This window comes from Streptomyces sp. CBMA29 (genome assembly GCF_014596445.1).
Taxonomy (GTDB): domain Bacteria; phylum Actinomycetota; class Actinomycetes; order Streptomycetales; family Streptomycetaceae; genus Actinacidiphila.
Window position 1 is genome coordinate 56,351 of the sequence record NZ_MECL01000009.1, and the last position, 40,723, is coordinate 97,073.

Genomic DNA, 40,723 nt, shown 5'->3' on the forward strand with positions numbered 1-40,723 from the left:
TAGGGCCGCGGGACCGGGGCGGTCGTCTGCGGTCGGGCAGGGGTCGGTCAGAGGTCAGCCAGGGCTCAGAAGTTGCCGAGGCCGCCGCATACGTTGATGGCCTGCGCGGTGATGGAGGCGGCGGTGTCGGAGGCGAGGTAGCCGACCAGGCCCGCGACCTCCTCGGGCGTGGAGTAGCGGCCGAGCGGGATCTTGGACTGGAACTTCTGGAGGATCTCGCCCTCGGTGGTCGAGTAGGCCGCCGCGTAGCCCTGCCGGACCCGCGCGGCCATCGGCGTCTCGACGTAGCCGGGGCAGACCGCGTTGACCGTGATGCCGGTCGGCGCCAACTCGTTGCCCAGGGCCTTGGTGAAGCCGACGACGCCGTGCTTGGAGGCGGAGTACGGGGCGCCGAGCACCACGCCCTGCTTGCCCGCGGTGGAGGCGATGTTGATGATCCGGCCGCGGCTCTTGTCGCGCAGACCGCCGGTGTTCAGCACCTCACGGGTGACCCGGAAGACGCTGTTCAGGTTGGTCTCGATCACGTCATACCACAGCTCGTCGGTGATGTCGGCGGTCACTCCGCCGCCGCTGCGGCCCGCGTTGTTGACGAGCACGTCGATGGTGCCGAAGCGGTCGACGGCCGCCTGGACGAACGACCTGACCGCCTCGTCGCCGCGGATGTCGACGACCGCGCCGTCGACCTCCAGCCCCTCGGCGCGCAGTTCCTTGACGGTGGCCGCGACGTTGTCGGCGTTGCGGGCGCCGATGAACACCCGGTGTCGCTGGCCGGCCAGCAGGCGGGCGACCGCCAGGCCGATACCGCTGGTCGCGCCCGTCACCAGGGCGACCCTCTCCGTGTTCTGCGACATCGCCGTCTCCTCAGACGCTCGGGGCAGCGGTGAGCCGCGAGTTGACGGCGTCGATGAGGCCGCGCGGTGTGACCGCGTCGGTCAGGGCGGAGTCGTCGAGCGAGATGTCGTACTCGCGCTCGATCCGGCTGCCGGTCTCCAGCAGGGCGAGGGACTCGTAGCCGAGTGCCTGGAAATCGGTGTCGATGATGTCGCCGCTCAGGTCGACGCCCTCCTCTTCGCCCGCGGCCTCCAACAGGATGCGGCGGAGGTCGTCGAGGGTGAACGGGCTGGTGGTGGACATGTCCGGTGCCTTTCGTGGTGGGGATGGTGGCCGGTGGTCCCGGCGGCGGGCGGCCTCATTGATCGGCGCCGGGTGACGTCAGCGATCGGCGGCGCGTACGACGAGGGCCGAGTTGAATCCGCCCTGGCCTCGGGCGAGCACCAGCGCGGTGCGTACGGACGCGGGGCGCGGGGCGCCGGCCACCAGGTCGATGTCGTACCGGTCGGCCAGGGCCGTGCCGATGGTCGGCGGGATCACGCCGTCGCGGATGCTCAGCAGTGCGGCGGCGACGTCCAGCGGCGCGGCGCCGGAGTAGAGGCGGCCGGTCATGGTCTTGGGCGCGGTCACCGGGACCCCGTGCGGACCGAAGGTCTTGGCGATGGCCTCGGCCTCGATACGGTCGAGTTCGGGGATCGCGGCGGCGTCCGCGAAGACCACGTCCACCTCGTCGGGGCCGGCGCCCGCGTCCGACAGCGCTTCCTCGATGGCCCGTTCGATGCCCGGCGCTCGTCCGCTGCCCGGCCGGGGATCCATGGTGGCGGCGTGGCCGACGAGTTCGCCGTAGATGTTCCCCGCGCCGCGGGCCCGTGCGTGCTCGGCGTCCTCGACGACCAGCAACGCACCGCCCTCGCCCGGCACATGGCCGCGGGCGGACGCGTCGAAGGGCAGGTAGGCGCGCTCGGCGTCGTCCCCGGCGGCCAGCCGTCCGCCGGCCAGTTGGGCCACCCACCCCCAGGAGCAGATCGACGCGTCGACGGCGCCGGCCACGACGACCGAAGTCCCCTTGCGGATCTGGCGCCTTGCCTGGGCGAGCGCGTCGAGGCCGCCCGCCTGGTCGCTGACGACCACGCTGCTGGGGCCGCGCAATCCGTGGCGGATGGAGATCTGCCCGCTGTTGACGGCGTAGAACCAGGCGAAGGACTGGTAGGCGGAGACGTACCGGCCGCCCTTGCTCCACAGGGCCTTGAGTTCGTTCTGGCCGAACTCGAAGCCGCCGGAGTGGCTGGCGGTGATCACCCCGGCCGCATAGGCGGGCAGTTCGGCGGCGTCGATCCCGGCGTCCTTCAGCGACCAGTCCGCGCCCACCAGGGCCAGTTGGGTCATCCGGTCGGTCTGCGGCAGCAGCCTGCTGGGCAGGTGCTCGCGGGCGTCGAAGCCGCCGATCTCACCGGCGAGGCGCGACGGGTAGTCCGAGGGGTCGAAGCGGGTGATCCGTCCGATGCCGCTGCGTCCTTCGAGGGTGGCGGCCCAGTACTCCTCCACGCCGAGGCCGTTGGGCGCGACGACACCGAGTCCGGTCACCACGGCGTGGGCGTTCATCGAGCGCTCCGATCCGGTCGGGCGAGCACCACCGCGCTCTGGAAGCCGCCGAAGCCGCTGCCGACCGACAGCACCGTGTCCGTACGCCAGTCGCGCGCGGTCAGCGGCACGTAGTCGAGGTCGCACTCCGGGTCCGGGTGGTGCAGATTGGCGGTGGGCGGTACGACGCTGTGCTCCATCGCCAGCACGGAGGCCGCGATCTCGATCGAGCCGATGGCGCCGAGCGAGTGGCCCACCATCGACTTGATGGAGCTGACCGGCGTCCGGTAGGCGTGGTCCCCGAGACTGCGCTTGAAGGCGGCGGTCTCGTGGCGGTCGTTCTGCTTGGTGCCGGAGCCGTGCGCGTTGATGTAGTCGATGTCCTCCGGACCGATCCTGGCCTCGTCGAGCGCCACCCGGATCGCCTCGGCCATCTCCGCGCCGTCCGGGCGCAGCCCGGTCATGTGGAAGGCGTTGGACCGGGTCGCGTAACCGGCGACCTCGGCGTAGACGTGGGCGCCCCTGCGGCGCGCGCTCTCCAGTTCCTCCAGGACGAACACGGCCGCCCCTTCGCCGAGTACGAAGCCGGTGCGGCTGGCGTCGAACGGCCGGGAGGCGTGCTCCGGGTCGTCGTTACGTGCCGTGGTGGCCTTGATCGCGTCGAAGCAGGCGACGGTGATGGGCGAGATCGGGGCGTCACTCGCCCCGGCGACGACCACGTCGGCCGCGCCGTCCCGGATCAGGTCGGTCGCGTAGCCGACGGCGTCGAGGCCGGAGGTGCAGCCGGTGGAGACCACCGTGCCGGGTCCCTGCGCGCCCACGGCCCAGGCGACCTCGGTCGCGAAGGAACTGGGCACCAGGAAGTTGTAGAGGTGCGGGACCGCGTACTCGTGGTCGACGAGGTCCAGCCGTCCCCCGTCGCTGACCGCGCGGTACTCCTGGTCGAGGCCGGTGGTGGCGCCGACGGCGCTGCCGATGGTCACCCCGACCCGGTGCGGGTCGACCGAGTCGAAGTCCAGTCCGCTGTCCGCGACCGCCTCTCGGGCGGTGACCACCGCGAACTGCGCTGCGCGGTCCATCCGGCGGATCTCCTGCGGGGTGAGCCCGGACAGTTCGGCGTCGAAGTCCGCCTCGGCGGCGATCTGGGAGCGGAACGGCGCCGGGTCGAAGAACGAGATCCTGCGGGTCGCGGTGCGTCCGTCGGCCAGCAGTTGCCAGAAGTCCTTGACCCCGATGCCGCCGGGGGCCGTGACACCGACTCCGGTGATCACGACGCGGCGGCCGGCCGGCCGGCTCACGAAGCGCTCCAGCGGTAGAAGCGCTGGGCCATCGCGTCGGCCGGCGAGCGCCAGGTGGCGGGGTCGTACGCCTCAATGTGCGGTTTGAGGTCGTCGCTGATCCGGATGAACCGCGGGTCGTCCTTGGCGGTCTCGATGCGCTCGCCGCCGTTCTCGGCGTCGAAATCCTGGAGGTGGAAGTACAGACCGCGGTACGAGAACAGCTCACGGCGGCGCGTGCCCATCAGATGCGGCATGTCGGTCCCGTCGAAGGCGCCGAATATGTGGGCGACCTCCTCGGCCGAGCCCAGGTTCATTCGGGCGACGATCAGTGTGCTGTGCATCTCTACCTCTCTCGCGAATCGAGTCGGGCGGGACCGAACCAGCGGTCCAGTGCCGCCGGAAGGTCGTCGTGGCTGCCGGGTCCGGCCCACGCCACATAGCCGTCGGGGCGGATCAGCACCGCGGTGGTGCCGTCGAGCGGGTCGGGCCCGTCGCCGCGCGGGGCGGCGGTGACGATGTCGATCCGCTCGCGCCAGTCGGCCGCGCGGCGGCGCACGTGCGGGTTGTCGGCCAGGTCGAGCAGGACGCCGCGGCCGGAGTGCAGCAGCGCGGTGCTGCTGGTCGGTCGGCCCCGCACGCTGAGTCGCACATGCGGCATCCGCGCCCCGAGGAGCGGATTGGGGCCGGGTCCTACGTCGTACCGGATCGCCAACCCGCTGACCTGCGCCGCGAGATGGCGGGTCACGTCGCTGTACGCGGTCAGCTCGGCGAGCACGTCACGCAGCGGCTGCGCCTCCTTGCCGCCGAGGATCAACTGGCTCTGCGCGCCGGTGTTGGCGAGCAACTGCCTGCCGACCTCGTGCCGTTCGGTGTGGTAGGTGTCGAGCAGGGACTGCGGCGCGGTGCCGCGCAGGACCGCCGCGAGCTTCCAGCCGAGGTTCACCGAGTCCTGGATGCTGGTGTTCATGCCCTGGCCGCCCGCGGGGAAGTGGATGTGGGCGGCGTCGCCGGTCAGCAGGACCCGGCCCCGGCGGTAGTCGGCGACCTGGCGTGCGGCGTCGGTGAAGGCGCTGATCCACACCGGCTCCGCGCCGGAGATGTCGTCCCCGGTGAGCCGCTTCCAGGTGTCGGCGACCTCGTGGAAGAGCGGCGGGCCGCTCCGCCTGCGCGGCGGTGTGCCGCGCTCGCCGACGATGACACGGTGCACGCCGCCCGCCAGCGGCGCGGACATCACCATGCCGCCGGCCGACAGTTCACCGGTCATGCGGGGCGCCACCTCGATGCCGCGGATGTCCGCGAGCAGCAGTTCGGTGGCGCCCGCGGTGCCGGGGAAGTCGAAGCCGCCGGCCTTGCGGACGGTGCTGCGCCCGCCGTCGGCCCCGATCAGGTAGTCCGCACGCAGCGTCCGCTCCCCGTCCGGGGTGCCGACGCGTACGGCGACGCACGCGTCCTCCTCCTGGTAGGAGCGGACCTCGTGACCGCGGCGGATCTCGGCGCCGAGTTCGAGCGCCCAGTTCTGCAGAACGGTCTCGGTGACGGACTGGGGCACGGTCTTGGCGCTGCGGTACGGGCCGTCGAGCACGCCGAGGTCCAGCGGGACCCCGCCGAAGTGGCCCTGCTCACTGGTCGTGAGATCACCGAAGCGGCGGAGCAGTCCGCGCTGGGCGAACGTCTCGACTGTTCGAATGGCCAACCCGATTCCGCGTGATTCCGCGGTGGGTCCGGAAAGGCGCTCCAAAACAATGACGTCAATACCGGCCAGCCGCAGTTCCCCGGCGAGTACGAGCCCGGCCGGTCCGGCACCCGCAATGATGACCGAAGCGCTCATACACCTCTCCCATCTGAAAGGGCAATCGCGTCCGCCGGGTTTCCGTTGGACGCAAATATCGTCGGTCACGCCCCGCCCAGAATTCAAGCAAAAATCTCAAGGGTATCTGAAAATGACCGTCAGAGGAACGTCAAACCGTGTCTTCAGATTCCTCACACTCCGACCATGAAGCCGACGTCAGGCGCCACACCGCTCGACGGCGATTCATAAGTAACCGTCAAGGGACGTACAGGTTTCTTGACCGAACACGACCGGCCACTCCGCCCCAACTGCACCTATGCGCCGGATAGTTGCGGGAACCTTGCAGGAGTATGAAATGTCCCGCCGGATCTTCAAAGCGGGCCCGGCGGCCGCTAATCTGCCAAAGAAATTTGAGCGATCCCCATCGAGGTTGGAAAGTCATGCGGGTACTGGTAGCGGATTCCGACGCGATTGGGGTCGGCAGCCTGAGTACCGAGTTGCAGCGGCACGGATTCGACATCGAGCAGTGCGGCACCGGTGCGGAGGCGCTGGAGAAGTACTCCACGTTCGATTTCTTCCTCATCGACCTGGCGCTGCCCGACATGGACGGTCTCGAAGTGTGCCGATTGCTCCGGTCAGCGAGCGACATACCGATCATCGCCTTCACCGACCCCGACACCGAACTCGACCGGATCCTGTGCTTACAGGCCGGTTGCGACGACTGCATGGCCAAGCCTTTCGGATACCGCGAACTCCACGCGCGTATCGAGGCCGTCCTGCGGCGTTCAGGACCGCAGCTCTCGGCCGCCGTCCGGTCGCAGCCGATCGTGATCGGCTCGCTGTGCGTCGACCCGGACACCCGGGAGGTCCGGGTGAACGGCCGGCTGATCAGGCTCACCCGGATCGAGTTCTGCCTGCTGCTCCAACTGGCGTCACAGCCGCAGACGGTCTTCACCCGTACGCAGTTGATGGCCGATGTGTGGGGCTACCAGCACGACGGCCGCCCGCTGAGCGCGCGGGCGAGCCGCACCATCGACACCCATGTCAGCGCGCTGCGGAAGAAGTTGGGCGACCCAAGCTGGGTCGTCACGCTCCGCGGGATCGGGTTCCGGATGGGACACGGCTGAACGACTCCCGCCGCCCCCGTCACCCCACCACACCTCACCGCCGGAACACCCGTTCCGGTATCTCGCACCCCGGAACTCGCGTCCGGTACCTCTCGCCCGGAAGGCCCTGCCTCATGCCCGGCTCACGCCACCAAGCCCACCTGCTCGCCACGGCCGTCGTCCTGTCGCTGACGCTGGCGGCCTGCTCGTCGTCGGACTCCACGTCCCCGTCGACCGACGGGAAGACGGCCAAGCCCCACGCGGGCGGTCATCTGACCTTCGCTCTGGGCTCGGACCCGATCTGCGTCGACCCGCACCAGGCGGCCACCAACGACGCGGTCTACGCCGCGCGCGGGCTGGTGGACTCGCTCACCGACCAGGACGCGGCGACCGGAAAGATCGCCCCCTGGCTCGCCGCCTCCTGGGACGTGAGCCCGGACGCCTCGGCGTTCACCTTCCACCTGCGCGACGGCGCGACCTTCAGCGACGGCAGCGCGGTGGACGCGAACGCCGTGAAGGCCAACTTCGACGCCGTGGTGAAGCTCGGGGCGAAGTCGATCTTCGGATCCGGCTATCTCAGCGGCTACCGGAGCACCGAGGTGATCGACGCGCACACCGCCAAGGTCACCTTCGACCACCCCAACGCCCAGTTCCTCCAGGCCACTTCCACCACCACGCTCGGTCTGCTGGCCCCCGCGAGCCTGAAGGGCGGCGCCGAGAAGCTGTGCGCGGGGCCGCTGATCGGCTCGGGCCCCTTCACCCTGGCGAGCTACACCCCGGGGCGCTCGGTGGAACTCAACCGGCGCGCCGACTACACCGGGGGTTCGGCCCTGTGGAAGCACAGCGGCCCCGCCTACCTGGACAAGATCACCTTCAAGGTCGTACCGGAGTCGGGGGTGCGCACCGGCAGCCTGGAATCCGGGCAGGTCGACGCCATCGCCGGGGTCGCGCCGCAGGACGAAGCGGGCCTCACCGGCCAGGGCGCGAAGCTGCTGTCCCGTTCCAACCCCGGCGTCCCGGTCGCGCTGAGCGTCAACACCTCGCGGCCCCAGGCGGGCGACATCGCGGTACGCCGGGCGCTGGAGGTCGCCATCGACCGCAAGGAGGTCGTCGACACCGTCCTCAGCGGCAGTTACCACCCGGCCACCAGCTCGCTGTCCAGCACCACCGACGGCTACCAGGACAACTCCGAGCTCCTCGCCCACGACCCGGCCGCCGCGGGGCGGATCCTGGACGCGGCGGGCTGGCAGCCGGGACCCGACGGCATCCGCGTGAAGAACGGCGCGAAGCTCGACCTCAAGGTCATCCTCGCGCCCAACTTCGGCCCCAACCAGTCCGTCCTGGAACTCGTGCAGCAACAGGTGAAGAAGGCCGGCATCGGTCTCACCCTCAAGGTGCTGAGCATCGCCGACTACCAGGTCGCCCAGAAGAGCGGCGACTACGACCTGTCCTGGGGCAACGGCACCAGGGCCGACCCGGACATCCTGCGCACCGCCTTCTCCAGCAAGCTGCTCAACCTCTCGCACATCGACGACCCCGAGTTGCAGACCCTGCTCGACACCCAGGCCGCCGCGGCCGACCCCGCCAAGCGCGCCGACATCGTCGCCTCGGCGCAGCGCCGCGTGCTCCAACAGGCTTACCAGATACCGGTGTTCGAGATGACCAGCGTGTACGCGCTGAGCGGCAAGGTGCACGACATCACCCTCGGCTCGTCGTCCCAGGCGCAGTTCCACGACGCCTGGCTCTCCTGAACGAGGGCGACGATGAGGACCTATCTCCTGCGGCGGCTGCTCCAGGCCGTGTTCGTGCTGTGGGCCGCCTACACGGTGTCCTTCGGCGTGCTGTTCCTGCTGCCCGGCGACCCGGCGACGATCATGGCGGCGGGCGGCGGTGACGCCAGTACGGTCACCCCGGCGCAGACCCGGGCACTGCGCCATCAGTACGGCCTGGACCAGCCGTTGGCCGAGCAGTACGGCACCAGGCTGCTCCATGCCCTGCACGGCGACCTGGGGCGGTCGGTGCGGAACGGCGTCCCGGTGACCCGGCTGCTCTCCCACGACCTCCCGACCACCGTCCAACTGGCCGTCTGCGCGCTGCTGCTGGCGCTGGTGCTGGGCAGCGCCGTGGCACTGCTGGCCAGTTGGACGCGGAGCGGGCCGCTGCGTCAGTTCCTGCTGTCCTTACCGGCGTTGGGGGTGTCCGCGCCGACCTTCTGGGTGGGGCTGGTGCTGGTCCAGTTGTTCTCGTTCCGCTGGCATGTCTTCCCGGCCTTCGGCGACGAGGGCTTGGACTCCCTGGTCCTGCCGTCCGTCACGCTCGCGCTGCCCGGTGCCGCGCTCATCGCGCAGGTTCTCGCCAAGAGTCTGCGTACGGCGCTGGCGGAGCCGTACGTCCAGACGGCCCTGGCCAAGGGGGCGAACCGGCGGCGGGTGCTGTTCGGCCACGCCCTGCGCAACGCGTCGATCGCCCCGCTGACCCTGGTCGGCATCATGATCGGCAATCTCCTGGCCGGGGCGGTGGTCGTGGAGAGCGTCTTCGCCCGTGCCGGGATAGGACGTGAGACGGCCGCGGCGGTGACGGCCCAGGACATCCCGGTCGTCCAGGGTGTCGTCGTCCTCGGCGCCGTCACCTTCGTCCTGACGACTCTCGCCGTCGACCTGCTCCTGCCCCTGCTGGACCCGCGGATCACCGCGACGAGGAAGCCGACGGTGCGGACATGACGGAATTGCGCCTCCCGGACGCGGACACCGCGGGGCCCGGCGCGGACCTGACCCGCGCCGAGCCCGCGCAACCGCCGCACCCGCGGTCCCGGCTCCGCCGGTACGCGCGGTTCTGGCTGACACGGCCGGGGCTGCTGCTGTCGGTGCTGCTGATCCCGGTGCTGCTGCCGACCGCGTTCTTCCCCAGGCTGCTCACCTCCCGCGATCCGCTGGCCGCCGCGCCGCGGGACAAGCTCGCGGCGCCGAGCGGAGAGCACCTCTTCGGCACCGACCAGTTGGGCCGCGACGTCTTCGCCCGTGTCGTGCACGGCTCCCTGCTCACCCTCCAGGCGAGCGGGCTTGCCGTGCTGGTCGGACTCGTCGTCGGGTCGCTGGCGGGGCTGCTCGCCGGCTACCTCGGCGGGGTCGTGGACGACACGCTGACCCGGCTCACCGACGTCCTGCTGTCCATCCCCGGCCTGCTGCTCTCGCTCGCCCTGGTGACGGCGCTGGGATTCGGCACCGTCGAGGTGGCCCTCGCCGTGGGGGTGACCAGCGTGTCGACCTTCACCAGGATCATGCGCGCCGAGGTGCTCAAGGTCGCGGGGTCCGGCTACGTGGAGGCGGCGCGGGCCTCGGGCACCCGATGGCCCGCGGTGCTGTGGCGGCACGTGCTGCCGAACGCGGCCGGTCCCGTACTGGTCTACGCGGCCGTCGACTTCGGCGCGGTCATCCTCCAGGTGTCCTCGCTGTCGTTTCTCGGCTACGGCGCGCAGCCCCCGGCGCCGGAGTGGGGCTCGCTGGTCTCGGACGGCCGCAATTACCTCGCCACGGCCTGGTGGCTCACCACCCTGCCGGGGCTCGTGATCGCCGCCACCGTGCTCGCCGCCAATCGCATCGCCCGCTCCCTCGACGGCGAAGACACGGAGGACCGATGACACACCCGACACCGGCGGACGGCGGATCCACGCCGTCCGCGGGGCCGTTGCTCGACATCAGGGGTCTGCGGATCTCCTACCGCACCCGCACCGCAACCGTGCCCGCCGTCCGCGGCATCGACCTGACCGTACAGCCGGGCGAAGTGGTCGCCCTGGTCGGCGAGTCGGGCTCGGGCAAGAGCACGGCGGCGCTCGCGGTGACGGGGCTGCTGCCGCGCGGCGGCTCGCTCGACGCGGGGGCCGTCCTCTTCGACGGCGCCGACGTGGCGCGCGCCGGGGAGACGGGGCTGCGCGGGCTCAGGGGCCGGGAGATCGGCCTGATCCCGCAGGACCCGACGCTGTCGCTCAATCCCGTGCGGCGGGTCGGATCCCAGGTGGCCGAGGCGCTGCTCATCCACCGGCTCGCCGACCGGGCGGGGGCGGCCCGGCAGGCGCTCGACCTGCTCGGCGAGGCGGGGCTGCCCGACCCGGTCCGGGTCGCGCGCCAGTACCCGCACGAACTGTCCGGCGGCATGCGCCAGCGGGTGCTGATCGCCATCGCACTGGCCGCGCGGCCCCGGCTGGTCATCGCGGACGAGCCCACGAGCGCGCTGGACGTCACCGTCCAGCGGACGATCCTCGACCACATCGACACGCTGACCCGGGACCGGGGCATCGCGGTGCTGCTGATCACCCACGACCTCGGGGTCGCGGCGGACCGGGCGCACCGGGTGAGTGTCATGTCGCGCGGCGAGGTCGTCGAGACCGGACCCGTACGGCAGGTGCTCGAACAACCGGAGCACCCCTACACCCGCGGTCTGCTCGCAGCGGCCCCGAGTCCGGCCCGGTCGCGCGTACCGGCTCTGGCCCGGTCACGGGCCGCGTTCCCGGCCGTTCGGGAGCGGGCGTACGGGTCTGACCCGATCGCGGGGAAAGCGCCGCTCGTGGCCGAGGAATCGGTCCCGGCGGACGACCTGGTGGTGGCCGAGGACCTGGTCAAGGAGTACCCCGGCCGTCGAGGGGACCTGAGCCTCGGCGTACGGGCGGTCGACGGCGTCAGCCTGCGGATCGGCCGGGGCGAGACCGTCGCCCTCGTCGGCGAATCGGGCTCGGGCAAGTCGACGACGGCGCGGATGCTCGTACGGCTCACCGAGCCGACCTCCGGGCGGATCACCTTCGACGGGCGGGACATCACCGGCCTCGACGGCGGTGAGCTGCGCCGGCTGCGCCGCCGTATGCAGATCGTCCAGCAGAGTCCGTACGCCTCGCTGTCCCCCCGGATGTCCATCGCGGAGATCGTCTGCGAGCCGCTGCGGGCCTTCCGGATCGGCGGTCGCGCCGAACGCGCCCGGCGGGCGGCGGCTCTGCTGGACCTGGTCCGGCTGCCCGCCGCGTTCCTGGGCCGACGCGCCCGCGAGCTGTCCGGCGGCCAGCGTCAGCGGGTCGCGATCGCCCGCGCCCTGGCACTGGACCCGGACCTGGTGGTCTGCGACGAGCCCGTCTCCGCGCTCGACGTGTCGTCACAGGCGCAGATCCTGGACCTGCTCGCCGGTCTCCAGGACCAGCTCGGTCTCAGCTATCTCTTCATCTCGCACGACCTGGCCGTCGTCCGCCAGATCGCCTCCCGCGTCGGCGTCATGCGGGCGGGAAGGCTCGTCGAGAGCGGCACGACGCAGGAGCTCTTCGCCGCGCCCTCCCACCCGTACACACGGGAACTGCTGGCCTCCGTCCCGGGCAGCCTCGTCCGGTGACCGATCGCCCGTGCCCGGTCCGCAGCACATCGCGGACCGGGCACGGACGACAACAACGCCGCGGGTCGATACGCCTAGCCCGCGCTGAAGGAGATCACCGGCGTGTAGGCGGAGCCGGCGTTGAACTCCACCTGCTGGGTGCCCCTCGGTGAGCCGAGGGCGCTCAGCGGCAGCGTCCAGGTGTACGTCGAGCCGCTGACCGTGGTGGTCGGGGCCGGTGTGGCGGCGGCCCACGCCCAGCCGGTCGAGGTGCTGCGGTAGAGCGAGCCGTTCTCGATCATGTAGTCCGCGCCGAGCGGCGAGGACGACGGCGCGGGCGCCTGGTAGCCGGTCGCGGTGTTGCCGTCGGTGTTGATGAAGACGTGGTGGAAGCTCTCGGAGCTGTTGAAGGTGGCCTTGAAGACGGCCGTGCCCGCCGAGGCGCACGCCGAGTACGAGGTGATGGCGCCGGAGCCCGCGGTGGTGGTGCACCCGGTGCCCCCGCCGGTGCCGCCGGTGCCCCCGGACCCGCCCGATCCGGCGGCACCGGCCTTCGCCAGTTCGTCGGACCAGTACGCGCCGGTGGGCAGGGTGTCCCACGGATTCGGCAGGTTGTCCGGGGTGACGTACAGATAACCGGCGTTGCGCTGCTTGCTCAGCGCGACCGCGTTGTCCATGTCGGCCTGCGCCGGGGTGTCGTAGACCAGGTGCCAGAACTTGTCGGGGTTGGCGTAGTTCAGCTCCCAGTCGGGCGCGGTCCAGGAGGCGTAGACGCTGTAGGTGTTCTCGAACATCACCAGCACGTCGGCCGCCGACGCGTAGCAGGACTCGGCGGGCGAACCGGGGTTGTCCACGGTGAGGGCGCCCGGGTGGGCCTGTTTGGTGGTGGAGTTGATGCCGCTGTAGAGGTTCACGTGGGCGTTGCCCGAGCCGCAGTCACCCAGGGCGTCGTCGAAGAAGATGCCCGCGAGGCCCGAAGAGCCGTACCAGGAGTACCAGTTGGCCACGTCGGCGTTGATCTGCGCGGTCCACGCGGCGACGCTGGTCTGTCCGCCGCGGGTGGTACGCCCTGTGGTGCCGAAGTAGCCGGTGTCGACGTAGCCGAGCACCTTCGCCCCGGCCCCGGCCGCCGCGTTCACGGCCGAGGCGTAGCCGCTGTCGACCGCGGTGCCGGGCCCGTTGGAGGGGTTCGCGACGGCGATGCCGACCCGGGACCCCGCCTGGTCGATCTGGGTCCAGAAGGCGCGGCCGGCGGCGTCCGAGGGGTTGAAGTACGCGGGTACGGCCAGATGCTGCGCCCCGGCTGCCGCGCTCGCCTGGCCCGACAGCGTGCCGAACACGGTCAGCGCGAGCGCGGCGGCGGCCGCCGCGCCCACGGCGGCCCTGGTCCGGCGCGCGGCGGTGAGGCGATGCCGCGACCGGGTGCGTGCGAGTGATCGGATGAGGGACATGTGATCCCCTTTCGACGGTGGGGGGGTTGCACGAACAGGGGGTGGGACAAGGGGGGGACAGGAAGCGTCAGCCCTTGACCCCGGTGTGCGCGATTCCCTGCACGAACTGCCGTTGCAGGAGAACGAAGACGGCGATGACCGGGAGGGAGGCGAGCAGCGATCCGGCCATCAGCACGGGGTAATCGGTCTGGAACTGCCCCTGGAGCGAGGCCAGTCCGGCGGACAGGGTCATCTTGTCCGGGTCGGTGTTGACCACCAGCGGCCAGAACAGGTCGTTCCAGGACCACAGCAGCCCGAGCACCGCCAGCGCGACGAGTCCGGGGCGGACCAGCGGCAGCATCACCGACCAGTAGATCCGCCACGGCCCCGCGCCGTCGATGCGCGCCGCCTCCTCCAGCTCCTTGGGCAGGGCCAGGAACGACTGCCGGAGCAGGAAGACGCCGAACGCGCTGAACATGCCGGGCAGGATCAGCGCCTGAAGGCTGTTGAGCCAGCCGAGGTCGGACATGATCTGGTACTGCGGGATGATGAACAGTTGCGGCGGCACCATCAGCACCGACAGGAACAGCCCGAAGAGCATCCCGCGGCCGGGGAAGCGCAGCCGCGCGAAGGCGTAGGCGGCCATCGGGCACAGCACCACCTGGCCGAGCGTGCGCCCGAGCGACATCAGCAGCGTGTTGAGGAACTGCCGGCCGAACGGCAGCAGGTCGAAGACCTTGCCGTAGTTGTCCCAGTGCCCGCCGGGCAGCGGCGAGGGCGGAACATGGGTGGCGTCGCTCAGCGACTTGAGGGAGGTGACGATCTGCCAGAGGAACGGGGCGACCATCGCCAGCGACGCCGCGATCAGCACGGTGTGCACGAGCCGATGGCGTCCGTGCCGGGAGCGGCGTCCGTGCCGGGAGCGGCGTGCGGGCCGGTCCGCGGCCCGGTCGGCCGTGTGGACCTCAGCCATACTGCACCCACCTCTTCTGCAAGCGGAACTGAAGGGCCGTCAGCGCGACGATGATCAGCAGCAGGACCATCACGATCGCCGCCGCGTAGCCGCGGTCGTTGGTGACGAACGCGCGGTCGTAGAAGAGCTGCACGACCGTCTCCAGGCGCGGGAACGCCGGGTTGGAGCGGGCCGCGGCGCCCGATCCGGCCATCACGTAGACCAGGTCGAACAGTTGGAGCGAGCCGATGACCGAGATCACCGAGACGAAGAACGCGGTCGGCGAGAGCAGCGGCAGGGTGACCGAGCGGAACTGCCGCAGCGGGCCCGCGCCGTCGATCTCGGCGGCCTCGTAGTACTCGCGCGGGATCGCCTGCATCCCGGCCAGGAAGATCACCAGGTTGTAGCCGATGCTGCTCCACACGCCCACCACGACCAGGGCGTACAGCGCCACCCGAGGGTCGGCCACCCAGTTCGGGCCGTCGATGCCGACCAGCGACAGCAGGTAGTTGATCAGCCCGTAGTCGCCGTTGTAGAGCCAGCGCCACACCATGCCGACCGCCACCGGCATGGTGACCACCGGCAGGAAGAACAAGGTGCGGTAGACGCCGATGCCGCGCAGGCCGCGGCGGTTGAGCAGCGCCGCGAAGACGATCGCCAGCGGGATCGACAGCAGTCCGAGCCCGGTGTAGGCGAGGGTGTTGACCAGTGCCCGGCCGAACTCGCCGTCGTGCAGCATCCGGTGGTAGTTGTCCAGCCCGCTCCACGTGTGCCCGCCGAAGGCGCCCCAGCGGGTGAACGAGAAATACGCGGTCTGCACGACCGGCCACAGGTAGAAGACCGCGAGGCCGAGGCCCGTCGGCGCGATGAAAGCGTAGCCCCACAGCGCCTCGGTGACGCGGTCGCGGCGCGGTCGCCGGAACCGGCCGGGCAGCCGCGACAGCCGCCCGGTCCGCGGCCGGGCGCCGGTGGCCGCCTGCACGTCCCCGGCGGTGGCGCCGGGGGTGGACGTGAGGGTCATGTCACTCCTTGGCGAGCAGGTCGTCCATCGCCGCGGCCAGCCCGCGCGCCGCCTTGTCCACCGACTCCTGGCCGTTCCACGCCTTGGTGAGGTACGTCAGCTCGGCCTCGTTCCAGGCGGCGGTGTTCTTCGAGACCGGGTAGGGGACGCCGTACGGCACCTCGTCGAGGAAGGTCTGGAGGTGGAACTGCGGGTAGGCGGCGATCCAGGCGCCCTGCGTGCCGTTGTACGCCGGCATCGCACCGGACTTGGCCAGGATCTCGGCGGCCGTCTTGGAGCCGAGGAAGTTCACGAACTGCCATGCCTGGTCGGCGTGTCCGGTCTTCGCCGAGACCACGTTGGCGAGGCCGTGGATGATCGTCGCCTGCTTCTCGCCCTTGGGCAGCGGGGCGACGTCGACCCGGTTCTTGGTGTAGGCGTTGCTACCGAACTCCAGGGAGTCCCACGACCCGCCCCAGTACATCGCGAGCTTGCCCGCCTCGAAGAGCTGGAGCGGCGCGGTGTCCGTCATGGTCTTCAGGTCGGGCGACTGCTTCTTCTGGATCAGGTCGGTCCAAAAGCGCAGGCCCTCGATCGTCTTCGGATCGGCGTAGCCGGACTTCTTGCCGTCCGGTGAGATCACATAGCCGCCGGCCTGGGCAATGGTGTTGTACTGGTACTCCTGGAAGCTGGTCAGCTCCGCGCCGGTGGCGTACTGGCCCTTGCTCGTGTCTGTCAGCTCCGCCGCCGCTTTCCGGAAGTCGCTCCAGGTCCAACCGGCCTTCGGGTAGGGGACCTTGGCGGCGTCGAAGAGCGCCTTGTTGTACCAGACGCCGACCGTGTCCAGGTCCTTCGGCAGGCCGTAGTGCTTGCCCTGGTACGTGTACAGGTCGACCAACTGCTCGGGGTAGGCGGACAGGTCGGTCTTGTCCTTGGCGATGCCGTCGTCCAGCGGGCGGATCACGCCGTTGGAGGCGTAGAGCTGGAAGTTGGGGCCGTTCATCCAGAAGACGTCAGGGGCGGAGCCGCCGGTGGCGGACGCCTTGAGCTTGGTCCAGTAGTCGGCCCACGGGGTGAGCTGGACCTTCACCGTGATGTCGGGGTGGGTGCGGGTGAATTCGCGGCCGAGCTGCTCCATGGCCGTCTTCTGCGTCGCGTCCCACACCCCGTACGACAAGGTGACCTTGCCGCCCGAACCACTCGCGTCCGAGCCGCTCCCGCCCGACGAACAGGCTGAGGCGGCCAGCACCACCCCGAGCGCCACCGAACTCCATCGCACCGACTTCCGCATACCGGGCCCTCCCAGGATCCACACGCCCCGGCGGTGGACCGTCAGCCGGAGTCGTCAAGTGGCATTAATCATGGAGTCCATGGAAATTAAGTCAAGACCCGTGAGGTGAAGAATTCCTCTCAGCGGCCTTCGCGCCCGGTCAGACGCGGCGGGAGAAGTGCTCCACGCCGCCCAGTTCGTGCCGTTCGCGCAGTTGCCGGTCCACGTGGTCCAGGGCCAGCCGCAGCGCGCCCAGCGCCACCCCCTCGTCGCCGAACTCGGAGATCCGCACCTCGGGCGTGCGGATGCACCAGCGGTCCAGCTCGCGCCGCAGCGGCTCCGCGATGAGGTCGGCCGACCGGGAGAAACCGCCCCCGATCACCACCAGTTCGGGGTCCAGGGTCAGCACCAGCGCCGCCGTCCCGACGGCCACGTCCCGTACGTAGCGCCGTACCACCGCCGCGGCCTTGCGGTCGCCCGCCCGCGCCGCCTCGAACACCGCCTCGGCCGCGGCCTCCTGGTCAGCCGCCTTGTCCGCCCTGTCCGCCGCCTTGTCTGCCTGCGCACCGGTATCCCGGCGCGGCCCCGGCGACCCGGTCCGATCCGGCGCGGGACCGGCCTGCGGCGGCCACGCGCGCAGGTGCTCCTGCGCCCTGATCCAGCCCGAAGCGGGCAGTGCTCCGATCTCTCCGGCCGCGTTGCCGAAGCCGCGGTGCAGCTTGCCGTCGATGATCAGCCCGGCGCCGGTCCGCAGGCCCGCGAGGATCACCACCACGTCCTTGGCGTACCGCGCCGCCCCGCACCACGACTCGGCCAGCGCGGCCAGCTTGCTGTCGTTCTCGACCAGTGCCGGGCCGCCGACCAGGCGGCGCAGATGCGCTCCGACGTCCACACCGGTCCACTCCGGCAGCGCCTCGGAGAGCATCACCCTGCCCGCGCCGTCCACCAGTCCTGTGGTGGCCACGCCCGTCGCCCACAGGTCGTCGGTGGTCAGCCCGCCGCCCGCGAGCGCTCCGGCCACCGCGCCGTCCAGTGCGGCCAGCCGCTCCTTGCGGCCCATGGCCGGCGCCACCGCGACCCGGGCGCTGTGCAGCACCGTTCCGTCCAGGTCCGCCACCAGCGCCAGGATCTTGTGGCCGCCGATGTCCACGCCGAGCACGCGGCCCGCGTCGGCGCGGAACCTGAACCGCCGGGCGGGCCTGCCCACCATCCCGGCCGCGGCGGGCACCTCCGCCAGCCAGCCGTTGTCCAGCAACTCGCGCACCACGTCCTCCGTGGAGGCGCGCGACAGCCCGGTCCGCCGGGACAGCTCGGTCAGGGTCGTCGCCGGAGCGGACCTCAACTCCCCCAGCACGGCGAGGGAGTTGAGCTGCCGGAGCCGGGAGAGGTCGCCGCCGCTCGGAGTCTCGGTCACGACATCCCCTTGAGTTTGGTTGCTGCGCGCTTAATAATGAGAGAGTCCATGATAAATAGGAAAGGATCCTATGTCTCGGGTGACTCTAGCTCTCGTCGGCGCCGGGCTGCGCGGACAGACCTACGCACGCCACGCGCAGGTCACCGGCACAGGGCGGGTGGTGGCACTGGCCGAACCCGATCCGGTGCGGCGCGCCGCCGCGGCCGAGGAATTCGCCGTCCCGCAGGACCGGGTGTACGCCGACTGGTCGGAACTGGCGGCGGCCGGCCGGCTCGCCGACGCCGCGATCGTGGCCACCCAGGACAGACAGCACACCGAACCGGCCGTCGCGCTGGCGGACCTCGGCTATCACGTGCTCCTGGAGAAGCCGATGGCCACCACCGAGGCCGAGTCCGCGGAGATCGCGGAGGCCGCCGAGCGGAACAAGATCATGCTCGCCGTCTGCCATGTGCTGCGGTACACCCCGTACACGCGGACGCTCAAGCGGATGCTGGACGAGGGCGCGATCGGCCGTCTGGTCAGCGTCCAGCACCTGGAGCCGGTCGGCTGGTGGCACCAGGCGCACTCGTTCGTCCGGGGCAACTGGCGCCGCTCGGACACCTCGGCGCCGATGCTGCTGACCAAGTCGTGCCACGACATCGACTGGCTGGTGTATCTCTTCGGCCGCTCGCCGCGCCGGGTCAGCTCCTTCGGCAGTCTCACCCACTTCCGGGCCGAGGCGGCGCCCGCGGGGGCCGCCGCTCGCTGCACGGACTGCCCGATCGAGAGCACCTGCCCGTACTCGGCCAAGCGCCTGTACCTGGACTGTCTTGAGGACCCGGAGCGGCGCTACTGGCCGCTGTCAGCGGTCACCGAGGACCACACCGAGTCCGGCGTCCTGGAGGCGCTGCGCACCGGTCCCTACGGGCGCTGCGTCTACGCGTGCGACAACGACGTCGTCGACCACCAGGTGGTCTCGATGGAGTTCGACGACGGCGCCACCTGCTCGTTCACGATGAGCGCCTTCACCCCGCAGGAGCACCGCAGGACCCGGCTGCTGGGCACCCACGGCTATCTCGACGGCGACGGCGTGACCATCAGGACGGTCGACTTCCGTACCGGTGAGGAGGGCGTCGTGGACACCAGCACCACCGCCGGAGCCTCGGCCGCGGACGGCCACGGCGGGGGCGACGAGGCGCTGATGGACGCCTTCCTGGAGGCGGTCGCCACCGGAGACGGCGGCGTCCTGAAGTCCGACGCGGCGGCGAGTCTGGCCAGCCACCGCGTGGTGTGGGCCGCGGAGGAGGCCAGGACGACCGGCACCGTCGTCGCGCTCGCGTCCGCGGTCTGAGCGACCGCGCACCGGCGCCCCGCAGAAGTCCGACCCGCGCGCCACCGTCGGTCAGTCGGTCAGTCGGCCAGTCGGCCAGTCGGCCACCGGACGCCGCACCCCCGTCGTGGACTCCCCCACCTCCAGCCGGTACGGGGCCACGTGCACCGCGTGCCCCGGCGGGGTCGCCGCGCCGATCCGGCCGGCCAGCGACGTGACGGCCAGCGAGGCGATGGCCGCTTTGTCGGGCACCACCGTCGTCAGCGAGGGAGTGGCGTAGCGGCCCTCCTCGCTGCCGTCGACGCTGGCGACGGCGATGTCCCCCGGCACGGCGAGACCGGCCTCGTGGAAGGCGCGGATCGCGCCGACGGCCAGCATGTCGTTGAAGCAGAACACCGCGTCCGGGCGGCTCCCGGCGGGCAGGGCGGCCAGGGCGCGGCCCGCCCGCAGCCCGCTGCGCCGGTCGAACTCCCCTACCTGCGGCGCGAGTCGGGGATCGAAGGACAGACCCGCCTCGTGCAGGGCCAGTTGGAAGCCCTCCAGGCGCTGCCTGCTGGTCGCCGAGCCCTGCCGGTCCACGCCGACGGCGGCGAGCCGCGTCCGGCCGAGCGAGACCAGGTGGGCGGTGGCCTCGCGGGCGGCGGCCACATTGTCGATCAGGACGTGGTCGGCGCGGAGTTGCTCCCGGCCGTCCTCGCGCTCGCCCAGCAGCACCAGCGGGAAACCGGCCGTGGTGGCGGCGAGTTGGCCGAAGGGCACCCGGAGCGGGGAGAGGATCACTCCGTCGAGCAGGGCCGCGCCGAGGCCGGTGGCCAGCCGCAGCTCTTCGCGGGCGTCGCCCAGCGTCTCCTCGATCAGGACGGTGAGCCCGATCCGGGACGCCTCGGTCCGCACGTGGTGGGCGAGTTCGGCGAAGTAGGGCGTAGCCAGGAACGGCACCGCCAGGGCGATCAGCCCGCTGCGGCCGGTGCGCAGCCGTACCGCCGACGGGTTGGGGCGGTACCCCAGCTCACTCACCGCGACCATGACGCGTTCCCGGGTGGCGGGGGCCACTCGGGACATTCCGCGTACAACGTTGGAAACAGTCTTGACCGATACGCCCGCACGATCGGCGACGTCCTTGAGCCTTACTGCTGTCACATACTCGCCCTTCTCGGAGACGCCTCATTGTAGGGCAGTTCGGCGCAGACCGTCTGGGCAATGAGCGCAGAGGCGGGTCGAGCGGGCTCAAAGGGTTGACCTCCAGTACACACAGTGGTTACAACGTTGGAACAACGAGCTGCGGGACCTGCCGGCCGACCCTGCCGGAGGCTCCTCCAGCCTCACGAGAGGGCCCGCATGTCCGCGCACCGCCCGAACCTCCCGCTGCGCACCGCCGTGGTGGGTACCGGATCCATCGCCCGAGGAAGTCACCTGCCCGCGCTCGCCGCTGTGGCGGCGGAGGGCTCGGTGGAGATCGTCGCCGTGGTCGACGTCGCCGAGGAGGCGGCCCGCGCCGCCGCCGAGGAGTTCTCCGTGCCGGGCGCCTTCACCGACCTCGACACCATGCTCGGCGAGGTACACCCCGACCTGGTCGTACTCTGCACACCGCCATCCCTGCACCGGGAGCAGGCGGTGGCGGCGGTGCGGGCCGGTGCACACGTCTGGTGCGAGAAGCCGCCGTGCCCCTCGCTCGCCGACTACGACGCGGTGACGGCCGCCGCCGAGCGGGCGCCGGGCGCGCCCACCGCTGCGTACGTCTTCCAGCACCGCTTCGGCTCCGGCGCCCGCCACATCCGCGAACTGCTGCGCGCGGGCGCCTTCGGACGGCCGCTGGTCGCGCACTGCCAGACCACCTGGTACCGGGGCGCGGACTACTACGCCGTGCCGTGGCGCGGCCGTTGGGACACCGAGGGCGGCGGACCCGCCATGGGGCACGGCATCCACCAGAACGACCTGCTGCTCGACCTGCTGGGCCCGTGGCGGGAGATCCGCGCGATGGCCGCCCGGCTGGTGCACGACGTGCAGACCGAGGACGTCTCCACCGCCCAGGTCCGGTTCGCTAGCGGCGCGGTCGCCACCGTCGTCAACAGCGTGCTCAGCCCCGACGAGGTCAGCCGTATACGGATCGACTGCGAGCTGGCCACCGTCGAGCTCACCCACCTCTACGGCTACCGCAACGCCGACTGGCGGATCACCCCCGCCCCCGGCGTTCCGGAGGAGACGGCACTGGCCTGGAACGACTTCGGTCCCGACGAACCCAGTTCCCACCTGGCGCAGTTGCGTGCCCTGGTGGCGGACATCCGGGCCGGAACCCCGCACCCGACCGGCGGCGAGGGCGGCCGCAGGGTCGTGGAGTTCACCGCCGCGCTCTACAAGTCCGCCTTCACCGACGCCACCGTCCGGGCGGGCGAGATCGGCCCCGACGACCCGTTCTACGCCGCGATGCACGGCGGTGAACCCGACCGGCTGCCGGTCGACGCCCGCGAGGAGGAGCAGGCCGTATGACGCTGTCGCTGACCCACGTCCACGACGACCGGATCACCGTGACCCACCGGGCCACCGGTACCGAGCTGTTCGCCTACGTGTACCGCCCGGAGGCCGCCTGGGAGGCGCCGAAGCCGTACCTCCACCCGATCCGCACCATCGGCGGTGGCCTGGTCACCGACTACCGCCCGAACGACCACCGTTGGCACAAGGGTCTCCAGCTCACCGCCTCGCACCTGTCGGGTCAGAATCTGTGGGGCGGCAACACGTATGTGCACGGCGAGGGGTACGTGGCGCTGCCCGAGCGGATCGGCTCGATGGCGCACGCCGGCTTCGACGAGGTGTCGGCGGGTCCCGACGGCGTGGTGATCGCCGAGCACCTGACCTGGCACCCGTACGACGGCTCGCTCTGGGCCGAGGAGGACCGCAGGATCGAGGTCCGGGCCGACACCGAGTCCGGCAGCTGGACCCTGACCTGGTCCTCGGCCGTCACCAACCGGCGCTCGGAGCCGTTGCGGTTCGGCAGCCCCACCACCGCCGGGCGGCCCGACGCCGGTTACACCGGGCTGTTCTGGCGCGGGCCGCGCGCCTTCCGCGACGGACACGCCTTCACCGCGGACGGCGACAGCGCCGAGCGCGACCTGATGGGCGAGCGGGCCCCCTGGCTCGCCTACAGCGGTGAGCACGACGGACGCGACGGACACGCCACCGTCGTCTTCGAGCACGCGCCCGGCAACGACCACGCGGGCGAGAAGGGCGCCCACCCCGCGCACTGGTTCGTGCGCACCGACCCGTTCGCCGCGGTCGCCCCGTCCTTCGCCTTCCACGAGGAGCTGGTCCTGGCGCCCGGCGAGGTCCTGGACCGTACGTACCGCGTCCATGTCGCCGACGGCGCCTGGGACCGCGCCGCGGTCACCGCCCATCTGGAGCGGCACCCGTGGTGACCGCGGGCTACGACGGGTTCCCCGGGGCGGTCGCGGTCTCCCGGCTGAGCGTCTACAACTGGCCGACCGTCGACGGCCACCCCGGCGGCGGCACCCCGCACCTCCATCTGGCGTGCAGCGAGGGGTACGTGGTGACGGACGGCGAGGGCGCCGTGCAGACCCTGACCGCCGCCGGTTTCGAGGAGACCCCGCTGCGCGCGGGCACCGTGGCCTGGTTCACCCCCGGCACCATCCACCGGCTGGTCAACGACGGGGATTTGCGGATCACCGTCGTGATGCAGAACGGCGGGCTCCCCGAGGCGGGCGACGCGGTCCTCACCCTGCCGCCCGACCGGCTGACCGACCCCGGGACGTACGCGGCGGCGGTCGGACTGCCCACCAGCGGGAGCGAGCGGGAACTGGTCGGCGCGGCGCGGGCCCGCCGTGACCTCGCCACCCGCCGGTTCTTCGAGCTGCGCGACGCCGTCGCCGCAGGTGATTCGGAGCCGCTGGCCGCCTTCCACCGCGCGGCGGCCGAGCTGGTGCGGCCACGCCTGGCCGCCTGGGAGCGCCGCTGGCGCGAGGGCGCTCAGGCGGCCGTGACCGCCACCCGCGACCAGTTGGCCGCTCTCGGTGACGGCGACGCGCGCCATCTGGCCGACGCCCGTACCCACGCCGGCGGACCCACCGCGACCGGACGGTTCGGAATGTGCGGGCGTCTCGACGTCTACCACGACGGGTGAGCCGTACGGCCCGTCCCCACCTCCAGCCCCGTGCCATCGCTCCACCCACCCACCCCGGAAAGGCCACCATGCCCGAGCCACGAAGCGGCCGGCGTCGGTTCCTCCGCCGCCGAGCGGTCGCCACGGCGGTCGCCGCCGGTTGCAGCACCGTTCTGCTGGCCGCGCTCACCTCCTGCGGCGCCTCCGGCGCCTCGGGCGGTCACATCACCCTCACCTTCTCCTGGTGGGGCAACGACGAACGCCAAGCCCGTACCGAGAAGGCGGTGCACCTGTTCGAGAAGGCGCACCCGGACATCAGCGTCCAGATGTCCAACGCCGACTTCGGCTCCTACAAGCAGCGGCTGTCCACCCAGGCCGCGGGCGGCGGGATACCGGACCTGGCGCAGCTCGACTACCGCCAGATCTCCCAGTTCTCCTCCGGCGGCGCGCTGCTTCCCCTGGACCGGTACGTCGGGGACGGCACCCTCGACACCGCCGGGATGAACACGTCCTTGGTGCGCACCGGCTACCTGGCGGGAAAGCAGTACGCGCTGCCGATGGGCCGCGGGATCACCGGTTACGTCTACGACGCCGACGTCTTCGACAAGGCCGGTATCCCGGCGCCGCAGCCCTCGTGGACCTGGCAGGACTGGGCCGACGCCAGTGCGAAGATCGCCGGGCTGAAGCTGAAGTCCCCCGACGGGCGGACCGTGGCGGGCGGCAACGACGGCGGGAGCAACGAGGACGTCTTCGAGGACTGGTTGCGCAGCCACGGCAAGCAGCTCTACGCGAGCCCCACCAAGCTCGGCTACACCGAGAAGGACCTCGCCGGCTTCTGGACCTTCTTCCACACGCTCCAGAAGGCGGGCGCGGTGGTCTCGGCCAAGGACAGCGCGCAGGCCGACGCGACGGGCATCAGCGCCTTCAGCCGCGGTCTGGACGCCATGGACTACTCCTGGGACGCGACCTTCACCGGCTTCACCAGTCCGACCGGGCACGCGATGCGCTTCGCGCCGGTGCCCACCATCGACGGCAAGGCGGGGTCGTACTTCAAGCCGACGATGCTGATCGGCATCGGCGCCCACTCGAAACACCCGCAGGCCGCGGCCGAGTTGATGAACTTCCTCCTCAACGACCCGCAGGCGGGCGACATTCTGGGCGTCACCCGCTCCCAGCCGCCCAACCCGAAGATCGCCGCCGAGGTGAACAGGAAGCTGACAGGACCGGAGTTGAAGGTCTGGCAGTTCGACGAGGTGATGCAGAAGTACGGCGTGCAGCCGCCGCCGTCCGCGCCTCCCAAAGGTGACGTCGCGATCCAGAGCGCCTTCGTCCGCGAGTACCAGCGGGTGGAGTTCGGCCTGGCGTCGCCCGCGAAGGCGGCCCATGAGCTGGTCGTCCAGGCGAAGCAGGAGTTGGAGTCATGAGCGTCTCGCAGATCGAGGCGGCCGAGGCCGCCGGGCGGGCCGAGGACACACCGGAACCGGACCGGCGCACCCGCCGCGGCCGGGAGGCGCGCTGGCCCGCGTATGTGTTCCTCACCCCGTGGATGATCGGCGCGGTCGCGGTGACGCTGGTGCCGATGGCGGTCTCCCTCTATCTCTCCTTCACCAGTTACGACATGCTCTCCACCCCGCACTGGGTGGGCCTGCGCAACTACTCGGAGATGCTGACCGCCGACCCGCGGTTCTGGCGGTCGGTCCTGACCACCCTGAAGTACGTGGTGATCGCCGTCCCGCTCAAGCTGGCCCTGGCGCTGGGCGCCGCGATGCTGCTCAAGCGGCTCAGCAGCCGGGGCCGGGGTTTCTACCGGTCGGCGTTCTACGCCCCGTCCCTGCTCGGCGCGAGCATGTCGATCGCGCTGGTGTTCCGGGCGCTGTTCAACGACGGCGGCACGATCGACAACGTTCTGGGCACCTTCGGCATCCACATCGGCGGCTGGGTCGGCAATCCGCATCTGGCGACCTATGTCGTGGTGCTGCTGACCGTCTGGCAGTTCGGCGCCCCCATGGTCATCTTCCTGGCCGGTCTCCAGCAGATCTCGCCGGAGCTGTACGAGGCGGCGTCGCTCGACGGGGCGGGCGCCTGGCGGCAGTTCGTCTCCGTCACGGTGCCGATGCTCTCGCCGGTGGTCTTCTTCAACCTGGTGCTCGAGGTGATCCAGTCCTTCCAGGTCTTCACGCCCGCCTTCGTCGTCAGCGGCGGCAACGGCGGACCGGCCGACTCGACGCTCTTCTACACGCTCTACCTGTACGAGCGCGGCTTCACCGCCTCGCACATGGGCTACGCCTCGGCCATGGCCTGGCTGATGCTGCTCGCCATCGCGGCCGTCACCGCGGTGCTGTTCAAGACCTCCCGGTCCTGGGTGTTCTACGCGGACGAGGCGGAACGATGAATCTGACCCTGCGCCGCTGGCTGCCCCACACGGTGGCCCTGATCGCGCTGCTCGCCCTGCTCTACCCGCTGCTCTGGCTGCTGGTGACGTCCGTCAAGCCCGCCGACGAGGTGGTGACCAGCGTCGACCTGTGGCCCCGGCACTTCGAGTGGAGCAACTACACCACCGCGCTCGACGGTGTCTCGGGCGTCTCGGTGACCCGGCTGCTCGGCAACAGCATGCTGATCGGCCTCGGTTCCGTGATCGGCACCGTGACGTCCTGCTCGCTGGCCGCGTACGCCTTCGCGCGGCTGCGGTTCCGGATGCGCGGACCGATGTTCGCCTTCACCGTGGCCACGCTGATGCTGCCGCAGCACGTGGTGCTGATCCCGCAGTACATCATCTTCAACAAGCTCGGCATGATGAACACCTACTGGCCGCTCGTCCTGCCCAAATTCCTCGCGGTGGACGCGTTCTTCGTCTTCCTCATCGTGCAGTTCATGCGCAATCTGCCCAGGGACCTGGAGGAAGCGGCCAGGATCGACGGCTGCGGCCCGTTCCGCTCGTTCTTCCACATCGTCCTGCCGCTGAGCCGGCCCGCGCTGATCACCACCGCGATCTTCTCGTTCATCTGGTCCTGGAACGACTTCTTCGCCCAGATGATCTACCTGCTCTCGCCGGAGAAGGCCACGATCACGCTGGCGCTGCGGAGCTTCATCGACCAGTCGAGCACCTCCGCCTACGGGCCCATGTTCGCCATGTCGGTGATCTCCGTGCTGCCCATCGTGCTGTTCTTCCTCGTGTTCCAGCGCTACCTGGTGCAGGGCATGGCCACCTCCGGACTGAAGAGCTGAGGAGGACCGATGAGTCACCCACCCGTCGTCTCCCGCCGGGCCCACCGCGAGCCGGGCGAGGTGTTCGGCTCCGGCTTCACCCTCTTCGCCGACATGCTGCTGGTGGGCGTGGTCACCGCCGTGGCCTGCCTGCCGGTGGTCACGGCTCCGGCAGCGCTCTCCGCCGCCTGCGCCGTACTGCGCCGGACCGCGGCGAGCGGCGTGCAGGTCCGGCTCGGCGACCTGGTGGCCGAGGTGAGAGCCCGGCTGACCGTGCCCGCGCTGCTCAAGGGCCTGGCGCCGCCCGCGTTCGCCGTGCTGTTCCTGCTCGACGAGGAACTGCTGCGCTCCGGGCTGCCCGGCGCGGCCCTCATGGCGCCGGTCCTGATGCTGCTGGCCCTCGGCGCGGCGGCCGTCGGCCTGCGCGCGGTCGCCCTGGACGGACCGCACCGGCTCTCGGGCCGCGAGGCGCTGGCGCGCTCCCTGACCGACCCGCGCGGCACCGCCCTGCTGGCCGGAGCCGTGGTCCTGGCGGCGCTGCTGCTGTGGGCCATGCCCGTCCTCCTGCCCCTGCTGCCCGGCCCGTTGGCGTTCGCCGCGACCGCCGTGGACCTGCGGCGCCGCGCCGACCCGCACGACCGCTGACCGACCCGTACGACCGCTGACCGGCGCGCCCGCCCGCCGCCCGCGTCCCGACATCCGCCAAGACCCACCTCCGGAGCACTGCCCCATGCCCCACACGCACCTCGACGCGGCCGGTCACCCCCGGCCGCAACTGGTCCGCGATCCCGACTGGCACGACCTCTGCGGCCCCTGGCTCTTCGCCCACGACGACGCCGACACCGGGCACGCCGACCGCTGGATGGACCCGGCGGTCACCGAGCCCTTCACCACGACGATCACCGTCCCGTACCCGCCCGAGTCCAAGGCGTCAGGCGTCCACGACACCGGTCACCACCCGGTGGTCTGGTACCGCCGTTCCCTCGATCTGCGTCGGCCGGCCTCCGGCCGCCTGCTGCTGCACTTCGGCGCGGTGGACTACCGCGCCGAAGTGTGGCTGGACGGGCGGCTGGTCGGGCGGCACGAGGGCGGTCACACCGGGTTCACCTGCGACCTGACGGACGTTCTCGACGGCGACGGCGAGCAGGTGCTCGTGGTCCGCGCGGAGGACCAGCCGATGGACGCGGCGCAGCCCCGGGGCAAGCAGGACTGGCGGCGCGACCCGCACGTCATCTGGTACGAGCGCACCACCGGGATCTGGCAGCCGGTGTGGCTCGAAGAGGTCCCCGAGGAGCACGTCACCGTCCTGCACTGGCTGCCCGACGTCGCCCACGCCCGGGTCGGCTGCCGGGTCCGCCTCAGCCGCTGGCCGCGCGGCCCGCGCGACCTCACGGTCCGCCTCACCACAGGCGAGCGGGTGCTGGCCGAGCAGCGGATCCGTACCGAGGGCCAGGAGACCGCCTTCGACATCTCCGTCCCCGCGCTGCGGCACGGCCAGGACCTCGACGACCTGCTGTGGCGTCCGGAGAAACCGCACCTGGTGGACGCCACCGTGACGGTCACCGACCCCGCCGACGGAGCCCGCCTCGACCAGGTCTCCTCCTACCTGGGCCTGCGCGACCTCGGCTGGGACGACGGCGTCTTCCTGCTCAACCACCGGCCGTACTTCCTGCGCATGGCGCTCCAGCAGGGCTACTGGCCCGAATCCCACCTCGCCGCGCCCGGGGAGGCGCTGCGCCGGGACGTGGAACTCGCCAAGGAGCTGGGGCTCAACGGGCTGCGGATCCACCAGAAGATCGAGGATCCGCGGTTCCTGTACTGGGCCGACCGGCTCGGCCTGCTGATCTGGGAGGAGATGCCCTCGGCCTATGTGTTCGGCGCGCCGACCGTGGAGCGGGTGGCGCACGAGTGGACCGAGGCGATCCGCCGGGACCTCAGCCATCCCGCGATCGTCGCCTGGGTTCCGGTCAACGAGTCCTGGTCCGTGCCGAATCCGGCGCTGGTGCCGGAGCAGCGGCACTTCATGGACGCGCTGTACCACCTGACCAAGGCGCTCGACCCGACCCGGCCCGCGGTCTCCAACGACGGCTGGGAGCTGTCGGCGGCCGACATCTGGGGCGTCCACGACTACACCCAGCACGCCTCGGTCCTGGCCGACCGCTACGGCCACGCGGCCCTGCGCCAGGGCGCGTTCACCGAGCGCTGGCCCGCGGGCAAGCGGCTCACCCTGGAGGGCGTACGCCACCAGGGCCAGCCGGTGGTGCTGAGCGAATTCGGCGGCGCCACCTTCGAACCGGCCGACGGCGAGAACTGGTTCGGGTACGACACGGTGGCCACCGACGAGGACTTCACCGCGCGCCTCGACGCTCTGGTGACCGCCGCCGTCGACTCCGGCCTGGCCGGCTTCTGCTACACCCAGTTGACCGACACCCTCCAGGAGACCAACGGCCTGCTCACGGCGGACCGGGAGCCGAAGGTGCCGACGCAGACCGTGCGCGCGATCGTGGGACGGCCGCGGACGCTCGGATGAGGTCGGGGCGGAGCCGGGCGCGGCGCAGGTCAGCCGCTGGTCGAGAAGACCGGCTCCAGGTCGGTCCACCGGTCGGCGATCGTGTACACGGGGATGGTGTCCACCGGTGCGGCCCGTTCGACGACCCGGCCTCCGGCGTGGGTCCGCCCGGTCCAGACGTCGACCCAGTCGCCGTGCGGCAGATAGACCTCGCGGCTGGTGGCGCCCGGCTCGGTGACCGGGGCGACCAGGAGCGCGGAGCCGAGCCGGAACTGGTCGGGGAAGTCCCAGATCCGCCGGTCCCGGGGATCGTCGAAGAACAGCCCGCGCATCAGCGGCTTTCCCTGTGCCAGGCCGGTGCGGGTCTCCTGCGCCAGATACGGCACCAGCCGCTCGCGCAGGTGCGTGTATCTCCGGGAGATCTCCAGCACGCTCGGGTCTCCGGAGCGGTCCGCGATGTTCCACGGTGTACGGTCGCGCAGCGGCAGCCGGTGGTGGTTGTACTCCGAGTGGTACTGCATGATCGGCATGAAGCAGGACGCCGCGAAGGCCCTGACGTACAGCTCGGCGTCCGGGACGTCCCCGGAGAACCCGGCGATGTCCCAGCCCCAGTAGACGATGCCGCAGGCCGAGGCGGTGACGCCGGCGGTGAGGGAGTGCCGGTAGGCGTCCCAGGTGGAGTCCTCGTCGCCCGCCCAGAAGACGCCCGCGTTCTGCGAGCCGGTGAACCCGGCGCGGCTGAAGGTGACCGGCGCCTTGCCGCACTCACGCAGCAACTCGCCGTACGCGCGCGGGTATTCGACGGTGAACAGATTGTTGGTCAGCGCGCCTGTCGTGCCGTCGTCGTACCGCAGGTCGTCACCCCAGGCGTGTTCGCCGCCGTCCGTCTTGAAGCCGTCGACACCGACCTCGTCCACCAGGTAGCGGCGCTTGGCGAGCCACCACTGGCGTGCCTTGGGATGGGTCAGGTCCGGCATCAGCGCCTGCGGGAACCACCAGCCGCGGTTGCGGTAGGGCCGCGTGCCGCCCTCCTCCATGACGGCGTACCCGTGCTCGATCATCGCGCGGGCGTCGGCGGCGGCCTGGCCGCGCGGCGCCGGACGCGTCTTCATCAGCGGGATCTGCCAGAGCAGCACCTTGATGTCGCGGCTGTGCAACTCGTCGACCATGCCCTTGGGGTCGGGCCAGGCGCCGTCCGGCGGGAAGGTGAAGTCGGCCAGTCGGTGCGGGGCGCCGTCCTGCGTGACCGGGTACTTCGCGTCCCGGAAGGCGGTGAAGGTCGCCTCGTCGCTCCACGCCTCGATGACCAGCGCTCCGACCGGGATGTCCTCGTCGCGATGGCGGTCCATCTCGGCCATCACCCGTCGCTGGGTGTTCCATTCGTTGCCGCTGGCCCACAGGCGGAAGACCCAGTCGGGCAGTTCCTCGGGGCGGCCGGCCTCGTCGAGGAAGGCGGACAGCAACTCGTGGGGCGCGCCGCCGAAGCAGACCGTCTCGACCGCGCCGTCCGGCGGGGTCTGCGCCTCGATCCACAGCAGGCCCGGGTCGCTCGCCGCGATGTCGTACCAGGTACGTCGCGACGTGCGGACGTGGAAGGCCCAGTTGTCGGTGGAGTCGGCGGAGTCGGCGGAGCCCGCGCCGAGCACCATCGCGAACGGCATCGGCAGGTACGTACGGGTGGTGAAGCCCTGTCCCTTGTACTGCTCGAAGACCTGGGCGTCCAGGGTGTGTCCGCGTTGGTCGACGGCGTTGTAGCGCTCGCCGAAGCCGACCACATGCGCGTCGGGCGCCAGCCGCAGCGCGAAGCGGACCCGCAGCACCGCGCCGTCGGCGGCCACCAGGCTGGAGGCGGACCCTTCGACCAGCCGGCCGGTGTCCGCGGTGACCCGCAGCAGCGCGGCCCCTTCGCGCCACACCGCGGGGGCGACGGTGTGCCAGGACGTGGCGCGGCTGCGGCCGTCGCGGTGCCTGGCCACGAAGCGGTAACGGGCGGCCGTGCCCTCGGCGAGCGGAGCGGGCCGGACGACCCAGCGGGTACGGTCGCCACGGCCGCTCGCCGCCGCGGCGAGATGGCTGTCGGAGTCTCCGCCGTTGTCACCGGCCGTGCCGGTCCCGCCTTCGACGGCGGCGGTCAGCGCGGTGACGCCGTCACCGGCGTCCCACTCGCACACCACGGCCTCGACACCGGCTCCGGTGGAGGCGCGTACCTCGAACGGTTCGCCCGCCGAAGGGATCACGGGCACGCGCTGGTCGTCGGTCGGCTCGTAGGGGTGGCCGGAGCCGTGCGGACGGTGGCGGATCATACGGAGACTCCGAGTTCGTGGGCGAGGATGAGGTACATCGCGTGGGACCAGAGCAGCGGGGTGGCGTTCGGCCCCCAGCGCTCCTCCCACCGCGCGAGGTGTTCCGGCGCCAGCAGGCGTACGCCCGGGGCCTGTTCGGGCAGCAGTCCGTCGGCGGTGGACCGCGAGGCGATCCACTCCAGCTCGCGCAGGGCGTCGCCGGTACGGCCGACGCGCGCGTAGTGCCACCCGAGCAGCCCGGCGAGCACGGGCCACTGGCCGCCGCCGTAGAAGACGTCCTCCAGGTAGCGGTGCACGCCGCCTTCCGGCTCCACGAGGTCGCGTTCGACCGCGGCGAGCGTCGCGCGCGCGACCGGTCCTGCCGGGTCCACGGAGCGATAAGGGGTCAGGCAGGCCAGCAGGCTCGCGTCCACCGCCGCACCGCCCAGCCATTTCGCCAGGCCGCCGCCGTACAGGCCCTGTTCGCGGACGAGGGTGTCGATCCGGCTGACCGTGGGTCCGCACCGCCCAGCCGCGTCGAGTCCTGCCGCGCCGACTGCCGCGAGGCCGCCGCGGACGGCGCCGAGCGTGGCCCCGTGCCGGTGCTCCTTGGACTCCTCCCACCAGTCGTAGCAGGGCAGGTCCCAGGTCGCGGCGAGATAGCCGACGGTGAGGCGGACGGCCTCGCGGTAGGGGGCCGGGTCGCCGCCGTGCCGCCGCAGGTGCTCGGTGAGCGCCCACAGCCAGGTGCCGTAGCCGTCGGTCTGGAAGTCCCACCAGCCGACGTCCCCGGTGTCCGCGCCGTCCAGGGTGTACCGGGTGGGCAGCAGATCGGCCTCGGCGGGCTGTCCTCCCGCGTCCCGTGCGGCGATGATCCGCTCGATACGGGAGGCACGGTCCGTGATCACCTCGGCGCACCACCGGTGGAAGGCGTCGGCGGAGCCGGTCGCGCCGTACCGCGAGGCGGCCTCCGCGACGAACGAGCCGTCGCGGAACCAGGAGTAGCGGTAGACCTCGTAGCCGGGGCAGGCCGGGTACGCCCCGGAGGCGGCCTGGTGGGCGGTGATCACCTCCAGGCTGCGGCGGGCGAGGCGCGCGTGGCCGGGTGACTGCGTCGTGGAGGTGGACAAGGCTGGTGTCTCCTAAGCGGGCGATACGGGTGTCGCCGGGTGTGGCGGAGGGCCGCGGGGAGCGGGGGGTTCGGGGAGCGGGGGTTCGGGCGCCCGCGTGAGTGTCAGGTCTCCAGCGGGCGCCCGAAGTCTCACTTCAGCAGGGCGGTGACCTGCGTGGCCGCCTGCGAGAGCGCCTTGGCGACGTCCGTCCGGCCGGCGGCGGCGTTGGTGAGGGCGTTGTTGATGATGTCCTGCATCTGCTGCTGCTTGGCGATGACGGGCGCGGCGGCCTGGTTCTTCAGGGAGTCGAAGACGGCCTGGCGGTTGGCCGGCTTGCCCGCGGTGAGGTATCCGGCGACCTTGTCGGTGTCGGACAGCGGCGGGAGTTCCCAGGAGGAGTCGACGCGCGTCTTCGCGGTGGTGTCGGACGCGGTCAGGTAGTTCAGCCACTTGAAGGCCGCGCCGGAGTGCGCGGTGGCCTTGGAGACGGCGACGGAGTTCTGGAAGACCGCGCTGGCCTTGTGGGTGTCACCGGGTTCGACGGCCACGTCCCAGCCGAAGGGGACGTCCTTGAGGGCGCTGAACTGCCAGTTCCCGTTGTGCCACATGGCGAGCTTGCCGGCCTTGAAGAGGTTGGTGTCGAAGTCGGGGGTGCTCGCGCTCTTCGCTGCGTCGGGCATCGTCTTGTTGTTCTTGTCGATCAGCCATCTCGCGGCGGCGACGCCCTGTGGGCTGTCGAAGGTGGCTCTCGCGCCGTCGGTGGAGAAGAAGGAGCCGCCCGCCTGGTCGAGGGCCTTGGTGAACTCGTTGAAGCTGATGGGCTGGTAGTCGCCCCACACGCCCTTGGCGCGGTCGGTGAGCTTGAGGGCGGCGGCCTGCTCGTCCTTCCAGGTCCAGTCCGCGGTGGGGACGGGGACGCCGGCCCTGGTGAAGAGGTCCTTGTTGTAGATGAGGACCACGGTAGAGAAGGACTCCGGCAGCGCGTACTGCTTGCCCTTGTACTGTGCCGCTTCCAGGTTGGCCGGGGCGTACGCCGAGGCGTTGTAGGCCGGTTCCTTGGCGGCGGGGTCCGTCAGGTCGAGCAGGGCGCCGGAGGAGGCGTAGGTGACCAGGCTCTGCTGGTCGAGTTCGAAGGTGTCGGGCGCGGTACCGCCGGCGATCGAGGTCTGGAGCGTCGTGGCGTAGTCGGCGTAGGGAACGGCCTGGACCTGGATCTTGATGGTGGGGTTCTGCTTCTCGAAGGCGGCGACGATCGTGTCGAGGTCCTTGGTGTGGTCGGGGGCGGAGGAGAACGTCATGTAGCGGACGGTGGTCACGCCGTTCTCCGAGGTCGACTTGGTGGCGGAGCCCTGGGAGCAGGCGCTGGTCAGGGCCAGTGCCGCGAGACCGGTGGCGAGGGTGATGTGGCGGGTGCGCATGGCGGATTCCTTGGGGTGATGGGGAGTCGGTAGGCGTTCGAAGGGTGTTCGGGAGGTGCGCCGGGGGGGCGGGGCCGCTCGGGCCGCCCGGCTACTTCAGGCCCGACTGGGCGACGCTCTGGACCACGTGCTTCTGGGCGAAGAGGTAGATGGCCATGATCGGGAGGGTGCTGAGGACCGATCCGGCCATCACCACGTTCCACTGGGTGCCGAACTGGCCCTGGAGGTTGGCCAGTGCCAGCGGGAGGGTCTTGAACTCCGGCGAGCGGATGATGACCAGCGGCCACAGGAGGCTGTTCCAGCTGGCCATGAAGGCGAAGACGGAGAAGGTCGCGAGCGACGGGCGTACCAGCGGCAGCACCACCGAGCCGAAGATCCGCAGGTGGCCCGCGCCGTCCAGCCTGGCCGCCTCGTCCAGTTCCCGGGGCACGGCGTCCATGGCCTGGCGCAGCAGGAAGACGCCGAAGCCCGAGGCGAGGGTCGGGGCGAGCAGGGCGAAGTAGGTGTCGACCAGGTTCAGGGCCTTCATCTCCGCGAAGAGCGGGACGATCAGGACCTGGAGCGGGATCATCATGGTGGCGAGGTAGAGGGCGAAGACCAGGCCCCTGCCGCGAAAGCGCAGCCGGGAGAAGGCGTACGCGGCCATGGAGCTGGTGATCAGCTGCACGACGGTCGAGACCAGGGCCAGGCAGAGGCTGTTGACGGCGACCCGGGTGAAGGGCATCGCGCGGAAGAGGCTGCGGTAGCCGTCCCCGCTGACGGTGTCGGGTATCAGGGAGGGGGCGGAGATGCCGCTGCCGTGCGGTTGCAGCGAGGTGATCAGCACCCACAGGAACGGGAAGAGCATTCCGGCCGCCCCGAGGACGACCAGCGTGGTGACGGCGGCGGCGCGCAGCCGCCGGCGGCTGCTCGTACGCGGGCCCCGGTCCGCGGTACGGGACGGCGGGACGCGGGGGAGGTCCGCCGCGGGCGCGGGCTGTCGGGCGGGGGTCGTGGTCAGTTCAGGCATGGGTCACCCACCGCCGCTGGACTCGGGTCATGACCGCGGTGACGGCCATCATCACGGCGAAGAGCAGCCAGGACAGGGCCGAGCCGCTGCCGACCTGCCCGTACCGGAAGGACAGGTCGTAGACCTCCTCGACGACGGTGCGCGAGGACCCGGCGGGGCCGCCGCCGGTCATCACGAAGACCTGGTCGAACACCTGGAAGCCGTTGATCAGGGAGATGAGGACGACGAAGTAGGTGGAGGGCGAGAGCAGCGGCAGCGTGATGCGCCGGAACCGCTGCCAGGCGTTCGCTCCGTCGATGGTGGCCGCTTCGTACAGCTCCTGGGGGATCGCCTGGAGCCCTGCCAGCAGGATGACCATGACGAAGCCGAGGTCCTTCCACGCCGAGGCGAGGATCACCGAAGGCAGCGCCCAGGTCGGTGAGGCCCACCAGTCGGGGGTGGGCAGGCCCACGCCGCCGAGGACCCGGTTGAGCAGTCCCCCGTCGGGGCTGAGGATCCACTTCCAGGTCAGCGAGACCATCACCCAGCTGGTGATGACCGGCAGGAAGTAGACCGACCGCAGGACGCTGCGGCCCCGCATCCGGCGGTTGAGGGCGAGCGCCAGGACCAGGCCGCCCACGTACACCAGCGGGAGGTAGCCGGCGATGAAGTACACGGTGTGCGCGAACGCGACCCGGGTGTCGCCGTCGCCCAGCAGGTGGGTGTAGTTCGCGAACCCGACCCAGCGCATCGGGGAGATCAGATCCCAGGAGTGGAGGCTGATCCACAGCGAGGAGACCATCGGCGCGAAGGTGAACAGCAGCAGCGGGACGGCGCTCGGCGCCAGGAAGAACAGCACCGCGCCGCGGTTGCGCCACTTCCGCCGTCGGGCGGCGGCGGCCGGAACGGACACCGGGACGGCCGTCGGGGCGGACACCGGGCCCCGGCCGGGGCGTACGGAAAGGGGGCCGATGGTCATCTCGCGCTCCTTTCGACCGCCGCGCCGCCGAGCCCGTGGATCCGTCGGCGCGGATCGACGCTGCCGACGCCGCCGTCCAGGGACGCGGCGAGCACCAGGGCGGCGGCGCCCTGCGCCCAGATGGTGTCCGTGTACGGCTCGACGGTGATCGCCAGTTCCCGGGCGCGGCGGGGGGCGTGGCGTTCGAACGCCTCCCGGACGCCCGGCTCCCACCAGGGCCAGGAGCGGGTCCCCTCCCCCATGACCACGATCTCCCGCGGGTCCAGGAGCGTGGCGAGTCCGGCCAGTTGACGGCCCAGGAGCTGTCCGGCCTCGCGCAGGATGCGACGCGCCGTCGCCGTACGGTCATCGGCGCCGTCAGAGCCCGCTGAGGCGTCCGAGCCGTTCGCGAGGTCCGCGAGGTCGGCGGGCGTGGCGTCCTCGCCGAGGACGCCTGCCGCGCGTGCCGTACGGAGCAGGACGTCATCGCTGATCAGGGCTTCCAGGCAGCCGCGGTTCCCGCAGGTGCAGGGCGGTCCGTCCGGATCGGCCGGGACGTGGCCGAAGTCTCCGGCGCCTCCGTGGGCGCCCCGGTAGACGTGCCCGCCCGCGACGACGGCCAGGCCGATGCCACGGCCGATGGTGACCACCAGGAAGTCGTTGAGGCTGCGTCCCCGCCCGTACAGGCGCTCACCGCTGCCCAGGGCGTTGACGTCGTTCTCCACCAGGACGGCGAGCCCCAAAGAGGCGCCGAGCATGGTGCCGAGCGGCACGTTCTCCCAGTTCAGCATCGCCGCGTCCACGACCCCGCTGTCAGGGCGGTCGACGGTGCCTGGCACGCCCACTCCTATCCCCAGCAGCGGCGGCACACCCCGCGCGGACTCGGTGAACGGACGCAGGAGTTCGGCGATCGCGGGCACCGCCTCCAGCGCCGTGGCGTCGAAGGGGACCGTCATGGTCTCCGTGACCCGTCCGTCCAGCCGCATGTCGACCAGCGCGACATGGTCGACGGCCACCTTGACGCCCAGCGCCCGGCCGGCGCTGCCGACCAGACCGATCAGCCGACCGCGGCGGCCGCCCCGGGAGGGCTCCTGCCGGTCGAGCTCCTCGATCACTCCTTGCGTCAGCAGCCGCCGCGTCACCTGGGTCAGCGTCGCCGGACTCATCCCCAGGTCCCGCGCGAGCGCCGCACGCGACATCGGCCCTGCCCTGCCCAGCAGTGCCAGCACCGCGGTGCTGGTGAGATCCTCGCCCGACGACCCGTTCATTCGCACTCTTTCTTTACTGGATAAATAAACTGCCTGAACGTTAAGGCGGCCTCACGACCACGTCAACCCCCCGTTTCCATCACGTTTCGGCCACTGCTCGGCGCGCGTCCGCCGCGGCCCGCGCACCGGCGCGACCGGTGGGACGCCTGGGGCGTCAGTGCTGCTGAAGTGCGGACTGTCGGACGGTGTTGCCGCGGCCTATAGTGCGGTTGCGACGACGCGACGCGGAGGAAGCCACGACGTGAATCGCAGTCGTGGAACCGCGCGCGTGCCGTGCGGGGCCGGGGCACCGCCTCCTGGGAGTTCCGTGATGGACAACGGTCGTCTGAGGGTTGAGACGCTCGGGCCGCTGCGCGCGTACGCGGCGGGACGGGAACTCGCTCTCGGCCCGCCGAAGCAGCGCGCGGTCTTCGCCGTCCTCGCGCTGAGCGGCAACGCGGTCGTCTCGCGCGACCGTCTGATCGACGGGGTGTGGGGCGAGTCGCCCCCGACCACCGCGGTCGGCAGCCTGCACACCTACGTGTCCGGTCTGCGCCGGGCGCTGGACGGTCTCGGTGAGCCGCTGACCAGTTCGGCGGCGGGCTACTCGCTGCTGCTCGACCCGGCCGGCCTCGACGTCACGGTGGTCGAGCGGCTGGCGGCGCGGGCCAGGTCCCTGACCGCCGGGCGGGAACCGGCCGCCGCGGTCACCGTCTACGAGGAGGCGCTGGCCCTGTGGCGCTCGGGCACGGCGCTCGGCGGTCTGCCGGGGCCGTTCGGCGCGGAGCACCGCACCTGGGCGGCCGACCTTCGGTTACGGCTGGTCGTCGAGCACGCCGAACTGCTCCTGGAACTGGCTCAACCCGCCGCCGCGGCCGACCGGCTGGCGCTCCACGTGGCCGACCATCCCTACGACGAGCGGTTGCGCGCCCTGCTGATCACGGCTCTGAGCCGCAGCGGCAGGACCGCTGACGCGCTCGCCCGCTATCACGACCTGCGCAAGCTCCTCGCCGAGGATCTGGGCATCGACCCCTCGGCCGAACTGCGGTCGCTGTACGCGTCGTTGCTGGCCGACAGCGCCGCTGCGGACACCACGCCCGCCGCCCCCGCTCCGGCCGCGGCACCGGTGCGCCCCGCGCAACTGCCGCGCGAGGTCGCCGACTTCATCGGCCGGGAGGACGCGGTACGCCGGGTGCTGGACGCGGCGCGGGACGCCGCACCCGGCAGCGGCGGCGAGGCCGCGCCGCCGCGGATCGTGATGGTCGTCGGGGTCGGGGGCGTGGGCAAGACCGCGCTGGCGGTGCGGTGCGCCCACCTGCTGGCCGACGCGTACCCGGACGGCCAGTTGTATGTGAACCTGCGCGGCTTCGACCCCAAGCGCCCGGCCCGCTCCCCCGCCGACGCCCTGCACCACCTGCTCGCCTCCTCGCACGCGGGGACGGTCCCGACCGACCAGGAGGAACGGGTCGCGCTGTGGCGCAGCATCGTCCGGGACAAGCGCCTGCTCATCGTGCTGGACAACGCCGAGTCAGCCGACCAGGTCGAGGACCTGCTGCCGGGCGACGGCCCCTCGTTCGTCATCGTGACCAGCCGCAACCGGCTCAGCGGCCTCGCGGTGCGGTACTCGGCACACCGCGAGACGCTGTCCCCGCTCACCGCCGACGAGTCGCTGAGCATGCTGCGCACCTCGATCGGCGACGCGCGGGTCGGCGCCGAACTGCCCGCGGCCCGGCGGCTGGCCGAGCTGTGCGACCGCCTGCCGCTGGCCCTGCGGATCGCCTCGGAGCAGGTGACCTCCGGGTCGTCCCAGGTGCGGATCGCCGACCTGGCGGCCGAGTTGGAGGATGTGCGGTACCGGCTCGACGCGCTCCAGATCCCGGACGACGAGCTGTACTCGGTGCGCGGCGTGCTCTCCTGGTCCTACGCCCGGCTGGACGCGCGGGCGGCGCACGCCTTCCGCACGCTGGGGCTGTTCCCCGGGGTGAGCATCCGCGCGGAGGCGGCCACCGCGCTGCTGGACGTCCCGGCGCCGGTGGCCGCCGCCGCGCTGCGCAATCTCGCCGCGCAGCACCTGATGGAGACCACCGGCAACGGCTACTGGATGCACGACCTGACCCGTATCTACGCCGAGGAGGTCTCCGGCGACGGCGAGAGCGCCGAGTCCCGCAAGGGAGCGCTGCGCAGGGTGCTCCACTGGTATGTGCGGACCCTCACGCAGGACTACAAGTCCAACGCGGTCAAACTCCCTTTCACCCTCGACCCGGTGGCCCCGCACGCGCCGCTGCGCTTCGCGGACCAGAAGGAGTTGGTGACCTGGTGCGTACAGGAGTGGGACAACATCTCCCCGCTCCTGCGCACGGCGCAGCGCATCGGCTGCCACGACGAGGCGTGGCAGCTGGCCTATCTGCTCTTCGACTACTTCTACGCGGCCGGGCAGACCAAGGACTGGGTCGAGGTGCTGCGGCTCGGGGTGCGCAGTACCGAGATGGTCGAGGACCGGCGCGCCCAGGCGGTGCTGCTCAACCATCTGGGCGTGGCCTACTCCCGGTTGGGCGACAACGAAGCGGCGGTGCACGAACAGCGGCGCGGTCTGCGGCTGTTGGAGGATCTGGGCGACGACGTCCTGCGCACCAGCCTGCTGGGGAATCTGGCGTCCACGCTCCGCGAGGCCAAGGAGTACCGGGCCGCGCTGTCCTACGCCAGCCAGGCCCTGGACCTGGCCCGCCACAGCGGCCACGAGTACTACGAGGCGGGCTGTCTGGACGTGCTGTGCGAACTCCACGCCGAGCTGGGCGAGTTCGAGGACTCGCTCTGGTACGGCACCTTTGGCCTCGCGGTGTCACGGCGCTGCGGGAACGTCCTGCTGGAGGCCAACATCCTGATCAATCTGGGCGGCGCCGAGTACGGGCTCGCCCACGACGAGAAGGCGCTGCGGTACTTCCAGGAGGCGTTGACGCTGTGCGAGTCGAGCGGCGACCACTACCACGAGGCGCTGACGCTGTTCGGTCTCGCGAAGGTGAAGCGGGCCAGGGCGGAACCGGACTCCGCGCGCGCCCTCGCGGACCGGGCGCTGCTGCGCCTGAAGGAGCTGGGCGCGGAGGAGGTCGGCGACGTCACGGAGTTCCTGCGTGCGCTGGACGCGGGACCGCGGGAAGCTCCGGCCGAGCAGCCAGGACCGCGCGCCGGTCGGTACCGTCCCACGGTCCGCGCTGTCCCCGCTGCCAGATCAGCACCGCCTCGACCCGGCTCTCGGCACCCAGCGACCTGAAGATCCGGTTGATGTGGTTCTTCACGGTCTTCTCGCTCACGTGCAGGCGCGCGGCGATCTCGGCGTTGCGCGCGCCGCGGGAGACCAGGGCCATCACTTCGTGCTGACGGCGGGACAGGGCCGGGGCGGTGACCGCGGAGATCGGAAGAGCGTCGGGGAGGGGAAGGGGGGGGGGGCCGGGGGGGCGGCGGGGGGGGGGGGGGGGGGGGGGGGGGGGGGGGTGGGGGGGGGGGGGGGGGGGGGGGGGGGGGGGGGGGGGGGGGGGGGGGGGGGGGGGGGGGGGGGGGGGCGGGGGGGGGGGGGCGGGGGGGGGGGGGG

The 40,723-nt window shown here is 71.5% G+C and carries 33 protein-coding genes and 1 pseudogene; 15 read left to right on the plus strand and 19 right to left on the minus strand.

From position 1 onward, the window contains the following. Positions 1-65 precede the first annotated feature (65 nt). The 6 genes from fabG to BGM09_RS02130 all read right to left on the minus strand — a co-directional run bounded on the left by fabG (position 66) and on the right by BGM09_RS02130 (position 5,520). The gene (gene fabG, locus BGM09_RS02105) at positions 66-851 is read right to left on the minus strand and encodes a 3-oxoacyl-ACP reductase FabG (RefSeq protein WP_188279620.1); all 786 of its coding nucleotides are present in this window, start codon (positions 849-851) and stop codon (positions 66-68) included. A 10-nt stretch (positions 852-861) separates the two neighbouring features. Beyond that, on the minus strand, positions 862-1,134 hold the full coding sequence (locus BGM09_RS02110) for an acyl carrier protein (RefSeq protein WP_188279621.1): 273 nt from the start codon (positions 1,132-1,134) through the stop codon (positions 862-864). Between the two features lie 78 nt (positions 1,135-1,212). Then, positions 1,213-2,433, minus strand: coding sequence for a ketosynthase chain-length factor (locus BGM09_RS02115; RefSeq protein ID WP_188279622.1), 1,221 nt, complete (start codon positions 2,431-2,433; stop codon positions 1,213-1,215). Next, on the minus strand, positions 2,430-3,710 hold the full coding sequence (locus tag BGM09_RS02120; RefSeq protein WP_188279623.1) for a beta-ketoacyl-[acyl-carrier-protein] synthase family protein: 1,281 nt from the start codon (positions 3,708-3,710) through the stop codon (positions 2,430-2,432). The genes BGM09_RS02115 and BGM09_RS02120 overlap by 4 nt, the downstream gene beginning before the upstream one ends. Continuing rightward, the gene (locus BGM09_RS02125) at positions 3,707-4,033 is read right to left on the minus strand and encodes a TcmI family type II polyketide cyclase (protein WP_188279624.1); all 327 of its coding nucleotides are present in this window, start codon (positions 4,031-4,033) and stop codon (positions 3,707-3,709) included. Before BGM09_RS02125 ends, BGM09_RS02120 begins: the two co-directional genes overlap by 4 nt. Before the next feature lie 2 nt (positions 4,034-4,035). Beyond that, complete coding sequence (locus BGM09_RS02130; RefSeq protein WP_188279625.1) at positions 4,036-5,520, minus strand: FAD-dependent monooxygenase; 1,485 nt, start codon at positions 5,518-5,520, stop codon at positions 4,036-4,038. A gap of 401 nt (positions 5,521-5,921) precedes the next feature. Here BGM09_RS02130 and BGM09_RS02135 point away from each other — a divergent pair, with 401 nt between their 5' ends. The 5 genes from BGM09_RS02135 to BGM09_RS02155 all read left to right on the plus strand — a co-directional run bounded on the left by BGM09_RS02135 (position 5,922) and on the right by BGM09_RS02155 (position 11,954). Further along, positions 5,922-6,608 carry a response regulator transcription factor gene (locus BGM09_RS02135; RefSeq protein WP_188279626.1) on the plus strand — a complete coding sequence of 229 codons (687 nt, stop codon included), beginning with the start codon at positions 5,922-5,924 and terminating at the stop codon, positions 6,606-6,608. A 113-nt stretch (positions 6,609-6,721) separates the two neighbouring features. Next, positions 6,722-8,338: an ABC transporter substrate-binding protein gene (locus BGM09_RS02140; RefSeq protein WP_188279627.1), complete on the plus strand. Its 1,617-nt coding sequence runs from the start codon at positions 6,722-6,724 to the stop codon at positions 8,336-8,338. Positions 8,339-8,350: 12 nt separating this feature from the next. Then, positions 8,351-9,307 (plus strand): ABC transporter permease, encoded by a 957-nt coding sequence (locus tag BGM09_RS02145; RefSeq protein WP_188279628.1) that lies wholly within the window; start codon positions 8,351-8,353, stop codon positions 9,305-9,307. After that, on the plus strand, positions 9,304-10,224 hold the full coding sequence (locus BGM09_RS02150; protein WP_188279629.1) for an ABC transporter permease: 921 nt from the start codon (positions 9,304-9,306) through the stop codon (positions 10,222-10,224). Before BGM09_RS02145 ends, BGM09_RS02150 begins: the two co-directional genes overlap by 4 nt. Beyond that, positions 10,221-11,954: a dipeptide ABC transporter ATP-binding protein gene (locus BGM09_RS02155; RefSeq protein ID WP_188279630.1), complete on the plus strand. Its 1,734-nt coding sequence runs from the start codon at positions 10,221-10,223 to the stop codon at positions 11,952-11,954. Before BGM09_RS02150 ends, BGM09_RS02155 begins: the two co-directional genes overlap by 4 nt. 74 nt (positions 11,955-12,028) lie before the next feature. Here the strand turns inward: BGM09_RS02155 and BGM09_RS02160 are convergent, their stop codons facing one another. The 5 genes from BGM09_RS02160 to BGM09_RS02180 all read right to left on the minus strand — a co-directional run bounded on the left by BGM09_RS02160 (position 12,029) and on the right by BGM09_RS02180 (position 17,999). After that, positions 12,029-13,384 carry a spherulation-specific family 4 protein gene (locus BGM09_RS02160; RefSeq protein WP_188279631.1) on the minus strand — a complete coding sequence of 452 codons (1,356 nt, stop codon included), beginning with the start codon at positions 13,382-13,384 and terminating at the stop codon, positions 12,029-12,031. Between the two features lie 67 nt (positions 13,385-13,451). Beyond that, positions 13,452-14,336 (minus strand): carbohydrate ABC transporter permease, encoded by an 885-nt coding sequence (locus tag BGM09_RS02165; RefSeq protein ID WP_188279632.1) that lies wholly within the window; start codon positions 14,334-14,336, stop codon positions 13,452-13,454. After that, entirely contained in the window at positions 14,329-15,336 is a 1,008-nt protein-coding gene (locus BGM09_RS02170; protein WP_188279633.1) for a carbohydrate ABC transporter permease, read from the minus strand. The genes BGM09_RS02165 and BGM09_RS02170 overlap by 8 nt, the downstream gene beginning before the upstream one ends. Before the next feature lies 1 nt (position 15,337). Continuing rightward, the gene (locus BGM09_RS02175) at positions 15,338-16,606 is read right to left on the minus strand and encodes an ABC transporter substrate-binding protein (RefSeq protein ID WP_188279634.1); all 1,269 of its coding nucleotides are present in this window, start codon (positions 16,604-16,606) and stop codon (positions 15,338-15,340) included. 139 nt (positions 16,607-16,745) lie between these two features. Next, on the minus strand, positions 16,746-17,999 hold the full coding sequence (locus BGM09_RS02180; RefSeq protein ID WP_188279635.1) for an ROK family transcriptional regulator: 1,254 nt from the start codon (positions 17,997-17,999) through the stop codon (positions 16,746-16,748). A 70-nt stretch (positions 18,000-18,069) separates the two neighbouring features. On the opposite strand from BGM09_RS02180, the gene BGM09_RS02185 reads away from it, so the two are divergent. Then, positions 18,070-19,329, plus strand: coding sequence for a Gfo/Idh/MocA family protein (locus tag BGM09_RS02185; protein WP_188279636.1), 1,260 nt, complete (start codon positions 18,070-18,072; stop codon positions 19,327-19,329). Between the two features lie 51 nt (positions 19,330-19,380). On the opposite strand, the gene BGM09_RS02190 is transcribed toward BGM09_RS02185, so the two are convergent. Continuing rightward, positions 19,381-20,448 carry a LacI family DNA-binding transcriptional regulator gene (locus BGM09_RS02190; protein WP_188279637.1) on the minus strand — a complete coding sequence of 356 codons (1,068 nt, stop codon included), beginning with the start codon at positions 20,446-20,448 and terminating at the stop codon, positions 19,381-19,383. Between the two features lie 198 nt (positions 20,449-20,646). Between BGM09_RS02190 and BGM09_RS02195 the strand changes: the two genes are divergently transcribed. The 8 genes from BGM09_RS02195 to BGM09_RS02230 all read left to right on the plus strand — a co-directional run bounded on the left by BGM09_RS02195 (position 20,647) and on the right by BGM09_RS02230 (position 29,153). Continuing rightward, entirely contained in the window at positions 20,647-21,795 is a 1,149-nt protein-coding gene (locus BGM09_RS02195; protein ID WP_188279638.1) for a Gfo/Idh/MocA family protein, read from the plus strand. Beyond that, on the plus strand, positions 21,792-22,718 hold the full coding sequence (locus BGM09_RS02200; protein WP_188279639.1) for a PmoA family protein: 927 nt from the start codon (positions 21,792-21,794) through the stop codon (positions 22,716-22,718). The genes BGM09_RS02195 and BGM09_RS02200 overlap by 4 nt, the downstream gene beginning before the upstream one ends. After that, entirely contained in the window at positions 22,712-23,440 is a 729-nt protein-coding gene (locus BGM09_RS02205) for a cupin domain-containing protein (RefSeq protein WP_188279640.1), read from the plus strand. The genes BGM09_RS02200 and BGM09_RS02205 overlap by 7 nt, the downstream gene beginning before the upstream one ends. A gap of 68 nt (positions 23,441-23,508) precedes the next feature. Then, the gene (locus tag BGM09_RS02210) at positions 23,509-24,843 is read left to right on the plus strand and encodes an ABC transporter substrate-binding protein (protein WP_188279641.1); all 1,335 of its coding nucleotides are present in this window, start codon (positions 23,509-23,511) and stop codon (positions 24,841-24,843) included. Further along, positions 24,840-25,811 carry a carbohydrate ABC transporter permease gene (locus BGM09_RS02215; protein ID WP_188279642.1) on the plus strand — a complete coding sequence of 324 codons (972 nt, stop codon included), beginning with the start codon at positions 24,840-24,842 and terminating at the stop codon, positions 25,809-25,811. The genes BGM09_RS02210 and BGM09_RS02215 overlap by 4 nt, the downstream gene beginning before the upstream one ends. Next, complete coding sequence (locus tag BGM09_RS02220) at positions 25,808-26,644, plus strand: carbohydrate ABC transporter permease (protein WP_188279643.1); 837 nt, start codon at positions 25,808-25,810, stop codon at positions 26,642-26,644. The genes BGM09_RS02215 and BGM09_RS02220 overlap by 4 nt, the downstream gene beginning before the upstream one ends. A 9-nt stretch (positions 26,645-26,653) precedes the next feature. Beyond that, the gene (locus BGM09_RS02225) at positions 26,654-27,268 is read left to right on the plus strand and encodes a hypothetical protein (RefSeq protein WP_188279644.1); all 615 of its coding nucleotides are present in this window, start codon (positions 26,654-26,656) and stop codon (positions 27,266-27,268) included. 85 nt (positions 27,269-27,353) lie between these two features. Further along, a complete protein-coding gene (locus BGM09_RS02230; RefSeq protein WP_188279645.1) occupies positions 27,354-29,153 on the plus strand; it encodes a glycoside hydrolase family 2 protein in 1,800 nt (599 codons plus the stop codon). Positions 29,154-29,182: 29 nt separating this feature from the next. Here the strand turns inward: BGM09_RS02230 and BGM09_RS02235 are convergent, their stop codons facing one another. From BGM09_RS02235 to BGM09_RS02260, 6 genes are all read right to left on the minus strand, one after another. Then, positions 29,183-31,435: a TIM-barrel domain-containing protein gene (locus BGM09_RS02235; RefSeq protein ID WP_188279646.1), complete on the minus strand. Its 2,253-nt coding sequence runs from the start codon at positions 31,433-31,435 to the stop codon at positions 29,183-29,185. Beyond that, positions 31,432-32,544 (minus strand): glycoside hydrolase family 15 protein, encoded by a 1,113-nt coding sequence (locus BGM09_RS02240; protein ID WP_188279647.1) that lies wholly within the window; start codon positions 32,542-32,544, stop codon positions 31,432-31,434. Before BGM09_RS02240 ends, BGM09_RS02235 begins: the two co-directional genes overlap by 4 nt. A 131-nt stretch (positions 32,545-32,675) precedes the next feature. Continuing rightward, positions 32,676-33,944, minus strand: coding sequence for an ABC transporter substrate-binding protein (locus BGM09_RS02245; RefSeq protein ID WP_188279648.1), 1,269 nt, complete (start codon positions 33,942-33,944; stop codon positions 32,676-32,678). Between the two features lie 91 nt (positions 33,945-34,035). Beyond that, entirely contained in the window at positions 34,036-34,953 is a 918-nt protein-coding gene (locus BGM09_RS02250; protein WP_188279649.1) for a carbohydrate ABC transporter permease, read from the minus strand. After that, positions 34,946-35,911, minus strand: a complete 966-nt coding sequence (locus tag BGM09_RS02255) for a carbohydrate ABC transporter permease (protein ID WP_188279650.1) — start codon at positions 35,909-35,911, stop codon at positions 34,946-34,948. The genes BGM09_RS02250 and BGM09_RS02255 overlap by 8 nt, the downstream gene beginning before the upstream one ends. Continuing rightward, positions 35,908-37,158: an ROK family transcriptional regulator gene (locus BGM09_RS02260; protein WP_188279651.1), complete on the minus strand. Its 1,251-nt coding sequence runs from the start codon at positions 37,156-37,158 to the stop codon at positions 35,908-35,910. Before BGM09_RS02260 ends, BGM09_RS02255 begins: the two co-directional genes overlap by 4 nt. Before the next feature lie 310 nt (positions 37,159-37,468). Here BGM09_RS02260 and BGM09_RS02265 point away from each other — a divergent pair, with 310 nt between their 5' ends. Continuing rightward, entirely contained in the window at positions 37,469-40,405 is a 2,937-nt protein-coding gene (locus BGM09_RS02265) for a BTAD domain-containing putative transcriptional regulator (protein ID WP_188279652.1), read from the plus strand. 19 nt (positions 40,406-40,424) lie between these two features. On the opposite strand, the pseudogene BGM09_RS39110 reads toward BGM09_RS02265, so the two are convergent. Continuing rightward, positions 40,425-40,499: pseudogene (locus tag BGM09_RS39110) on the minus strand (LuxR C-terminal-related transcriptional regulator); the annotation flags it as partial. Between the last annotated feature and the right edge of the window lie 224 nt (positions 40,500-40,723).

Bases quoted from the DNA above. Each gene is read 5' to 3' on its own strand.
- fabG (WP_188279620.1), bottom strand. From the start codon at position 851: ATGTCGCAGAACACGGAGAGGGTCGCCCTGGTGACGGGCGCGACCAGC.
- BGM09_RS02110 (WP_188279621.1), bottom strand. From the start codon at position 1,134: ATGTCCACCACCAGCCCGTTCACCCTCGACGACCTCCGCCGCATCCTG.
- BGM09_RS02115 (WP_188279622.1), bottom strand. From the start codon at position 2,433: ATGAACGCCCACGCCGTGGTGACCGGACTCGGTGTCGTCGCGCCCAAC.
- BGM09_RS02125 (WP_188279624.1), bottom strand. From the start codon at position 4,033: ATGCACAGCACACTGATCGTCGCCCGAATGAACCTGGGCTCGGCCGAG.
- BGM09_RS02130 (WP_188279625.1), bottom strand. From the start codon at position 5,520: ATGAGCGCTTCGGTCATCATTGCGGGTGCCGGACCGGCCGGGCTCGTA.
- BGM09_RS02135 (WP_188279626.1), top strand. From the start codon at position 5,922: ATGCGGGTACTGGTAGCGGATTCCGACGCGATTGGGGTCGGCAGCCTG.
- BGM09_RS02140 (WP_188279627.1), top strand. From the start codon at position 6,722: ATGCCCGGCTCACGCCACCAAGCCCACCTGCTCGCCACGGCCGTCGTC.
- BGM09_RS02145 (WP_188279628.1), top strand. From the start codon at position 8,351: ATGAGGACCTATCTCCTGCGGCGGCTGCTCCAGGCCGTGTTCGTGCTG.
- BGM09_RS02150 (WP_188279629.1), top strand. From the start codon at position 9,304: ATGACGGAATTGCGCCTCCCGGACGCGGACACCGCGGGGCCCGGCGCG.
- BGM09_RS02155 (WP_188279630.1), top strand. From the start codon at position 10,221: ATGACACACCCGACACCGGCGGACGGCGGATCCACGCCGTCCGCGGGG.
- BGM09_RS02160 (WP_188279631.1), bottom strand. From the start codon at position 13,384: ATGTCCCTCATCCGATCACTCGCACGCACCCGGTCGCGGCATCGCCTC.
- BGM09_RS02165 (WP_188279632.1), bottom strand. From the start codon at position 14,336: ATGGCTGAGGTCCACACGGCCGACCGGGCCGCGGACCGGCCCGCACGC.
- BGM09_RS02170 (WP_188279633.1), bottom strand. From the start codon at position 15,336: ATGACCCTCACGTCCACCCCCGGCGCCACCGCCGGGGACGTGCAGGCG.
- BGM09_RS02175 (WP_188279634.1), bottom strand. From the start codon at position 16,606: ATGCGGAAGTCGGTGCGATGGAGTTCGGTGGCGCTCGGGGTGGTGCTG.
- BGM09_RS02185 (WP_188279636.1), top strand. From the start codon at position 18,070: ATGTCTCGGGTGACTCTAGCTCTCGTCGGCGCCGGGCTGCGCGGACAG.
- BGM09_RS02195 (WP_188279638.1), top strand. From the start codon at position 20,647: ATGTCCGCGCACCGCCCGAACCTCCCGCTGCGCACCGCCGTGGTGGGT.
- BGM09_RS02200 (WP_188279639.1), top strand. From the start codon at position 21,792: ATGACGCTGTCGCTGACCCACGTCCACGACGACCGGATCACCGTGACC.
- BGM09_RS02210 (WP_188279641.1), top strand. From the start codon at position 23,509: ATGCCCGAGCCACGAAGCGGCCGGCGTCGGTTCCTCCGCCGCCGAGCG.
- BGM09_RS02215 (WP_188279642.1), top strand. From the start codon at position 24,840: ATGAGCGTCTCGCAGATCGAGGCGGCCGAGGCCGCCGGGCGGGCCGAG.
- BGM09_RS02220 (WP_188279643.1), top strand. From the start codon at position 25,808: ATGAATCTGACCCTGCGCCGCTGGCTGCCCCACACGGTGGCCCTGATC.
- BGM09_RS02225 (WP_188279644.1), top strand. From the start codon at position 26,654: ATGAGTCACCCACCCGTCGTCTCCCGCCGGGCCCACCGCGAGCCGGGC.
- BGM09_RS02230 (WP_188279645.1), top strand. From the start codon at position 27,354: ATGCCCCACACGCACCTCGACGCGGCCGGTCACCCCCGGCCGCAACTG.
- BGM09_RS02235 (WP_188279646.1), bottom strand. From the start codon at position 31,435: ATGATCCGCCACCGTCCGCACGGCTCCGGCCACCCCTACGAGCCGACC.
- BGM09_RS02245 (WP_188279648.1), bottom strand. From the start codon at position 33,944: ATGCGCACCCGCCACATCACCCTCGCCACCGGTCTCGCGGCACTGGCC.
- BGM09_RS02250 (WP_188279649.1), bottom strand. From the start codon at position 34,953: ATGCCTGAACTGACCACGACCCCCGCCCGACAGCCCGCGCCCGCGGCG.
- BGM09_RS02255 (WP_188279650.1), bottom strand. From the start codon at position 35,911: ATGACCATCGGCCCCCTTTCCGTACGCCCCGGCCGGGGCCCGGTGTCC.
- BGM09_RS02260 (WP_188279651.1), bottom strand. From the start codon at position 37,158: ATGAACGGGTCGTCGGGCGAGGATCTCACCAGCACCGCGGTGCTGGCA.
- BGM09_RS02265 (WP_188279652.1), top strand. From the start codon at position 37,469: ATGGACAACGGTCGTCTGAGGGTTGAGACGCTCGGGCCGCTGCGCGCG.